This is a genomic window from Priestia sp. 179-F W1.4 NHS (assembly GCF_045369295.1).
Lineage (GTDB): Bacteria > Bacillota > Bacilli > Bacillales > Bacillaceae_H > Priestia > Priestia zanthoxyli.
The window spans coordinates 1161697-1219367 of sequence record NZ_JBIQFF010000001.1; the positions used below are offsets into that span (position 1 = coordinate 1161697).

The 57671-nt window shown below is 34.7% G+C and carries 56 protein-coding genes and 6 pseudogenes (2 of these 62 only partly in view); 51 read left to right on the plus strand and 11 right to left on the minus strand.

The annotated features are described in order from the left end of the window. From ACH0CI_RS06060 to ACH0CI_RS06075, 4 genes are all read left to right on the plus strand, one after another. Window positions 1-79, plus strand: the 3' end of a protein-coding gene (locus tag ACH0CI_RS06060; RefSeq protein WP_406901031.1) for an alpha/beta fold hydrolase. The gene continues 758 nt to the left of window position 1, outside the view; the window shows 79 of its 837 coding nt (coding positions 759-837); the start codon falls outside the window, past its left edge; the stop codon is at window positions 77-79. A gap of 332 nt (window positions 80-411) precedes the next feature. Then, window positions 412-2454: a BglG family transcription antiterminator gene (locus ACH0CI_RS06065; RefSeq protein WP_406901032.1), complete on the plus strand. Its 2043-nt coding sequence runs from the start codon at window positions 412-414 to the stop codon at window positions 2452-2454. Beyond that, complete coding sequence (locus ACH0CI_RS06070) at window positions 2454-2735, plus strand: PTS sugar transporter subunit IIB (protein WP_280158972.1); 282 nt, start codon at window positions 2454-2456, stop codon at window positions 2733-2735. Before ACH0CI_RS06065 ends, ACH0CI_RS06070 begins: the two co-directional genes overlap by 1 nt. A gap of 21 nt (window positions 2736-2756) precedes the next feature. After that, window positions 2757-4136, plus strand: coding sequence for a PTS ascorbate transporter subunit IIC (locus ACH0CI_RS06075; protein ID WP_406901033.1), 1380 nt, complete (start codon window positions 2757-2759; stop codon window positions 4134-4136). 234 nt (window positions 4137-4370) lie between these two features. On the opposite strand, the gene ACH0CI_RS06080 is transcribed toward ACH0CI_RS06075, so the two are convergent. Both ACH0CI_RS06080 and ACH0CI_RS06085 read right to left on the minus strand, forming a co-directional pair. Next, window positions 4371-5270, minus strand: coding sequence for an alpha/beta hydrolase family protein (locus ACH0CI_RS06080; protein WP_406901034.1), 900 nt, complete (start codon window positions 5268-5270; stop codon window positions 4371-4373). 133 nt (window positions 5271-5403) lie between these two features. Next, a pseudogene (locus ACH0CI_RS06085) lies at window positions 5404-5846 on the minus strand (Lrp/AsnC family transcriptional regulator). Between the two features lie 168 nt (window positions 5847-6014). Between ACH0CI_RS06085 and ACH0CI_RS06090 the strand changes: the two are divergent. The 10 genes and pseudogenes from ACH0CI_RS06090 to ACH0CI_RS06135 all read left to right on the plus strand — a co-directional run. Further along, window positions 6015-6599, plus strand: coding sequence for a DJ-1/PfpI family protein (locus tag ACH0CI_RS06090; protein WP_406901035.1), 585 nt, complete (start codon window positions 6015-6017; stop codon window positions 6597-6599). Between the two features lie 239 nt (window positions 6600-6838). After that, window positions 6839-7066: a helix-turn-helix transcriptional regulator gene (locus tag ACH0CI_RS06095; RefSeq protein ID WP_028414839.1), complete on the plus strand. Its 228-nt coding sequence runs from the start codon at window positions 6839-6841 to the stop codon at window positions 7064-7066. A gap of 1 nt (window position 7067) precedes the next feature. Beyond that, a complete protein-coding gene (locus ACH0CI_RS06100) occupies window positions 7068-7418 on the plus strand; it encodes a DUF2178 domain-containing protein (RefSeq protein ID WP_154992211.1) in 351 nt (116 codons plus the stop codon). Window positions 7419-7896: 478 nt separating this feature from the next. Beyond that, complete coding sequence (locus ACH0CI_RS06105) at window positions 7897-8991, plus strand: tetratricopeptide repeat protein (RefSeq protein ID WP_406901036.1); 1095 nt, start codon at window positions 7897-7899, stop codon at window positions 8989-8991. A 139-nt stretch (window positions 8992-9130) separates the two neighbouring features. After that, window positions 9131-9505, plus strand: coding sequence for a hypothetical protein (locus ACH0CI_RS06110; protein WP_335707878.1), 375 nt, complete (start codon window positions 9131-9133; stop codon window positions 9503-9505). Window positions 9506-10029: 524 nt separating this feature from the next. Next, on the plus strand, window positions 10030-10560 hold the full coding sequence (locus tag ACH0CI_RS06115) for a WGR domain-containing protein (RefSeq protein WP_406901037.1): 531 nt from the start codon (window positions 10030-10032) through the stop codon (window positions 10558-10560). Between the two features lie 374 nt (window positions 10561-10934). After that, window positions 10935-11471 (plus strand): SF0329 family protein, encoded by a 537-nt coding sequence (locus tag ACH0CI_RS06120; protein ID WP_335707876.1) that lies wholly within the window; start codon window positions 10935-10937, stop codon window positions 11469-11471. 20 nt (window positions 11472-11491) lie between these two features. Further along, window positions 11492-12118 carry a hypothetical protein gene (locus ACH0CI_RS06125; protein ID WP_406901038.1) on the plus strand — a complete coding sequence of 209 codons (627 nt, stop codon included), beginning with the start codon at window positions 11492-11494 and terminating at the stop codon, window positions 12116-12118. 114 nt (window positions 12119-12232) lie between these two features. Then, window positions 12233-12424: pseudogene (locus ACH0CI_RS06130) on the plus strand (tautomerase family protein); the annotation flags it as partial. A 66-nt stretch (window positions 12425-12490) separates the two neighbouring features. Next, window positions 12491-12661, plus strand: a pseudogene (locus ACH0CI_RS06135) (carboxymuconolactone decarboxylase family protein); the annotation flags it as partial. An 85-nt stretch (window positions 12662-12746) separates the two neighbouring features. Here ACH0CI_RS06135 and lepB read toward each other — a convergent pair. Beyond that, window positions 12747-13301 carry a signal peptidase I gene (gene lepB / locus ACH0CI_RS06140; RefSeq protein ID WP_406901039.1) on the minus strand — a complete coding sequence of 185 codons (555 nt, stop codon included), beginning with the start codon at window positions 13299-13301 and terminating at the stop codon, window positions 12747-12749. A gap of 686 nt (window positions 13302-13987) precedes the next feature. On the opposite strand from lepB, the gene ACH0CI_RS06145 reads away from it, so the two are divergent. The 3 genes from ACH0CI_RS06145 (at window position 13988) to ACH0CI_RS06155 (ending at window position 16130) form a co-directional block, all read left to right on the plus strand. Further along, entirely contained in the window at window positions 13988-14197 is a 210-nt protein-coding gene (locus ACH0CI_RS06145; RefSeq protein WP_335707873.1) for a hypothetical protein, read from the plus strand. 350 nt (window positions 14198-14547) lie between these two features. Then, window positions 14548-15711, plus strand: a complete 1164-nt coding sequence (locus ACH0CI_RS06150; protein ID WP_406901040.1) for a DUF418 domain-containing protein — start codon at window positions 14548-14550, stop codon at window positions 15709-15711. A 71-nt stretch (window positions 15712-15782) separates the two neighbouring features. After that, a complete protein-coding gene (locus tag ACH0CI_RS06155; RefSeq protein WP_335707871.1) occupies window positions 15783-16130 on the plus strand; it encodes a 3-isopropylmalate dehydrogenase in 348 nt (115 codons plus the stop codon). A gap of 117 nt (window positions 16131-16247) precedes the next feature. Here ACH0CI_RS06155 and ACH0CI_RS06160 read toward each other — a convergent pair whose 3' ends face one another. Further along, window positions 16248-16622: a DUF5412 family protein gene (locus ACH0CI_RS06160; RefSeq protein ID WP_335707870.1), complete on the minus strand. Its 375-nt coding sequence runs from the start codon at window positions 16620-16622 to the stop codon at window positions 16248-16250. Between the two features lie 264 nt (window positions 16623-16886). On the opposite strand from ACH0CI_RS06160, the gene ACH0CI_RS06165 reads away from it, so the two are divergent. The 20 genes and pseudogenes from ACH0CI_RS06165 to ACH0CI_RS06260 all read left to right on the plus strand — a co-directional run bounded on the left by ACH0CI_RS06165 (window position 16887) and on the right by ACH0CI_RS06260 (window position 39665). Then, complete coding sequence (locus tag ACH0CI_RS06165; RefSeq protein WP_406901041.1) at window positions 16887-17810, plus strand: ABC transporter ATP-binding protein; 924 nt, start codon at window positions 16887-16889, stop codon at window positions 17808-17810. A 95-nt stretch (window positions 17811-17905) separates the two neighbouring features. Then, window positions 17906-18610 (plus strand): ABC transporter permease, encoded by a 705-nt coding sequence (locus ACH0CI_RS06170; protein WP_406901042.1) that lies wholly within the window; start codon window positions 17906-17908, stop codon window positions 18608-18610. A gap of 37 nt (window positions 18611-18647) precedes the next feature. Next, window positions 18648-19517, plus strand: coding sequence for a DUF4097 family beta strand repeat-containing protein (locus ACH0CI_RS06175; protein WP_406901043.1), 870 nt, complete (start codon window positions 18648-18650; stop codon window positions 19515-19517). Window positions 19518-19796: 279 nt separating this feature from the next. After that, window positions 19797-20504, plus strand: a complete 708-nt coding sequence (locus ACH0CI_RS06180; protein WP_208733027.1) for a response regulator transcription factor — start codon at window positions 19797-19799, stop codon at window positions 20502-20504. A 2-nt stretch (window positions 20505-20506) separates the two neighbouring features. Further along, window positions 20507-21442 (plus strand): sensor histidine kinase, encoded by a 936-nt coding sequence (locus tag ACH0CI_RS06185; protein ID WP_406901045.1) that lies wholly within the window; start codon window positions 20507-20509, stop codon window positions 21440-21442. Window positions 21443-21623: 181 nt separating this feature from the next. Continuing rightward, window positions 21624-22219, plus strand: a pseudogene (locus ACH0CI_RS06190) (GNAT family N-acetyltransferase). A 1180-nt stretch (window positions 22220-23399) separates the two neighbouring features. Beyond that, window positions 23400-24797, plus strand: coding sequence for a glycoside-pentoside-hexuronide (GPH):cation symporter (locus ACH0CI_RS06195; RefSeq protein ID WP_028414827.1), 1398 nt, complete (start codon window positions 23400-23402; stop codon window positions 24795-24797). Window positions 24798-24960: 163 nt separating this feature from the next. After that, a complete protein-coding gene (locus tag ACH0CI_RS06200) occupies window positions 24961-25641 on the plus strand; it encodes a transaldolase family protein (protein WP_014458886.1) in 681 nt (226 codons plus the stop codon). Between the two features lie 87 nt (window positions 25642-25728). Then, a complete protein-coding gene (locus ACH0CI_RS06205) occupies window positions 25729-26400 on the plus strand; it encodes a DUF4867 family protein (RefSeq protein ID WP_406901046.1) in 672 nt (223 codons plus the stop codon). Between the two features lie 56 nt (window positions 26401-26456). Continuing rightward, window positions 26457-28496, plus strand: coding sequence for an alpha-glucosidase (locus ACH0CI_RS06210; protein ID WP_406901047.1), 2040 nt, complete (start codon window positions 26457-26459; stop codon window positions 28494-28496). Window positions 28497-28609: 113 nt separating this feature from the next. After that, a complete protein-coding gene (gene sftI / locus ACH0CI_RS06215) occupies window positions 28610-29950 on the plus strand; it encodes a sulfoquinovose isomerase (RefSeq protein WP_406901048.1) in 1341 nt (446 codons plus the stop codon). Window positions 29951-30034: 84 nt separating this feature from the next. Beyond that, entirely contained in the window at window positions 30035-30769 is a 735-nt protein-coding gene (locus ACH0CI_RS06220) for a GntR family transcriptional regulator (protein WP_335708026.1), read from the plus strand. Window positions 30770-30799: 30 nt separating this feature from the next. Continuing rightward, window positions 30800-32233: an aldehyde dehydrogenase family protein gene (locus ACH0CI_RS06225; protein ID WP_406901049.1), complete on the plus strand. Its 1434-nt coding sequence runs from the start codon at window positions 30800-30802 to the stop codon at window positions 32231-32233. A gap of 91 nt (window positions 32234-32324) precedes the next feature. Beyond that, on the plus strand, window positions 32325-33227 hold the full coding sequence (locus ACH0CI_RS06230; RefSeq protein ID WP_335708028.1) for an AEC family transporter: 903 nt from the start codon (window positions 32325-32327) through the stop codon (window positions 33225-33227). A gap of 497 nt (window positions 33228-33724) precedes the next feature. Beyond that, the gene (locus tag ACH0CI_RS06235; protein WP_045295244.1) at window positions 33725-34483 is read left to right on the plus strand and encodes an IclR family transcriptional regulator; all 759 of its coding nucleotides are present in this window, start codon (window positions 33725-33727) and stop codon (window positions 34481-34483) included. 17 nt (window positions 34484-34500) lie between these two features. Next, window positions 34501-35454 (plus strand): sugar kinase, encoded by a 954-nt coding sequence (locus ACH0CI_RS06240; RefSeq protein WP_406901050.1) that lies wholly within the window; start codon window positions 34501-34503, stop codon window positions 35452-35454. A gap of 17 nt (window positions 35455-35471) precedes the next feature. Next, entirely contained in the window at window positions 35472-36134 is a 663-nt protein-coding gene (locus tag ACH0CI_RS06245; protein WP_335707757.1) for a bifunctional 4-hydroxy-2-oxoglutarate aldolase/2-dehydro-3-deoxy-phosphogluconate aldolase, read from the plus strand. Beyond that, a complete protein-coding gene (gene dgoD / locus ACH0CI_RS06250; protein ID WP_406901051.1) occupies window positions 36121-37269 on the plus strand; it encodes a galactonate dehydratase in 1149 nt (382 codons plus the stop codon). Before ACH0CI_RS06245 ends, dgoD begins: the two co-directional genes overlap by 14 nt. A 93-nt stretch (window positions 37270-37362) precedes the next feature. Beyond that, window positions 37363-38682 (plus strand): D-galactonate transporter, encoded by a 1320-nt coding sequence (locus ACH0CI_RS06255; RefSeq protein ID WP_028409933.1) that lies wholly within the window; start codon window positions 37363-37365, stop codon window positions 38680-38682. Window positions 38683-39251: 569 nt separating this feature from the next. After that, entirely contained in the window at window positions 39252-39665 is a 414-nt protein-coding gene (locus ACH0CI_RS06260; protein WP_335707758.1) for a DUF6892 domain-containing protein, read from the plus strand. Window positions 39666-39892: 227 nt separating this feature from the next. On the opposite strand, the gene ACH0CI_RS06265 is transcribed toward ACH0CI_RS06260, so the two are convergent. Next, on the minus strand, window positions 39893-40714 hold the full coding sequence (locus ACH0CI_RS06265) for a MerR family transcriptional regulator (RefSeq protein ID WP_406901052.1): 822 nt from the start codon (window positions 40712-40714) through the stop codon (window positions 39893-39895). A gap of 198 nt (window positions 40715-40912) precedes the next feature. Between ACH0CI_RS06265 and ACH0CI_RS06270 the strand changes: the two genes are divergently transcribed. Further along, window positions 40913-41788 (plus strand): ABC transporter six-transmembrane domain-containing protein, encoded by an 876-nt coding sequence (locus tag ACH0CI_RS06270; RefSeq protein WP_406901372.1) that lies wholly within the window; start codon window positions 40913-40915, stop codon window positions 41786-41788. Between the two features lie 105 nt (window positions 41789-41893). After that, on the plus strand, window positions 41894-42463 hold the full coding sequence (locus ACH0CI_RS06275; RefSeq protein ID WP_335708429.1) for a GNAT family N-acetyltransferase: 570 nt from the start codon (window positions 41894-41896) through the stop codon (window positions 42461-42463). A gap of 180 nt (window positions 42464-42643) precedes the next feature. On the opposite strand, the gene ACH0CI_RS06280 is transcribed toward ACH0CI_RS06275, so the two are convergent. Continuing rightward, the gene (locus tag ACH0CI_RS06280; RefSeq protein WP_335706912.1) at window positions 42644-42832 is read right to left on the minus strand and encodes a hypothetical protein; all 189 of its coding nucleotides are present in this window, start codon (window positions 42830-42832) and stop codon (window positions 42644-42646) included. Between the two features lie 425 nt (window positions 42833-43257). Next, on the minus strand, window positions 43258-43884 hold the full coding sequence (locus ACH0CI_RS06285; protein WP_406901053.1) for a type 1 glutamine amidotransferase family protein: 627 nt from the start codon (window positions 43882-43884) through the stop codon (window positions 43258-43260). A 90-nt stretch (window positions 43885-43974) separates the two neighbouring features. Here ACH0CI_RS06285 and ACH0CI_RS06290 point away from each other — a divergent pair. Further along, window positions 43975-44265, plus strand: a pseudogene (locus ACH0CI_RS06290) (isochorismatase family protein); the annotation flags it as partial. 249 nt (window positions 44266-44514) lie between these two features. Next, window positions 44515-45555 (plus strand): annotated as a pseudogene (locus tag ACH0CI_RS06295) (zinc-binding dehydrogenase). Window positions 45556-45606: 51 nt separating this feature from the next. Here ACH0CI_RS06295 and ACH0CI_RS06300 read toward each other — a convergent pair. Continuing rightward, on the minus strand, window positions 45607-45774 hold the full coding sequence (locus ACH0CI_RS06300) for a gamma-type small acid-soluble spore protein (protein WP_033580113.1): 168 nt from the start codon (window positions 45772-45774) through the stop codon (window positions 45607-45609). Window positions 45775-46033: 259 nt separating this feature from the next. On the opposite strand from ACH0CI_RS06300, the gene ACH0CI_RS06305 reads away from it, so the two are divergent. The 3 genes from ACH0CI_RS06305 to ACH0CI_RS06315 all read left to right on the plus strand — a co-directional run bounded on the left by ACH0CI_RS06305 (window position 46034) and on the right by ACH0CI_RS06315 (window position 48806). Then, complete coding sequence (locus ACH0CI_RS06305) at window positions 46034-46525, plus strand: hypothetical protein (RefSeq protein WP_406901054.1); 492 nt, start codon at window positions 46034-46036, stop codon at window positions 46523-46525. Window positions 46526-46962: 437 nt separating this feature from the next. Beyond that, the gene (locus ACH0CI_RS06310; protein WP_406901055.1) at window positions 46963-48150 is read left to right on the plus strand and encodes an MFS transporter; all 1188 of its coding nucleotides are present in this window, start codon (window positions 46963-46965) and stop codon (window positions 48148-48150) included. Between the two features lie 236 nt (window positions 48151-48386). Beyond that, window positions 48387-48806: a MarR family winged helix-turn-helix transcriptional regulator gene (locus ACH0CI_RS06315; RefSeq protein ID WP_406901056.1), complete on the plus strand. Its 420-nt coding sequence runs from the start codon at window positions 48387-48389 to the stop codon at window positions 48804-48806. A 172-nt stretch (window positions 48807-48978) separates the two neighbouring features. On the opposite strand, the gene ACH0CI_RS06320 is transcribed toward ACH0CI_RS06315, so the two are convergent. Beyond that, on the minus strand, window positions 48979-49857 hold the full coding sequence (locus ACH0CI_RS06320) for a LysR family transcriptional regulator (RefSeq protein ID WP_045295232.1): 879 nt from the start codon (window positions 49855-49857) through the stop codon (window positions 48979-48981). A gap of 283 nt (window positions 49858-50140) precedes the next feature. On the opposite strand from ACH0CI_RS06320, the gene ACH0CI_RS06325 reads away from it, so the two are divergent. The 3 genes from ACH0CI_RS06325 (at window position 50141) to ACH0CI_RS06335 (ending at window position 53361) form a co-directional block, all read left to right on the plus strand. After that, on the plus strand, window positions 50141-50419 hold the full coding sequence (locus ACH0CI_RS06325) for an ArsR/SmtB family transcription factor (RefSeq protein ID WP_406901373.1): 279 nt from the start codon (window positions 50141-50143) through the stop codon (window positions 50417-50419). Window positions 50420-50785: 366 nt separating this feature from the next. After that, the gene (locus tag ACH0CI_RS06330) at window positions 50786-51967 is read left to right on the plus strand and encodes an MFS transporter (protein ID WP_406901374.1); all 1182 of its coding nucleotides are present in this window, start codon (window positions 50786-50788) and stop codon (window positions 51965-51967) included. Window positions 51968-53160: 1193 nt separating this feature from the next. After that, on the plus strand, window positions 53161-53361 hold the full coding sequence (locus tag ACH0CI_RS06335) for a cold-shock protein (protein ID WP_033580115.1): 201 nt from the start codon (window positions 53161-53163) through the stop codon (window positions 53359-53361). A 231-nt stretch (window positions 53362-53592) separates the two neighbouring features. Here ACH0CI_RS06335 and ACH0CI_RS06340 read toward each other — a convergent pair whose 3' ends face one another. Beyond that, on the minus strand, window positions 53593-53793 hold the full coding sequence (locus tag ACH0CI_RS06340; RefSeq protein WP_033580116.1) for a cold-inducible protein YdjO-related protein: 201 nt from the start codon (window positions 53791-53793) through the stop codon (window positions 53593-53595). A gap of 123 nt (window positions 53794-53916) precedes the next feature. Continuing rightward, a complete protein-coding gene (locus tag ACH0CI_RS06345) occupies window positions 53917-54570 on the minus strand; it encodes a M23 family metallopeptidase (RefSeq protein ID WP_406901057.1) in 654 nt (217 codons plus the stop codon). 718 nt (window positions 54571-55288) lie between these two features. On the opposite strand from ACH0CI_RS06345, the gene ACH0CI_RS06350 reads away from it, so the two are divergent. The 4 genes from ACH0CI_RS06350 to ACH0CI_RS06365 form a co-directional block, all read left to right on the plus strand. After that, entirely contained in the window at window positions 55289-55594 is a 306-nt protein-coding gene (locus tag ACH0CI_RS06350) for a hypothetical protein (protein WP_335708259.1), read from the plus strand. Window positions 55595-55779: 185 nt separating this feature from the next. After that, on the plus strand, window positions 55780-56241 hold the full coding sequence (locus ACH0CI_RS06355) for a hypothetical protein (RefSeq protein WP_406901058.1): 462 nt from the start codon (window positions 55780-55782) through the stop codon (window positions 56239-56241). A 199-nt stretch (window positions 56242-56440) separates the two neighbouring features. Continuing rightward, window positions 56441-56944, plus strand: a complete 504-nt coding sequence (locus tag ACH0CI_RS06360) for a MepB family protein (protein ID WP_335708261.1) — start codon at window positions 56441-56443, stop codon at window positions 56942-56944. 328 nt (window positions 56945-57272) lie between these two features. Beyond that, a protein-coding gene (locus tag ACH0CI_RS06365) for a YdeI/OmpD-associated family protein (protein WP_406901059.1) crosses the window boundary here: on the plus strand, window positions 57273-57671 show its 5' portion. It continues 195 nt past the right edge of the window; only the first 399 of its 594 coding nucleotides appear in the window; its start codon is at window positions 57273-57275; its stop codon lies beyond the right edge, outside the window.

Consider the following 57671-nt stretch of genomic DNA (forward strand, 5'->3'; position numbering starts at 1 on the left):
AAAAGGCGGTCCGCACGGCTTAAATGCAACGCATGCACACGAATTTAACGAAGCGCTGCTGTCGTTTTTAAGAGACTGAATGTAAGTGAATGTTTGATAAGTAAAAACAGCTCGGCAAATAGTTAATGAACAGAAGAAGTGACCAAAGGGTCACTTCTTTTTTGTTTTTTTACGCCGATAGAAAAGCTTACTATAGTAGGGGAGGTCATTTAAATTGCTTTACTATAGATTTAAAAGATAAAAATCAAAAAATAAACGTTTGTCATTCTATAGTGCGTTATATTAAACTTTTAAATGGAAAATATAACCTTCAATCCAATGGCTATTCTAAAACGACAACAAAGATTGGATTGAACAGTTATGTAATCGCTAACACTTCTATTTTATAATAAACATGAGGAGGATAATAAGATGTTTGATCATAAAACATTGCAGCTGCTTGAGCAGATGATTAATTACCCGAAGTTATCAATTCCGGAATTGAGACTTCAAATAAATTTATCACCTCGACAATTTGCTTATACGCTTGATAAGTTGAACAATGCATTAAGCAATTTAGATTTACCGAAAATTCAAGTGATTGATATAGAATTTAAGGTTGATGAAAGAATTAAAAATTATTGGAAACTAGAAGGAACATCGCTTAACCGTCAGCAGTCAGTTTTTCAAGAGACTGAGCGGATATACTTAATTTATTTATACACGTATATAAGAAAAGAGCCGATAGCAAATATACATTATCAGTCTTTTCTGCAGGTAAGCAGGAATACAGCACTAGCAGATATTAAAAAGCTTCGTTCGTATTGTGAGAAAGAAGGCATTCAGTTATCTTATAACCGGACAGATGGCTTTCATCTAGAGGGAGAAGAGAGACTTAAGCGTCGATTTGCAACTATTTGTATTGGAACACTTTTGCAATTGCCAATGGGCATTTCAGGGATGAAGCAGGTTCTTAATAGTTGGAATTATGAAAATACAGGCTCAGCAATTAGAGAGAACGTAAATGATTTAGCTAAAAAATATCGGATTGATTTTGTTAGTAACCGGCTAGATCAGCTAGTTTATGAACTCTTATTTTTACAGTGCAGGTCTGGGCATCATAAACTGATTCTACCAATCAAGCAAATTAAATTAATGAAAGAACAGCCCTTACTAAAAATGGGGGAAGAGCTATCAGCTTATTTATTTGATGAAGTGGCTGAAGCAGAGGTTATCTATCTAACGGTTCAATTGTTATCTGCTATGCAGAATATAGACGAGCTCCATATTGATGAAAAGCTTGACCTTGTATCGAGTACTATTATTTCAGAAGTAGAGCGCTTAATATTAGTACCATTTAAGGAAAGGCATATTTTAAAATCGCTCTTATATAAACATTTGGTACCAGCCTATTTTAGAATCATCTGTGAAGTGCCATTATCAAATCCGTTGATTGACACAATTAAAACAGAGCACGGTGTACTCTTTGAATTTGTTAAACAGGCGTTGAAGCCGCTTTCTGAATATACGGGAAAATGTATTTCAGATGAAGAGATAGGGTATTTTACGATTTTATTCGGTGGGCATGTTCGAAAACTGGAGGCTAAACCTAAAGTGTATAGAGCCACAATCGTTTGCCCAAACGGGATTAGTTCCTCTATGATGTTGCGAACGCAATTACGACAACTGTTTCCAAAATTGCATTTTACAGAATCATATTCGGCTGCAGAAATCGAAAAACTGTCACCGGACAGTTACGATATGATTTTTTCAACTATTTATTTGGAATCATCCAAGCCTGTTTATTTAACACGTCCATTATTAACAGCGCTAGAGGAAAACTATTTGCAGCAGGCTGTGGCAGCTGATTTCAATTTGCCGGTTCAATCAACTATCCCAATGGATAAGTTAATGGCGACCATACGAAAATATGCAACTATTAAAAATGAAAAATCGCTTTATGAAGATTTAACGAAACATTTAAGACAAAGCTATACACGTGAAAGGAGTTACGCCCCTATGCTTTCTGAACTTTTAACAGAGGATAAGATTCAATTCTCTGACGCTTCTCTAGAGTGGGAAGAAGCAATCCAACTAGCAGCAAAACCTTTGGAAGAACAGCATTATATTACTTCAGCCTATACTCAAGCAATGATTGATAGAGTTTTAGAAATGGGAGCTTTTATTCATATAGGGAAAGGGATAGCTATTCCTCATGCCCGGCCAGAACAAGGTGTACAAGAGCTTGGTATGTCCCTTCTACGAATGAAGAAACCAGTTTTGTTACTGAACAAAGAAGAACATGCAATTGACTTGTTTATCTGTCTAGCAGCCATTGATAATAAATTACATTTAAAAGCGCTCTCAGAATTGACCTCATTTTTAGTAAATGAAGACTCATTAAAACGTTTAAAAGAAGCTGAAACTTCAGCTGAAATTATAGCTATGATGCGAAAAAAAGGAGAAGATGAATAATGAAAATTTTAACAGTATGCGGATCAGGATTAGGAACAAGTTTTATGGTAGAAATGAATATTCAACAGTTGCTGAATGAGATGGGAGTAAGCGGCGTAGAAGTAAATCATTCTGATTTAGGTTCTGCAACACCAGAGGATGCAGACGTATTCTTCCTTGCAAAAGATATTGCAGAGGGCGGGGCAAGCTTAGGAAACGTCGTAATTTTGGATAATATTATTGATTTAGAAGAATTACGCACCAAATTAACAGGGGTTCTGCAAGAAAAAAAACTACTGTAAAGAAATTGAGAGGTGATAGAGATGAATCAGGTGTTAAATGTATTAATTAACGTTCTGAGTGAACCCTCAGTTTTGGTAGCCATAATTGCTCTAGTAGGTCTACTGGCACAAAAGAAAAATCTTTCAGATACACTAAAAGGAACAACAAAAACGTTTGTTGGATTCCTGGTTATTACAGCAGGTGCAGGGATTCTTCAGCAAGCACTCGCTCCATTTGGAGAAATGTTCAAAGCAGCATTTAACGTAAACGGTGTCGTTCCAAATAATGAAGCCATCGTTGCGATTGCACTGAGTAAATATGGTTCTTCGACCGCATTAATTATGTTTTTTGGTATGATTGTAAACCTGCTGATTGCTCGTTTTACACGATTTAAATATATTTTTCTGACAGGACATATCACTTTGTACATGTCATGTATGATTGCCATCATTTTATCCGTAAGTGGTTTTACATCGTTTTCATTAATTCTTTTTGGTGCTTTAACAGTGGGGATTTTTATGACGCTTTCCCCAGCCCTCGTTCAGCCTTTTATCCGTAAATTAACAGGTAATGATAATGTGGCACTAGGACATTCTGGAGCAGTTGGTTTTGCAGTTGGTGGTCTCGTGGGTATGGCTGTAAAGGGAAAGAAAGAGATTGTATCAACAGAAAAAATTAACTTTCCAAAAGGGCTGGGCTTCTTACGAGACAGTACGGTTAGTATTGCATTAACTATGGCGATTTTCTACGTTATTGTCGCTCTTTTTGCGGGGCCTGGTTATGTCGAAGGAAAATTAAGCGACGGAAAAAACTATATTTTATTTGCGGTACTTCAAGCAGGAATGTTTTCTGCCGGCGTTTTCGTCATTTTAGCTGGTGTACGATTGGTATTAGCTGAAATTGTACCAGCATTTAAAGGGATATCTTCTAAAATTGTGCCAAATTCAAAGCCAGCATTAGATGTTCCAATCATCTATACTTATGCACCAAATGCTGTATTAATTGGTTTCTTTTCAAGTTTTTTAGGCGGCATTGTTAGTATGTTAATACTAGTTTTATCAGGAGGAATCATTATTTTACCAGGTGTAGTACCTCACTTCTTTACCGGTGCAGCTGCAGGGGTGTTTGGAAATGCAATGGGTGGTGTACGCGGTGCGATTTTAGGCTCATTTGTGAACGGCCTTTTAATCAGTTTCATGCCAATTCTATTAATACCCGTGTTGGGAGATTTGGGTCTATCAAATGCTACATTTTCAGATTCAGACTTCGGTATAGTGGGACTATTCTTGAGTGGGCTAGCTCATTTCGGTGGAAAAACTACCATTATGGTTGGTATTGGTTCAGTGTTGCTGATAATGATCTTGGCCAGTATACGCAAGCAAGAAAGTCATGCAGTGCCTTACAAAAAAGTTGAGAAATAAAAAATGATAGACAAGAGCTTGAAGTAGTATCGTTAATCCATTCATTATCAGTTCATGCAATTAACAAAGGCATTCTGACCGCTTCAAGGATTCTTTAGGGTGCCGGCATCTGATTCGTAAGCATAAGGTTACAAATAAAATCCCTTAGAAGCTCATCAGTTTCTAAGGGATTTTAACTGCTCTTTTCTAGATATAATTGCTTCAAAAGAAAAGGTGGTACAACTGACTAATCTGTTAAAAAGAATGTAATAAAAAGTTCAATATAGTGTTTTGCAGGTTTTCATGAAACTCTTTGCGATTAAAGCCTTCCGGATCCTGAGAAGGGAGGAAGGTGGGGGATTTCATAAGGTCCGGAAATGGACTGAGAAATGAAAAATGTCCTCCATTTTCTACAACGATATGCTGAACTTTTTCCTCATCAGAAACGCCATTTAACACAAATTCTCCGTGAAAAGAAGGAGTAATCGTATCCTTTTCGCCTGTAATCATTAAAATAGGTATATTCACGTCTTCAAGAGCTTCTCTTTCCCTAAACCATCCGGTGGCTGGCGCTAAAAGGATAAGCGATTGAACACGCTTATCTCGATCAACAGATAAACAATAAGGCTTTTGGTCAGGAGACTCAGAAGGAAAAGAAGTAGGAACTCCACCTGCTACGGCAAGAGCCGTATATCCTCCCATTGAATGGCCAATAAGAGAAATGTTGTTTGATTTAATGTAGGAAGAAAAGGAATGCTCTTTTAAAAACCAATCGATTACAGTACGTATATGATTAGGCCGATTTTTTAGATTATCTATTGTTCCAGATAGCGTATTATCTTCTCGATTATTAAAAGGATGCTGAGGTATCCCTACAATAAAACCATGACGTGCTAAAAACTGAGCAATTGTTCGATAAGCAAGAGGCGTGCTTCCATCTCCATGAGAAATAATGACCAAAGGAAATAATCCATCTGAAAGCGGAGCATCTTGCGCAGCGCTTATCGTGTAAGGTCCGATCTTTTCAACTGTTTCTTCTTTATATGTAGGATACATAATAAGTAAAGGCAAGACGTGTTCATTTTCTTGATCTTCTATATCTACGAATTGACATCCGGCATAAAATGACTGTTTTTCATCTTTTTTTATTTGCACGTATATCCTCCTCCTTGCTTTTGAAAATCCCTATTACAACAGGCTCATATATGAAATTTTATTCATTTAGCTCTCTTGAAAAATCAATTTGGATACTGTTAACTAACAAATATATGAACATGCTTTTTTAAAGTTATCCACTGCTAGTATCTTGAGATAATTTAAGTTCCATATTCGTATGTGATGATAAAACGATGTTTGTTGAAGGTGTACCAAACTCCATAGCTTTATCAATAAATTCTTCTAAAGTATGTACGGACTCTGCACATACTTTTGCTATGTAACTTATTTTTCCTGCCACACGATAACATTCCATTACATCAGGATGAACGCTACAAAACGCGGCAAGATCCTTACATTTTGTCGTTTCAAATAAAACAAACGCAGTTATGTTTCTATTCAATTTTTCTGCATCAACAATTGTTTTATAGCCTTTTATAATCCCGTTTCCTCTAACCTTCTCACTCGTTCAATGGTAGAAGGAGAGGATAAGTAAACTTTTTGAGCTAATTCTTTCATTGAAATCTTAGCATTTGCCTGCAGTTCATGAAGTATTTTTCTATCTATTACGTCCATGTTATCGTCAACCTTTTTTTATTAATTATTATCAAGTAATTACCTAATTTAGTAAAGCTATCTTTAGAAATAACCTAATTTAGTAAAGCTATCTTTAGAAATAACCTAATTATTTGTATATAACATTGCATAAATATTTCATAAAATTTACTGAAAGGAGATGATTCTATGAAGAAAATATTATTACTTTTAGCAAATGGATTTGAAGCTGTGGAAGCAAGCGTTTTTACAGATGTGTTTGGATGGAATAAATTTGAGGGAGACGGCACGACTGAACTAATAACAGCGGGCTTACATCCAAAACTAACCTGTACATGGAACTTTACTGTAATTCCAGAAATGCTAGTATCAGATATTAATGTAAAAGAATTTGATGCGCTTGCTATACCAGGTGGCTTTGAAGAAGCAAATTTTTACGAAGATGCTTATGACGAGAGATTCTTGCAGGTTATTCGAGAATTTCACTCAGCAGGAAAACCTATAGCCAGTGTCTGTGTTGCCGCTCTTTCAGTTGGAAAAAGTGGAATTCTTGAAGGGAAAAAAGCTACTACCTATAATCACCCTACAAGTATAAGAAGGGCACAGTTAAAAGAATTTGGTGTACTTGTTCAAGATGATTATATTGTCGTAGACCACAATATAATTACTTCCTCAAGCCCTAGCACCGGGTTTGATGTGGCCTTTTTACTATTAGAGAAATTAACTTCTTTAGAAAATGTTCAACAAGTGAAAAACTTAATGGGATTTAATTAATCAGCAAATATTGTTTTTAGCGAAGAAACGAAAATGAACCGTTTTTAAACAGTAAAAGGAAATGAGTACTTTATTTTTTGATGTTGAAATAGAAAAAGAGTTAGACTTCTCGCTAAGAGTCTAACTCTTTTTATTTCCCTAAATTGTATAATAATATTTATCTTTTGTATAAGTTTACTTTACCTTTATCAAAGTTTGTTGTATTATATAGTTGTAGTCAAAAAAGGAAGGTGATTACATTGAAAGAAAAAAATGGTGACTACGTTGAAAATAAAGTGTATGAGCACCGAGTTTTAAACAGGATGTCTCAAAAAGAATTGGCTGACGCAGTTGGAGTATCTAAACAAACGATATATGTGATGGAGAAGAATAATTATTCGCCTTCTCTTGTTTTAGCTTTTCGAATAGCTGATTTCTTTAACGTAGATGTTAACGATATTTTTAGTTATGTGAAAGGAAGGGATTAAAATGATAACTGACAAAATAGAAAATGCCATTTTTACTCCTTTGAGAACCTGGACAGAACAATCAAATAGTAACTGGAATATGCTTATTTGTATTGGATTTATATCGCTTATAGTAGGAGCAGTTTTAATATATGTTTTTCAAAAGAAAATGGGCATGAGTGTGTCTGACGAAAGAACAAGTCAAATCGGTTTAAAAAGTGCCCTCGTTGTACTGTGTGGAGTTATTTTGTGCGACTTGATTTTTCCAAAAGAATATATGTGGCAAATTTTCTTCTTATTTAAATATTCCATTGCATTCATTGCTTCAGGTATATATCTTGCTGTTCGATATAAAAGGGATTTTTTAAACTAGAGAATGACGCAGATTTACCAGCAGTAAAAAAGCCATAGAAGGCTATACATTTCTTTGGCTTTAGTGTTTTAACTATAATTTTCTTACAACAACCTTATTAACTTCATGACAATCCTACTCTTATTTTTATGGTCGTCTTTAAACGAATAAGATTGATACATTCCTATAGACCAACCATCATTCATTCTCTTTCTTTAGTGTTCAACATTTCAGACATTTAATTATAGTAGACTATTGGTTACGTTTTATAAAATGAAATAGATGATGATCAATGACTAAATCATAGTTACCATTAAAATTATAGTTAACTATATTCTCTGCACAGACAATTGTGTCTCTACAGGAAAATATAGTGTTTACCGGAAAAGTATACTATAATTCATAGTAAAACAGATTCTATATTAAATTTCTCGTAAAAGCTGCCTTATCTGACAAACCGAGGCGGCTTTTATGTTTTTTATTTAAAAGGAGTATGACTATGAGCAAGTATGATGAAATAGATTTTGAAAAGGTTGCGCTTCACATGCAGAAGCAAGTGGAAACAGACCCAAACAACGTACAGCTAAGAAATGAGCTAGCGATCGTTTTTATGGAAATAAATCAGTATGAAGAGGCTTTCTTTCAACTGCAAGCTGCTGCTGAACTAAAACCTTCCATCCAAACTCTTTATAATTTAGGCTATTTTTATTTTGCAGAAGGCAAACCAATTGTAGAAGACATGGAATTAAGAAGTGTTGAAGAAGATGTGGAAGAGGAAGAAATGTCTTATACATGGGAAATCGCGGATAAAGAAGCATTTACTATAGTAGAAGATATATTGAAGCACAAACCAAGGCATCATTTTCCCTATAACGTAATGGGTGAAATGTACATTAAAAAAGAAAAGTATGAAGAAGCGATTGGTATATTAGAAGAAGCTATCACTTTAACTCCTTCACTAGAAAATCTAAATAATCTTGGGTTATGCTACTACAAAAAAGGAAGGTTATCTGAAGCAGCGGAATGTTTTCGTAAAGCGCACTTACTGCGATCTTCTAACAACGATAGTTTGTTTCCATTCCTTAGCTATGGAATTTGTCTAGCGTATTTAGGAAGGAAATCAGAAGCAAAAGAAGCGACAAAAGAACTGCTGACGCTGAGTAGAAAAGAAGGAGAAGATTTAGAAGCTGATATAGCAGAGATCTATTATATTCTGGAGGATTATGAAGAGGTTGTTAATATCTACTGCAAGTTAGATTGGGAATTTTATTCAGAAGAGTTCTTTCCGACTTATTTTCATTCGTTATGGAAGCTTTCAAAAACAAAACAAATTGAAGAACTTGCTTCTAAGACTATCCAAAGAAAAGAAAAAGAAATGCAAGAAGTTCTTCAAGATCCAGATGAGGAAGAAGAGTTTAAAGTAGAATACAAAGAAGTGACAAAAGAAGAGATTGCTTTCATTAAAAATACGGTTAAAGAAGTGTATTGGGGAAAAGCGCCTCTTGTAAAGTATGAACCTACATTGGAAACTCGCTGTTATTTATATGGCTGTTTTAGACATACAGATACAAACCCTAGTTATTTTTCTATATAAGATGCTACAACTCTTTTAGGATGAATACACAAAATTTGTTGCAAACTTTGTAGAATGTTAGATAATCGTTTCAAAAGGGAAATGAGTTTTTTAAAAAACGGGATAATAAGATGAAGGATGGAAGGAGGAGGGGGGTATAATGAAACAAAGCACTGTTACATCTATCATTTGTACGCTGTGCGTGCTAAGTACAGTTATTATATCTTTTATTACATACATGGGTATTGATAATTCATTTTCATTTGGATTTATAGTAGTATACGTTATATTTATTATCATCATATTATTTTATTGGACGATTCTGTTAATTAGGAACATCAAAAAAGTAAAATGGTTTGAACTAAGAAAGCGACTATTGAAGTTTGTTGGGCTGTTCATTTCCTTTAGTGCTGCTATCTATATCTTTAACTATATGTTTCGATCATCCCAAATCGATATGTATGATCTTAGTATACCTTTTGCTATGGCTCTTAGCTTAACTTTTTTTGATTTATTCTCCTTTAAAGAAAGCTGACAGGTGGTTGTAAATGCTTCGTATCGGAAATCTAATAGTATTATGTTTATCTTTATCCTTATCCTACTAATCAAGAACTTACTACTTCTTTTAGAGGACTAGATTAAACCCAGTATAGCAACAGAAAGGATGAGGTGATGGAAATAAGAGCATAAAAAAGCTATTTCAATCGTATTGGCACCGGAGTGAAATAGCTCTATTTATTCTTTGGATAGTAGATAGAATCATTTTTGTTAGAAAAAATGATTTCGGCAATATATCTTTATTCGCAGCTATATGTCTTTCATTAGTTATCTTTCCAATTGTTCAATTTTTTTCAGCAAGGCGATATAAATAAATATTATCTAATATACGTTGCAAATAGTTCAAAAAAGCACTAACCATTGAAATTAGGTAGTGCTTTTTTATTGTTATATAAAGATTGGAATTGAAATTTCAGTAGAAATAACGGAATTTACCATATACAATAATTATTGTAATTGCTTGTTAAAGAGTTATTTTTTAGATGATATGGGGTGCTAGCTATGATTAAGATGGTTAAACAAAGTGATGCTGAAGTGTCGTATTGGGAAGTTTGGCAAGATGGCAAAATGCTTATTATTCATTACGGTGCCATTGGAAATACTGGTGAGACTGAGGAAAAGAAACTATCACTATCTCAAAAGGCAGAAAAGGTGATGAATGAATTAGCAGAAGAAAAAGCTGATCAAGGCTACAATTATTTAGATGAAGATGAGCTATTCGAACTTGTTATTCAGTATAGTTATGAAGAAGACCAAATGAAAGAAACTCTTAAAAAGCGACATCAGGTTGAGGATTTAATGAATGAATGTTTAGGCTGGACAGGCAATGGTTCTTGTGATGGTGGAGATATAGGCAGTGGTACAGCTAATATTCTCAACTACGTGATAGATGTCGAAAAGGCAACGAAAACAATTATAGAAGAACTAAAGGACAACAATTTGCTTGAAGGGGTAAAAATAGCTTATTTAAATCCTGAAGACGAGGAATATATTGCCTTGTATCCAGAAGGAGACTCTTTGGATCTAATGTAAAAGGGAGCACTGAGAATTCTCAATGCTCTCTTTTCTTTTATCCACTAATTGTAGTGCTAATCATAAGAGAATAGTGAATTGAATGAACAAAATTAAAAGTTACATTATAGAAAATCCTCCGTTATATCCGGGACTATCATTCTTTATGATATTTGGAGGTCAATTCATTATCGGGTACACAACATAGAACGTCTTCTATCTGTTTCACTTCACACTCAGAATTTCGGGCTTGCTCATGATAATTGTAATTCTATTGGTGAAAAAGAGAAAAAAAGTAAATAAAAAGAGCATCAGATAATCAGGTGCTCTTGTATAATATATTTCTACAGACAGAAGCGTATAGTACTAGGAAGGAATAGGAGTACAAAAATAGCATGAAATGGACAAAAGTAAAGAAGAATATGGAGAATTTAATCTGTGATAAGTTAAAGGAAAGATTAAGTATTCATTTGACTAAATATAACGTTTTTCTTGGAGAACAGACACGTATTTGGATTACTCTAGATAAGAAGGAGATTTTTAATGCTTCTTCAGCAGAATATTTAATGGAACATGATAACCTCTGGGAGAAAGTGAAGAAAAAAACAAGCAAGCCCTTTCCAGATTGTTTATATGAATGTTTCCCGGAGTTCATTGGCAAGGTAAATGACATGGACTACACTGCAAGGATTCTAGAATATAGAGGTATTTTTAACGTTGATCATGTTTATGACGCCTTCATCCAGTATCCTCAGCTATCTATTGCTCGAGCACTAAATTCTGAGAACGTTATTTCTCAAGCTCTTGCTTTAGTAGATAGAAGGTTAGGGAAAAGGAGGCTAGAAGATTTAAAATATGATTCTCATGTGCACCCCTTAATTATGCAATTTTATGAACTAAGATGTGAGGTTGAAAATATTAAGCCCAGTTAATAAAAAAAGGAGGCTACACTATGAAGCCCACAAATTTCTTCATTAAAGGTATCGAAGAATTTCAATCCACTAATAAAAATTTAAAAAGTATCTTTAACACAAATAAGGAATTGCCTGACCAAGTATTTAACCAAAGGTGTGATTATTATTTATTTGAAGAGTTCTATTGGGTGATGTGTGATGATTTTTGGCCTACCGTACAATATTTAACAAAAATCTTTAGTGAAAAGGAAGTTACAGTTGCGGTTTTAGATCCACACCCCACAAACTATTTTTATAAAGAGTTTGGCTATTTTAATTACTTGAAGCTTCCTACTTCTTTATCAAGGGAAGAGTATAGGAATGCCTTAGAAATTGGACCGGAGGATTACCCCGCGGATGCTCCTTACTATAATTCAGAGAAAGTGGTATGGTTTTCTTCTTCTAAGCAGTGGGCGATATGGGGAGAACGGAGCTTAGATATATGTGTCATAGGTTTTAATGAATCTGTTTTGTTAGACCATTCAATGACATCACCATCTAAATGGTCGTATTTAAATGAAGATGTTGAAGATTTAATTGGCTTAAATTTTAGAAATATGAAGCTTCCTCAAGACTTTAAAGACAGCTTATCAAAAAACTATGCTCATGATAGAGATAGTGGATGAGTATTATATTAATCTGTAAAAGGGACAAAGCTCTCTATAACTGCAAAAAAATTCTTTGCCCTGGAAGCAAAGGATTTTTTTATAGATAAATTCATTACGTTCAATAAGTTTCCTTCTATTACATGTGGGAAGGGGAGAACTATCGAGCAGAAAAAGAAGCTATATCAGTCCATTGCAGAGGGACTTCACACTGACTTAGACCTTTCTACAAACAATATCTTTATTACATTAAAAGAAACAATCCTTGAAAACTGGTCATTTGGGCAAGGAATCGCGCAAATGGTAAATCAAAAGGAGGAAAAATAAACATGGATAACCGCATTGAGTCTAAGCCGCTGAACGACATGAGAGATCTTGCTCCTAACTTTGTGACTTTCTGCTTTAATCAGTATTGGCAACACTGAACAAATGTCTTTTCATCTGCAGCTGGCAAAAAAGAATGGAGTGACTGAAAAAGAAATTATTGCACTAATAACTCATATGGCTTTTTACGTGTGGTGGCCAAAAGCAGCTGCAGTACTGAATATAGTAGCGGAGAAATAATAAAGGTAAAGCACATAAATATCGTTCTTTTTTAGTTTGTATTTAATAGAAAAAGCTCCCTTTAATAAGGGAGCTTTTAAAGACTTTATTTAATCCATTGAAATTCTTTTAAAGGCCAATAAGCTAATTTTGCTTTTCCTACGATTTTGTCTACGGAGATTGTTCCTACTTGAGGTGATCTGCTGTCTAAACTGTACATTCTATTATCTCCCATAACAAATAATTGGCCTTCTGGAACTGTTTTGCTGCCTGTAAAATCCTCAAGTTTAAAATCCTCAGTTAACGGGCCTGTTCCTATTTCTTTTTTATATTGATCCAAATAAGGCTCTTCATATTTTTTTCCGTTTATATATAGCGTGTCATTGCGATATTCTATATGATCACCCGGTAAACCAATTACTCTTTTAATATAGTCTTTTTCCTTTGTAGCGTGAAAAACGATAATATCAAATCTTTTTATATTATCGGGGTTATTTTTTCCCACTTCATTAAGAATAATATGTTCACTATCTTTTAAAGTAGGCATCATCGATTTGCCGTCTACTACTATAGGCGTAAATATGTACTCTCTCACCACAAAAGCCAGGATACAAGCAATAATGATGGATTTGATCCACGAAAAAATCTCTTTCTGTTTCAATTTAAAACTCCTCTACAACCGTAATACATGTTTAAGAGTATAACACAATATATAGAAATAAACCTTTAATTTAACAATTAAAGGTTTACTTAGATGATTTTTTAACAAGATTAATAAACTTTATAGAAGGCCATAGCAGCAGAAATGGTGGGGGTTCTCAACATAAGAGCATAAAAAAAGCTATTTCAATCGTATTGGCATCGGAGTGAAATAGCTTTTTCTACTTTACATTCAAGAGTTTGTTAGTTCATATGAACATCCTTACATGTGAAGTATATCACAAACTATTTTTGTTGTGAAGATGAAAATAAAAATTTGTATGACAAATTTTATTGGTCGAGAAGGTTTGAATAGATTATTTAGCGTGACTTTTACACAGTGGCTATTTTAAAACCGCTGGGGGTCTAAATGAAAATTAACGCTAATTCTAAAAATTTCAGACGAACCTGCTTCTTTCAAAGGAATCTTTTCAATTTTTATAGATAAAAAAAACTATCTTATCAGGTATAGTGTTAGTAGAAGTCTCAAGTAGTAAGTTTGTGTTCACAGTATTTGGTATGATAAGTGCTTTTGGATGTTTACTCGTGTACAACACAAAAAATATAGATAACAGTACCTCTACTGATAAATCATCTTTTTAAAGAAAGACATCTTACCGATAAAAATGATAAAAAGGAGGGACTCCAATGAAATTCGATGTACCTGATTTAGTCGAAGCAAAGCGTCAAATTGATTCAACTTTGCACAAGCTTAGGCAGACTGTAAAAACGTTTGAAGCTAAAGAAAATGCGGATAGATATAAATCTCAAATAACCTTAGCTAAAAGAAGGATACAAGCATTTGAACTTTCAGTAGTTCTTATTGAAAGAGAGATAAACGAACTTTCTGAAAGCTAGGTGCCTACTTTTAGAAAGTGTGTATTTAACGACGTTATTTAATTTATCTTCAATTGTCGCTTAGAGTGGAATAGTAGAAAAAAAGAAACCTTGAAAATACTAGGGTTTCTTTTTTTTGTAATTAGTATTCTGCGTACGTCAGTATATCTTTTGGATTTTGGCTAAACCTGTTTCCAAAGCGGGCAGTCTTTGCACTTCTCAAAACGTATCCACGCTTTCTTTATCGTACTAAAAATAATTCATTTAAAAATAAGGGTTGAAGGTGACGCAACGTAATCTAATATAGTTGAACTATGACATATCAAGAAGGGGAGTAACGAAAGTAAAAGTAACGGATGGGGGCATGAGAAGTGGAGAATAAAAAGCGAATTCGCTCGTTAGATATATTAAGAGGACTAGCGATTCTGGGAACGTTAGGAACGAACATTTGGCTGTTTGCCTATCTGGGAGATATAAATTATATATTTACTTTTACCCATAACAAATGGTGGTTATCAGGAGATGACTTTTTAAGAATCCTTTTTCTGTCCTTAATTAACGGAAAATTACTTGGCCTCTTAGCCATTATGTTTGGTGTTGGTTTAGAACTGAAATATCAGCAATCAAAACGGTTAAATCAGACGTGGCCAGGAAGATACATATGGCTGTCTTTGATTTTATTAATGGAAGGGCTTTTGCACTTTATTTTTGTTTTAGAGTACGATATTTTAATGTCTTATGCAGTAACAGCAATTATTGTTTCGTTTATCGTAAAAATGCGGAAGACGATGATACGAATAACAATGATTAGTGCAGCAGCAATTCATCTTTTCTTTATATTGCTCGTGTTCTTCGGTGTGCTAACTAACTCAATAGGAGATGAGCTAGTTGTTGTCCCAAAAGAAGTGATGAACCTTTATCAACATGGAGCATGGATGAATCAAATTCAGTATCGACTTTTTCATTTTTGGGAGCTGCGCACAGAAGCAATTTTCGTCATTCCATTTAATATATGTATGTTTTTACTTGGTGTTTTACTAGTGAGAATAGGGGCTTTTGACAATAACTCCAAGGGTATTAATATCAGAAAGAGGATGATGAAGGCAGGACTTTTAGTTGGGCTACCTCTAAACTTATTATTATTTGTTCCTGGAGGGTACTTTGATTTTCCAGTAAGGTATGTATTTGCCCCTATTTTATCGCTTGGATACATGGGAGCTATTAGTTTCCTAATTGGAAAATTTCAGACCTTTTCATTATGGAGCGTTTTAGAGAAAGTAGGTAAGATGTCTTTAAGTTGCTACGTGTTACAGAATGTTTTAAGCTCCATTTTATTTTATGGATGGGGCCTTGGGTTGGGTGGACATCCACGTTCATTCTTTGTCATTTTTGTTTGGATACTAATCTGTTTGTTTCAAATGTTATTTGCTGCTTTGTGGCTTCGTTATTTTAAAATGGGTCCTATGGAATCAGCGCGTAAACGCTTAGCCAATTTAACTATCAGGAAAAATATAAAGAAAGATCTTAAAATGTAAGTCAGCTTCTTTTTGATGAATATCAAACCTGTTATAAGAAGCAAAACTTTCACATAGAATGTTATGTTAAAATGATATTAGGTATTGGGGATTTTAACCAATTAATAGTCCGTAGAGGAGAATTAAAGAAAATGGCTACCTTTTTCTTAATACTTATCGGCTTCTTTCTTATTATTTCAAATATCGTTGGATTTATCTCCTACAAAAAAAAGAAAAGTCTATACGCTGCTGCTTTTACAATATTGATACTGGCCGCTTTATTTGGGGCAATAGGCGGTATATTAGCACTGTTGATCATTAGAGACGCTTTTGCCATATTTTATGGTTTACAAGTTGGATACTATTTACTTATAAATAGCGCAATTGTTCTGTTAATGGCAGTTATAGTCACAGTTATAAAACAATATAACAATAAATAAAAAATTTGCTTAGTAAGACTTATACTTCATAAATTTGTAGTTACCATAATCACCCTATAAGTAGTTAAACAACAAAAAGCTCTTTCATAAGAGCTTTTTGTTGTTTAAGAGTAGAATTTAATTATCTACATCATTAGCATCAAACGTATCTTTTGTAACGTTCAATATATGACCACTAATGTTAACTGTTTTGTTATTTATCCATTTAACTTTGGCTGTTTCCTGAGGGTAATTCCAATAGATATTTTTCTTTTTATTAAAAACTTTATTTGTATAAGTCACTTCTCCTCTAATAGCAAAAGGTGTAGTCGCTCCACCACTTGAACGATAAATCTTTACTATGTAATCACCGTTAGGAGATGTACTTTGAGAAATATATTCTCCCTTTGGAGCAAATCGTAGATAACTAGGCGCAAAAAGAAACCACCAAACAAATCCTATAACTAGAAGAGAGCTTAATGCAGTCAAACACACTATATATCGTTTTTTCAATTTCTAACCTCTATTCAGATGGACTCAATTATAATTTTGTTCCTATCTGATTATATATCAGAATTGAGTTAAAAAATCATGAATATCATATACAAAATCAGTTTACATAATACCTGTTTCCGAAAGACAAAAACTCTTTTTTAGAGCAAAAGATAAAGTTCTAATTTCTATAAAAAGAAAATTAAGAAAAACGTAAGATTTAAGTAAGAGAAAAGAAAATTTCATTTTATACAATAACAATATAAATTGAAAAGGAGAAGATAAATGACATACATATTGAAAACTAACCAACTTACAAAGGCGTTTAAAGGGAGAGAGGTTGTTTCTGAAGTTAATATGCACGTGAAGAAAGGAGAGATTTATGGTTTCTTAGGTCCGAATGGTGCTGGTAAAACGACGATTATGAAAATGCTAACAAACTTAATTAAGCCAACGAGTGGTGAAATAGAGATTTTTGGCGAGAAATTAACGAACATATCATTTGAAGTATTAAAGCGTATGGGAACTATTATCGAATATCCAATTTTTTATGAGCAGCTCACTGCTAGAGAAAATTTATCTTTACACTGCGAGTATATGGGTTATTACGATAACAAGGCTATTGATCACGCTCTGGAGCTTGTTAAGTTACATAATATTGAAGGCAAAAAAGTGAAGGATTTTTCACTGGGAATGAAACAAAGGTTAGGAATAGCTAGAGCTATTTCTACAAAGCCAGAGCTTCTAGTTTTAGATGAACCAATTAATGGACTCGATCCTATAGGTATAAAGGAATTAAGAGACCTTTTTAAAATACTCTGTAAAGATTATGGAATTACCTTATTAATATCTAGTCATATTTTAGCTGAAATGGAGCAGATGTCAGATACAATCGGAATTATTCAAAATGGAAAATTAATAAAAGAAGTTTCTATGAAGAGTATCAACGGAAAACAAACTGAGTATATAGAAGTACAGGTTCAAAATATAAAAAAAGCTTTGTATATTTTAGAACAAAATTTAGGAATAAAAAACTTTAGAGTTATTGGTGAAGCGGCAATACGTATATATGAAACAACATTAACTCAGCAAGAGATTTCTAAAGCATTCGTTATGAATGATGTTGGTATAGAAAGTATCAATAAAAAGAACAGTTCACTAGAAGAGTACTTTTTAAGTTCAATGAATAGTGAAGAAATTCACATTTAATCACGTATATCATCTTAACTTCCAATTCCTTATCACATCATTTAAAGAGCACTAAATTGAAACGTCTTAAATTCCATTGGGGGGAGCTTTTGAAAATGTTAAAACTAATGAAATTAGAATACAAAAAACATCGATTATCAAGGTATATAAAAAATGTAGTCATTTGCATTTTAGCTATCTTTTTTATAGCTGCACTTATGGGGTGGGGATCAAGAAATGAAATTGAACCTATGTATCCAGATTATGCGGACTTTATGTCGTTAGCTAATATTTTTATTAGAATTGTATTTATTTGTTTCTCTAGTGTCATTTTGTCTCGGCTAATAATTGATGAATATAAAAATAAAACAATTCAGTTGTTATTCACTTATCCATTAAAAAGAAAAAAGTTAATGCAAGCGAAACTGCTTATTGTTTTCGTATTCTGCTTTGTCAGTATTATTATTGCTACTTTTATTATCGATTTATTAATTTTTTGGATCAACCCGCACGTATATCTGGTTGAAAAACCTGTAAAGGTGAATGACATTATTTCTACAGTACCTTCAACTCTTATTGGCGCGCTTATGATGGCTGGCGTGAGTTTCATTCCTTTATTTTTTGGTATGAGGAAGAAATCAGTTGCTACTACAATAACTTCGTCTCTAGTAATTGGATTCTTAATTAATGCAACAATTTCTAGTGGAGGAGAGACGGTAAGTTTATATGAAATTGTAGTAATTCCTGGCGTACTTTGTCTTCTTGGACTTCTAATAGGTTATCTGGCAATAAGAAAAGTAGATAGTGTCGACATAGCATAATACGTAATTTCTAAGAGTAGAAATAGGAGGAAAAGAGATGAAGAAGATTGTATCAACTTCTGTAGCTTTAGTTTTAATTTGTGGGTTCACTTTCAAAGTCAATATTGCCGAAGCAAAAAGCTTTGAGAAAAATAAGTCTTACAATATCGAGAGTGTTAATGCTTTAAAAGTGGATAGTGAATCTTGGGATATAAGGTTGAAGAAAAGTCATTCAAATGAAGTGATTGTATCAGCTAAAGGGAAGAAAAAAGAAAAACAACGTGTCACTTTTAAACAAGATGGAAAAACATTAATAATCAAGCAAAAGGATCAAAAGAAAAGTGGCTTTTTGGGAGGGTTTACTTTTGGAAAGAAAGGTACAGTTTCTATTGCCATTCCAAGTTCAAAAATAAACAAAATTGACTTACATAATAAATATGGTGATATCCAATTGAGTGAAATTTCTACTAATAATCTTATAGTTCACAATAACTCTGGTGATAAAAAAATAAAAGGCCTTTCAGCTAATAAAGCAATGTTTGTATCCGAGGATGGAACGTTAAGTATGGAAGATAGTACTTTTGAAAATTTAAACATTTCCTCTACAAGTGGCGATAACTATATGGAAAATGTAAATGGTTCAAAGATTAAGGTTACTTCTAAAGATGGAGAGGTTTCAATTAAGGATATAAAAGAAGGAAAATCCTTAGCTGTAAAAAGTGACTCTGGCGACATCGGCGTTTCTTATAAAAAAGCGCCAACTTCTCTATCCGTGGCTGCTAACAGTTATTCCTCCGATGTAAAACTTAAACTAGATAGACTTAAGAAAAACACAGATACTGAAAAGCTTCAAAAAGGGAAAATTGGACAGGGCTCTAATAAGTTAAATTTATTAAGTAACAACGGCGTTATTAATGTAACAAATTAATCATTATAATACGTTTGGTAAAAATCCTTGAAATAAACTAATAACAAATTCTTTATTGAAAATGCTATCTTCATCGACATTAAGGTAGCATTTTTTTGATGAATATCTTAGCGAAACTATAGATAAAGAATTTATACCGTTTATTTACTACTAACTTTTTTTTAACGCTATATTAATTAGTTATAACATTTTTCATAAAAAGGATTATAATGTAATTAATTGTTATTTTTTATGTTAATAGAATAGTAAACATACTAAAGGTTTTAGGAGTGGAAAGTGTTGAGTCACAAGATACTAATTGTAGAAGACGACCCATTTATAAGTGAGATGGTTAAAGAGGGGTTAGTAAAAGAAGGATATGAAGTCACCGCTGTTTTTGATGGCGAGGAAGCTTTAGAAATACTTAATGTACAAACATATGACGTTATTTTACTTGATCTTATGCTGCCCAAAGTGGATGGCATGGAATGTTTAAAAATAATTCGTTCTAAAAGTATGGTTCCTGTTCTTATTATGTCTGCAAAAGACGAAGACGTAGACAAAGCACTTGGACTAGGTTTTGGTGCTGATGATTATATTGCTAAACCGTTCTCTATGATTGAATTATTAGCGAGAATTAAAGCGATTATAAGAAGAGAATTACATTATATGCACTCATCGCAGTTAAAAAAAGAAAGTCAAAGCAAGGTCATAAAAATAGGAGATATAAGTATTGATATGGACAGCTTTTCTGTGAAAAAGCTTGATAAGGATATTAGCCTCACAGCAAAAGAATTTAACATCCTAAAAGTATTCATTTCCAATCCTACTCATGTATACACGAAATCACAACTGTATAAAGCCGTATGGGAGGATGAATATCATGGAGATGAAAACGTAATTAATGTTCATATTAGAAGACTTCGAGAAAAAATTGAAGACAATCCCTCTCATCCAACGTACATAAAGACTTTATGGGGAATAGGTTATAAATTGGGGGATTTATAAAAATGTTTTACCTGGTCGTCATCTTATTGGCCTGTTCTATTTGTATAAACATATTTCTAATTCATAGGCGATTAAAACATAAAGCAGAAGTGAGATACATAGAAAGTAAGCTCAAAGCTATTATTGATGAAGAAACAAGTGAAAGACTATTATTATATACAGACAATAATCAGATGAAGTCTTTATTGAAACAAATAAACCGTCTTCTAGAACACAATCAAAAGACAGTGGCAGATTACCATAACGTAGAACGTTCAATAAGAAAAATGCTATCAAATATTTCTCACGATTTAAAAACACCTCTAACAGTCATTTTAGGTTATATTGAAATTATAAATAATGATAAAAGTCTAAGTACAGAAAAAATGATGAGTTTGTTAAAAACCGTTAATTTAAAAACCTTAGAGGTGCTAGAGTTAATAAATCGTTTTTTCGAACTTGTAAAGCTTGAATCCGGAGACAAGAAATTAAGCTTTTCGAGAATTGATATATGCGAAATTAGCCGGAAAATAATATTGGATTACTACGAAATTTTAATCAATAAAGAATTTGAAGTATCTATTGAAATACCAGAAGAATCCCTCTTTGTTAGAGGAGATGAAAGTGCAATTGAAAGGGTTCTTAATAATTTAATTTCTAATGCAATTCAGTATGGTTCGGATGGTAAAATGATAGGTTTAAAGCTTAGAACAGATAAAGATAATATCTATATAGAAATATCAGATAGAGGAAAAGGAATAGATGAAGTACATAAAGAACGAGTTTTTGAGCGAATGTATACGCTAGAAGACTCAAGGAACAGTCGCTACCAAGGAAGTGGATTAGGATTAACTATTACGAAGAGGTTAATTGAACAAATGGGTGGAAGTATCTCTTTAGAAAGTATTCCGTTTAAACATACTATTTTTACAGTATGTTTAAAACGTATTAATTTTTAAAGTAGTAATACGTTATTTGTTAACAAATAAGAACAGAATTATTCACTTTAAATTTAGTCAGATAGGAGAGGAGCTGCAAGAATATCTTCCTATCTGATTAAATAAAACTTTCATTATTAACAAGGGATTTTAATAATGATAAAAGAAAGAGTCTTCTTAAGCAATTAATAAGTTTAGGAGGATTTTCTTGTATATAAGAGATTATAAAGAAACAGATGAAACTGAATGGCTTCGGTGTAGAGTATTATCGTTCTTGGACACTGCTTATTTTGATAACGTTCTTAGAGTCAAAGAGAAATATAAAAATTCAGCTGTTGAGCTAGTGGCTGTAGACAATAAGCAAATTGTGGGACTTATTGATGTTGAATGTGAATCTCAAAAAGGCACGGTTTGTTCTGATTTAGAGAGCGGGTTTGGAGGTATGATTTGGCATCTTGCTGTTCACCCAGATTTTCGTCGTAAAGGTATTGCTAATCAACTGCTTTTGAAGTAGAAAATCGAGTTAGAAAGCTAGGAATTACTTATTTTGAAGCGTGGACTAGGGATGATTACTGGGTAAATAAATGGTATTTAAAAAACAATTTTAAAGAAACGACATCCTATTTACATGTATTTCTTGAAACATCTACCGAAATAAAAAAAGCAATTAGTAGCTCATTCCACTATTTACAGCCAGTTCAGGCATTTGCCCATTATACAGGAGCTGAAAAGGAAAGGGTGATTCGTGAATATGAGAGAGTGCATGAGTGCTATTGCTATCAAAAGGAACTCTTGTAATACTGACTAATTCTTTTGTGTTATCGATCAAACTTATTTTTTATTAGGATATTTTTAGGAATACTCTTTTTAAAACAATAAGATTTATAATGTGATATTAAAGCTACTTTGGAAGAAGTGGAAAAATAAGTTGAAGCTAATGTAATACCTGTTTCAACAATCAAAACAGCCTTTAGATTGGCAAATCTAAAGGCTGTTAGTATATCTAGATATTTAATATTCCTTGTATGTAACAGTTACATCCTTATAAACACTCGGACTTATTGGATCAAATAGATAATGAATTTTCAATTTGTTATGATCTATCCATTCTAATTTGTAGTTATCCTCGTAAAACATTCTGTAACCATCATCACCACGAATATCCACAAGTTTTTTTGATAATAATTTAAATTCCAACAGTTGATAGACCTCACTATGACGCGTTTCTTTAACCACAAAAGCTTCTTCATTCCTGCTAGGAGAATCAAAAGTAGTGTATGCAGTATCACTATCTATAAGCAGCCACCAGCAAAAATTACTTACTATGAGAAAGGTCGAACATATAACAGTAAGGGTTTTTAACGTTTTATCTTTTAGTTTATACATAATAATCTTGGTAACGAATAATAAGATTACGGTATTTATAATAAGGTCAATAGTGTCCTGAGAAAAGTTGGTGCCTTGCACGTAAATGCCATTTAAATTTAGAACAAGCATTATAATTTTCAGTAGAATACTTAATACACAAATGAATAACGTTATAACAAAATTTCTTCCCAAATTGATTTTACCTCTTTTAATTTTTAAATTCCTTTTAACCCCATTTTATCATAATTATTCTTTGGAAAGTTCTTTATATCCTATATAAAACTAGTGTACATAACCATTCTTTCCGACACACAACCCAAAAAGAATCCTTATTCCTCCAGGGACATCTATAGATTTATTGTTATTATTATTCAGCCTTTTGTAAATAAAATAAAATAAAAAAAACACTTGATAATTTGTATGCGTTTTCATATTATAAATAAAAAGGTAGTAACTTTTTTAAAAACGTTGTGATGTTATGAAGAGGGAGGTGATTTTAGTATCGGCCTAGAGGAGATTACAATTTTGAAGTCTATCAAAATTGTAATCTTCTGTGTGATGCATGTTTAATGTGAAGTCTTAAAATGTGTTAATCAAAGGGGGAGAACTTATGGAACAGCCATTGGTTCAAAATGTAGAACATTCAATTAATACGCCTAAGAAACTAAGACTTAAAGAGAAGGTTGCTTATGGATTGGGAGATGTAGGAAATAACTTTATGTTAGACTTGGGTCAAATTTATTTGCTGAAGTTTTATACCGACGCGTTAGGCTTGCCTTCTGCAACAGCAGGTTTAGTATTTTTAATTACGAAAATATGGGATGCGTTCGCTGATATTACAGTAGGTACTTGGATTGATAACCGTAAGAAGATAGGCCCTAAAGGCAAATTTAGACCATTCTTTCTCTATGCTGCAATACCGCTTGCTTTGATAACGATAGTCAGCTTTACTAATCCTGATTTTTCAATAACCGGAAAGATTATATGGGCATATGTAACGTATATGGCATTTGGAACGATTTATAGCATTTCAAATATTCCTTATGGATCAATGGTACCTGCGATGACAAAAGATCCTGTTGAACGAGCAGAAATGGCATCATTTAGACAAGCAGGCTCAAATTTAGGTCTTCTTATTACAACTGTAGGGTTTATGCCGATTGTCTTAATGTTTAACAATCAATCTACTGGTTATTTAGTGGCTGTATCTATTTTTGCATTTTTGGGCGTTTTATTACAAGTCTATTGTTATGCCAATGTAAAAGAAAGATATGTTTATGAAAAACCCCAAAACACAAATGTAAAGCTGACTGACAGCTATAAAGGGCTTTTTAAGAATACGCCTTTACTCATTCTTTGTTTAGTTAATTTGTTTACCTTCTCAGCTTTTAACGTCAAGCTTGCTGTACAAGTCTATTTTTGTCAGTACGTTTTAAAAAATGTAGCAATCGTTCCTTATATGGGCTTTTTTAGTATCGGCTGTGTATTTATCGGCGTAGCAATGGTTCCTTTCATGGTTAAAAAAATTGGAAAGAAATCTACGTACATATTAGGGTGCGCGATTTGGGCTGTAGGAGACATTTTAGCTTATGTTTTTGCAGATAACGCAGTGATCTTTATTACATTAGCTTGCTTTGCTTTCTTCGGAAGCTCATTTGTAAACAGTTTGAACTGGGCATTAGTTTCTGATGCTGTAGAGTATGGCGAATGGAAGACTGGAAATCGATCTGAAGGTGTTGTGTATTCTTTCTTTACGTTCTTCCGTAAACTTTCTCAAGCGCTTGCAGGTTTTATTCCTGGCGTTGTGTTAGGAGTTGTGGGTTACGTTCCAAACGCGGTGCAAAGTGCAAATGTACTGGAGGGAATCAGAGGGTTAATGTTTATTTATCCAAGTGCATTAGCCATTGCAACGATTATTGTCATGTTTTTCTTTTATAAACTTTCAGATGAAAAATACAATAAAATCGTAGCCGATCTTGCTAAAAGTAAAAATAGAATACCAATGTAAGATGATAGGTAAAATGGACGAAATACAAAATTAATTTAATAATCTAGCAAAAAGTACTTGAAATATTGGTGGCGTTTTCATATTATAAATACAAAGGTTATTACAAATTATATAAAGGTCATTATCTTTTGGAGGTAATAGTCACTTAACTGGAGGTATAAAGATGAAGTATTTTTTAGATAGTGCAATTTTAGAGGAAATTCGTTACGCGTATGAAAACTGGGCAATTGATGGAGTTACAACAAACCCTCGCCACATTATGAACAGCGGTAAACCATTTTTAACAGTTCTAGATGAATTTGCAAGTGAGTTTAAAGGAGTCGAAAATTTCCCAATTTCAGTGGAAATTAATCCTCATTTAGATAATGCTAAAGATATGGTGGAAGAAGGGACAAAGATTGCTAAATTATCGTCAAACTTTGTTATTAAAATTCCATGCACAGAGCCTGGCTTAATTGCAGCAAAGGAATTTGAAAAACAAGGTATTTCTACTAACGTCACTCTTGTCTTCTCGCCATCACAAGCACTTCAGCCTGCAAGAATTGGAGCTAAATTTGTATCTCCATTTGTCGGCTGGAAAGAAAATAGCGGGGATGATACAACTCAATACATTCAGGATATTGTCAATATCTATAAAAACTACGATTACAACACAGAAATCATTGTTGCTGCTTTACGTAATGGTAAACAAATTGTAGATGCGGCAAAAGCTGGTGCGCATATTGTGACTTGCGGATTTGATGTATATAAAGAAAGCTTCCAGCATGCGTTCACAGACTATGGTTTAAACAAATTCCGCAACGCTTGGGATAATACAGTCACAGAAGCTCCTGTCTTAAAATAAACATATGTATTTTATAAAAGGCGCCTCTTAGAATCTTATTATCTTCTTGGAGGGGCTTTTTATATAGCAAAAGGAGAGAAGAAAACGTTGAGCAGCTTTCAATACATGAAAGACTTAAATAAACATGTATCTTTTTATCATATAGAGGACAGCAAATTTAAGCCTTATGGAAAGGTAATTAATGAATACAATTTTAGTGAACTAGAAACATATATGGATAGTTTAACTATTCCTCAAGATCAGAATGTATACCTAGCATCCGTTACTGAGATGGAAAACACCATTATTAAAGATCAGCTTCAAGAAGCTTTTTATGGTGAGATGCCTATTCAAATTGGATATTGTAATGGTCCTAATTCAACCTTAAATGGTCTTGAGTATCATAAAAGCAGTGAAATTAATATCGCTATAACGGATATGGTTCTTTTATTAGGTAAGGTACAGGGAGTTGAAAATAACTTTTTTAATTCAAGTGATGTAATCGCTTTCTTTGTACCTGAAGGAACAGCAGTTGAATTGTATGGTACGACATTACATTTTGCTCCTTGTAAGGTCAATAATGAAGGGTTTAAAACAATCGTCATTTTACCTAAAGGAACAAATGATCCGTTATCAACTAGTATTCAAAAAAGAACAAAAGAAGATGAATTATTGTTTATGAAAAATAAATGGTTAATTGCTCATCCTGAAAGAGAGCAATTAATCAATAAAGGCGCACATCCCGGTATAAAAGGAGAAAATATTAAAGTTTATCAATAGAGCGCATGAATGTTAGACAAAAGGCTAGGCTCTATTAATTGATGGGAGAGAGAAAAATGTCAGGTACCTTAAACGTAACTAAAGGGGTAAATGTGGAGATCTTACAAGATGGATTTGAAGTGGCTCTTAACGGTGTAGCTCTACTTCAGCATACCATACAAAAACCAATGCTGTTTGTTGGTTATGGAGAAGAAACGATTGAAATGTATAGAGGTAACTTTGATATTAAAGATTACGTTACTGAACGTGCAGCTCTTCGCTACGCAGCTGTTGAAGAAGTAGAAGGCGCATATAAAATAGATTTTTCTAACTATAAAAATGGAGATAACATGCTGTCTCTTATAGTTAAAGAAGAAGAGAATCGTCTAAAAGTAGAATACCAAAAACACGATGCGAACATTAACCGCTTTTGGTTACGAGTAGCTGCAGATAAACAAGAGAAAGTATATGGATGCGGAGAACAACTTTCTCATTTTAATATGAGAGGAAAAAACTTTCCTTTATGGACATCTGAGCCGGGCGTAGGAAGAAACAAACAGACATACGTAACATGGCAAGCTGATGTAGTTGATAAGGCTGGAGGAGATTATTATAATACCAACTTTCCTCAGCCTACATATGTATCTAGTAAAAAGTACTATTGTCATGTTGAAACAACGGCATACGCGGACTTTGACTTTCGCAATGAGACATTCCATGAACTGCAGGTTTGGGAAGTACCTGAATATATGCTGTTTGAAACGGCGGAGACGTACCTTGAATTAGTTGAAAAAATTACAGGTTTATTCGGAAGACAGCCCGAGCTACCAGACTGGGTATATAACGGCGTGGTTTTAGGTATTCAAGGTGGTACAGATGTTGTTGAACAAAAATTAGAAAAAGTTTTAGCAAAAGGTATGAAAGTATCTGGAGTATGGTGCCAAGATTGGCAGGGCAAACGTATTACTTCTTTTGGTAAACGTTTAATGTGGAATTGGAAATGGAACGAGAGTGAATACCCGGAGTTAGATAAAAAAATTGCAGAGTGGAAAGAAAATGATATTCGTTTTCTAGGTTACATTAATCCATATGTAGCCATTGAAGGTGATTTATATAAGGAAGCTGAAGATAAAGGATACTTAGCATTAAATACAGAGGGAAATACGTATTTAGTGGATTTCGGTGAATTTTATTGCGGAGTTGTGGATTTTACCAACGAAGAGGCTACCCAATGGTATAAACAAGTTATTAAAGAGAACATGATTGATTTTGGATTAGACGGATGGATGGCCGACTTTGGCGAATACTTACCAACGGATGTTGTGCTCAAAAATGGAGTTGACGCTAAGATTATGCATAATGCTTGGCCGACAATGTGGGCAAAAGCGAACTATGAAGCGGTATCAGAAGCAGGAAAACTTGGTGAAATTGTATACTTTATGCGCGCTGGATATACGGGCATACAAAAATACTGTACGCTTCTTTGGGGCGGAGATCAAAGTGTAGATTGGTCGCTAGATGATGGTTTGGCTTCTGTTATTCCTGCAGCTTTATCATCAGGAATGAGTGGCTGTGGCTTACACCATAGTGATATTGGAGGGTACACAAGTCTACATGGTAATAAACGTTCAAAAGAGCTTCTGATGAGATGGGCAGAAATGGGAGCCTTCACGCCTATGATGAGAACACATGAAGGAAACCGTCCTGATGATTGTTTTCAGTTTGATGGTGATGAGGAGACACTAGAGCATTTAGCAAGAATGTCTAATATTTATGTAACGATGGCACCTTATATTAGATCACTTGTAGAAGAAAATGCGCGACGCGGAATTCCTGTTCAGCGACCTTTGTTTATGCACTATGAAGAAGATGAAAAAACATATGATATTCAATACCAATATTTATTTGGTGAAGATGTACTTGTTGCGCCGGTTCATCAAGAAAATCAAACAGAGTGGGAAGTATATTTACCAGAAGATCAGTGGGTCCATGTATGGAGCGGTGAAGAGTACACAGGAGGATCGGTCACTGTTCAGGCGCCATTAGGTTATCCACCTGTATTTTACCGTAAAAAATCTATATGGAGTGAGTTGTTTTCTAAACTAATTCACATCTAATTTAAGAGCTATTTATATAAGAAATGTAGTCAAACGGAAAATAGTGTTGATAAAGGTAATGATGTATTTTAAAATGGTTATAACAAATAGTTTTACGACAAGGGGAACTCTATATGCAAAATACAACAGTTTTATATGTGCCTATAGGTAGAAAAACATTTGATATTGAAGCAGCTGAAATGTATCGTCAAAAAAGTATGGAGTGGCTGAACGGCAACTGCAGTACTCTTATCGCGCCGGAGCAAATTATAACATCAGTTGAAGAATTACAGGGATTTCTTGATTCAATTAAAGGGGATAAGATTGATACCGTCTTATATCAAAGCGTTACGTTTGCCGACGGTGAATTTATGGTTAAGATATTGGAGTATTTTAAACAGCCTGTAATTGTTTGGTCCGTACGTGAGCCAAGTGTAGGGGGACGTTTACGTTTAAACTCTCTAACAGGCGGAAATAGCACCAGTAATGTGCTGCGTAATCATCAGCATCCGTTTGCGTTTGTATTTGGAAATCCAGATGAGAAAGCGTTGCAGGATCGTCTATTAAGACAAATTAACGTTATGCGCGTGTTAAAAGCATTAAATGAATTAAAAATTGGGGTAGTGGGAGATTATCCGCCGGGATTCTTCTTTTCACAAGCTAACGAAGATGAATTAAAAAGCGCACTTGGCGTAACGCTTCATAAGATGGATTTACAAGAAGCGTTTAAAGAGTGCGTAAAGCTTCCAGAACACGAATGGATAGGGGAAGTTGAGCGGGCAGAAAAGCAGGTGATTGGTTTAAATCGAAACGATGAAACCGTTGCTAAATTTGCTCAATTTTCCACTTATATTAAAAAGCACATTCAAAGTGAAAAGTTAGATGCATTAGCTATGCGATGTTGGCCCGATTTCTTTAATGATTTAGGAGCTGCTCCGTGCTCAACTTTATCTCAGTTTACGGAGGACGGAATGGTGACATCCTGTGAATCGGATATTCACGGATCAATCTCCATGTTTATCCTGCGTGAGTTAGCAGGCGGAAATGCACCTTACCTAGGGGATTTAGTTCACATAGACGAAGAAAAAAACTCAGTTGTTTTTTGGCACTGCGGTGCAGGAGCATATTCGCTTGCCAACCCTTCTACCGGAGCAACAGCAGGGGTACATCCTAACAGAAAAATCGGTTTTGCGATGGATTTTGGATTAAAAGCAGGAGAAGTAACGATCTTCAGGGTAAGTCATACGCCTGATGGGTATCGTCTTCTAGTGATGAAAGGAAATGCATTAGATGTAGAGCAGCCTTTTACAGGTACATCTGTAGAAGTGGAACTGGAGACAAATGCATCAGACACACTCTATGAACTTATGCACGCGGGGTATGAGCCTCACTTTGCACTAGTGTATGGTGATGTGACAGAACATCTAATTGAACTAGGGCGTATGCTTAATTTAGAAACAAAGGTGTATGTCTAAGAAGATCCTACTTCTCTGCTACAGTAAAAGTTAGCCAATACTATATAATAATACCAAACGCTAACTTAAAAGGAGTTTGAGAACATGAAAGATACAATAGGTTCTAATAAAAATATCGCGCTTTATCTTCAAGTAAAAGATGTCTTAATTAAACGTATACAAGAGAAAACTTGGAAGCCCAATACGTTAATTCCAACAGAACAAGAATTAATGCAAGAATTCGATGTAAGCCGTACTACCTTAAGACAAGCTATTTCTATGCTAGTACAGGACGGGCTGCTGGAAAAAAAACAAGGCAGGGGGACAATCGTAAAGCCTCAGCCACTTATCGGCGGCAGCTTAGGCAAGCTTAAAGGACTAGCAGAAGAAGTAGCAGAAAAAGGATTAACACCAAATTCAAAACTCATTCGTACTGATTTTAAAAAAGATTTGTATCATGAAACTTCCATGCTGGAATTGGACGCTGGAGAAGAGGTTTTAGTTATTGAACGAATTCGTTTTGCCGATGAAGTGCCTATTGCGATTGAACGTTCTTGCTGGCCTCTGCATATTGGAGAAATATTAGTTGAACAAGATTTAAATCGTGCAAAATTTTATGAAGTACTAGAAGAGAATGAAATCTTCTTAAAACGAGCTAAAGAGAAGATATCTGCGATTAATGCAACGATTTATGAAGCCGATCTGTTAGGCATACGAGGCGGAGAAGCCTTACTTGAAATGACACGAGTAAGTTATGGTTTTGATGATAAGCCACTTGAATTTACGGTAACAAAATATCGCAGTGATAAATATCATTACAATATTGAGCTTACAAGATAAAACGCTAATACAATTGGGGATGTGGAGATAATGACAAGTTTAACTCAAGTCAAACAATATGGTTTATATGTAAACGGGGAATGGGAAACAACAGCAGAAAAAATGGAAGTCTTAAATAAATATACGCAGCAGCCTGCAGCTGAAATCTCAGTAGCTACAAAAGATGATGTAAATAAAGCTGTGGCCAGCGCGAAAGAGGCGTTAAAAAACACTTTTTCACCATATGAACGCTACGAGGTATTAATGAAAGCAGCTGAGCTATTACTAAGCCGTCAAGAAGAATTTGCTGAAATTTTGGCTACTGAAGTTGGAAAGTCTATTCGTGAATCTCGCGGAGAAGTTGAGCGCGCGGCTACAACTTTACAAATTTCAGCGGAAGAGGCAAAGCGTATTCATGGAGAAGGTGTGCCTGTTGAATCAGCTCAAGGCTCAGAGAATCGTATGGCTTTTACAGTAAAAGTCCCGGTTGGAGTTGTTGCAGCTATCACACCGTTTAATGTACCTATCAATCTAGTTTGTCATAAACTTGGACCGGCAATCGCAGCTGGGAATAGCGTAGTATTAAAGCCTGCTGAAGTCACTCCAATTTGTGCGCTCAAGCTAGCTGAGTTAATGGAAGAAGCAGGCCTGCCAAAAGGGCGCCTTCAAGTATTGACTGGAGATGGAGCAGAGATTGGTGAATGGTTATTAGAAAACCAAGATGTTAATATGTTTACTTTTACAGGAAGCCCAAGAGTAGGAGAGCTTATCCGATCTAAGGCAGGTTTACGTAAAGTTTCACTTGAACTAGGAAATAATTCGGCTACTGTCGTACATAAAGACGCTGATTTAGAAAAAGCTGCATCTTTAATTTCTCAAAAAAGCTTTAATAACGCAGGACAGGTTTGCATTTCCGTTCAACGAATTTATGTTCATACGAATATTTATACTGCTTTTGTTAATAAGCTAAAAGAAAAAACAGAAAAGTTAGTAGTCGGCAATCCAATGGATGAGCGAACCGATATTGGACCTATGATTCGTCTTAAAGAAGCAGAGCGAGTGGAAGAATGGGTAAAAGAAGCGGTGGAAGAAGGGGCAAAAATTGAACTAGGAGGAAAGCGTGACGGTGCTTTTTATCTTCCTACAATTTTGACTAATGTAAATGATGAGATGAAAGTTTGTCGTCAAGAAGTATTCGGGCCAGTAGTAGCTATTGCTCAATATGATGAGATTGATGAAGTGATTTCAAAAGTAAATGATTCTGACTATGGGTTACAGGCAGGCCTTTTTACGAACGACTTACAGTTTGCTATGAAAGCAGCTCGTGAAATCGAAGTAGGCGGGTTAATTGTAAATGATGCTTCAGCGTATCGTGTTGACCATATGCCATATGGCGGTGTGAAAAAGAGCGGTAACGGAAAAGAAGGGCCAAAATATGCAATTGAAGAAATGACGGAAGAACGTATCATTGTTCTAAATTTATAATGTATTAGTTTAAATGAAAGACCTAGATTTTTAATTTTCTAGGTCTTTCATTTGGAAAATAACAAAGAAAAAATGACGAAGGTGAACAAATATGGAGTTCCTAACAATCCTCCTTCCTATTTTCGGGATTTTTGCACTTGGATTTATTGGACAAAAGAAAATAGGATTTGATACCAAAACGATTTCAACAATGTCACTTTATTTGATGTCTCCAGTTCTAGTGTTCAAAACATTTTACACAACCAAATTTACGATTGATTACTTATATCTTACGTTATACACATTTGCCCTTTGCTTTGCATTAATTGCTGTCGTCTATATTATTGCTTATTTCCAGCGATATTCTACTTCAGAAACCTGTGGAATGATATTAGCGTCTTCATTTATGAATAATGGAAACTATGGTACACCTGTTGTTTTATTACTTTTTGGCGTTACCGGCTTAGACTCTGCCATTATTCTCATGGTCATACAGCAACTGGTCATGTGTACAGTTGGAGTTTACTATGCTGCGAAAGGAAGTCCAAATGGAAATGGTATAAAATCAGCTATTGACGCAGTCCGACGGATACCAATTGTGTATGGGGGACTTTTAGGAGCTATATTTCAGTTTCTTCATATTCCATTAAGCAACTCTGTAAAAGAAGCGGTTGATTTAGTAGCTGGTGCAGCTATTCCTACCATCATGATCGTACTGGGCATGCAGCTAGCTAAAATATCAATTAGAAATTTAGCCAAAGCCAAAGTTTCATGCTCATTAGCTATCAAGCTTGTAATCTCACCATTTATCGCTTATATACTAACGCTTCTGTTACCGGTGGATGAGATGGTGAAACAAATTATGATCATTATGGCTGCTATGCCCACAGCTGCGAATACAACTATGTACGCGCTTCAATTTAATACAGAGCCGGAGTTTGTATCAAGTGCAACGTTAATTAGTACCTCCTTAAGCCTTGCTACATTACCTATCATTTTTCTAATTGTTTTATAAAATGACACAGAAAAACGTTTTAATATAGGTTGAAAAAATAATTTTATTATATGACTTTAAAAGGAGTAGTCAACGTGAATTCTCCTCATAACGCAGTTTTAAAAAGATATTTAAAGTTTATTTTCTATTTTAGTTTTGTGTTCTTCTTATACTTCTACTTCACATACAGTTTTCAACACTATCTGACTAAATATTTGTTTCTTAATTGTTTACTGACGGGGATCTCTTTTCTCATTCGAAATTTAAGAGGCTATACGGAAAAACTGTAGAGGCATCTGTATCTATAAAAGAAAAAAGCTTATTAAAAGGATTTATGGGTCCTTTTAGTAAGCTTTTTTGTATTGCTATTTATTAATCATTTTTTAGGGGCCGCCATAAGTATTTTTGTTTAATTTGTAAAAATATTTTGAATTAATGATCTCGCTATGATAATATTTAAATCAGTAAATCATATATAAAATTTAAAATCACATATGTGATTTAGAGAGGATTTCTTCATGTCAGTAAAATCAGCAGAACGTGTATTAAGGGTATTTGAATTGATTGCTCAACATCCCGAGGGGTTAACAGTAAAAGAGGTTAGTGATTTACTTTCGCTTCCACAAAGCAGTACGTTTAATCTTGTGGGAACCCTTCATAATGAAGGATATTTAAATCAGGACTCATTAAAGAGGTACAAGCTAGGGCCAAAGCTAATTCAAATTGGAACAGCGGCTATGGAATCACTGGATATTTCTTCTGAGGGAAAACCGTATTTAAAGAAACTGATGGAGGATGTTCAAGAAACGGTGTTTATGGCTTTGCTGTCAGATGGGGAGTTGGTTTATGTGGTTAAGATTGATAATAATCGCTCTATTAGAACAACTGCTCAGCCTGGCAACCGAAAGCCGCTCTATTGTACCGGATTAGGAAAAACCTTTTTAGCTTTTCTTCCTAAAGATCAGCGAGAACAGCTGCTTGAACATACGGAGCTGCTGCCTATTACGGATTATACAATTACAGATAAAAAAGTTCTTAATGACAATTTAGACTCTTTTATTCAAATGGGCTATGCAATTGATGATGAAGAAAATGAAGAAGGCTTATTTTGCCTTGCTGCACCTGTATTTGGAGCGAAGGGAAGCATTCAAGCTGCTATTAGTGTAGCTGGTCCTAAGGAAAGAATGCTGAAGCATAAAGACTTTATTGTAGAAAGGCTGCTTCAAACAGCAACTAATATATCTTTTATCGCTGGATATGAAGAGGCAAAGAGATAAATGAAAAGAGGGGTAAAATGGATGTGATAAGCATGGGGGAAACAATGATTCTGTTTACCCCACACTCGAATGGAAAAATGAGATATGCTAAAGACTTTTCTTCGAAAATTGCTGGAGCAGAAAGTAATACGTTAATCGCTCTGTCAAAACTAGGTTATCAAACGGGATGGGTTAGCCGATTAGGAAAAGACGAGCTAGGAGAGCGTATTCTTTCAAGTATAAAAGGAGAAGGAATAGATGTAAGACATGTGATATTTGATGATCATGCTCCTACAGGCCTATTTTTAAAGCAAAAGACAAATGAAATGAACAGTAAAGTGTTTTATTACAGACAAGGGTCAGCAGCAAGCTTTATGAATCCGCATGATATGAATGAAGAGTATATCTCTTCTGCCAAATATTTATACGTGACAGGAATAACACCTGCGCTGAGCGACTCCTGCCACGAAGCTGTTTTTGAAGCGATAAAAGCTGCTAAAAAAAATGGTGTAAAAATAGTGTTTGATCCAAATTTACGCAAGACGCTTTGGAATGAAGAAACTGCGCGTCAAACACTCATTAAAATGGCTACATATGCGGATATTATCTTACCAGGAATGAACGAAGGTCAGTTTTTATTTGAGAAGGATAACCCTGAAGACATTGCATCAGCGTTTCATGAATTAGGTGCAGAGCTAGTCGTTATTAAGCTAGGTGAGGAAGGAGCTTATTATTCAACTGAAAATGAATCCGCTTACGTAGAAGGCTTTAAAGTTGCTAGAGTGATAGATCCAGTAGGAGCTGGCGATGGGTTCGCCGCTGGGATACTATCGGGATTAATAGATAAATCTTCTTTAAAAGAAACAGTTAGAAGAGGGTGCGCTATAGGGGCTATGGTCGTCACCGTAGAGGGTGATATTGAAGGCTTACCTGATAAGAAAGAGCTTTACGAATTTATGAATGCGATTACAAAAGAAGACGTTATACGATAAAAGAAAGGGGCTTACCCATGACGGATAGTTTATCACATTTATTAGAGCATAAAATCGTTGCGATTATTAGAGGAGCCAAACCGCAGGACGTAGTGAAGGTTGCCTCTGCGCTTAATGACGGCGGTGTAAAAAATATAGAAATTACTCTAAATTCGCCTGACGCACTTTCAGCTATTAAAGAAGTTTCTACAGAACTAGGTGATCAAGTGCTAGTAGGAGCGGGGACAGTGCTTGACCCTGAAACAGCACGTTCAGCTATTTTAGCAGGAGCAAAGTTTATCCTTTCTCCAACTGTTAACACGGAAACGATTAAACTAACAAAAAGATACGGTGCGGTTAGTATCCCAGGGGCTTTTTCACCTACTGAAATTCTAACGGCATATGAAAACGGCGGAGATATTATAAAAGTCTTTCCTGCTAGGCTGGGTGCTAGCTATATTAAAGATATTCGAGGGCCGCTTCCCCATATTCCACTTCTTCCAACAGGAGGAGTAAGCTTAGACAATATTCAAGAATTTGAAGAAGCAGGTGCTGTAGGGTTTGGGATTGGAAGTTCTTTAGTAGATACAAATCGTGAAATTACTCATGCATACCTGCAGGAGCTAACACAAAAGGCTAAAGCATACGTAGCCGCAGTGAATGGTATAACGAAAGGGGAAAAAGTACATGAAAATTACTAATTATGAATTGTTCCAAGTGCCGCCACGCTGGTTATTTTTAAAAATAGAAACGGACAAAGGAATTGTTGGGTGGGGAGAACCTGTTATTGAAGGAAGAGCCTCTACCGTTAAAGCTGCAGTAGATGAGCTGATGGAGTATCTTATTGGCAAAGATCCATTAAATATTGAAGATCATTGGAACGTTATGTACCGAGGCGGCTTCTATCGAGGCGGACCTATTTTAATGAGTGCCATATCCGGGATTGACCAAGCTCTGTGGGACATAAAAGGAAAATATTACGACGCTCCTGTACATCAACTATTAGGCGGAAAAGCAAGAGAATCCATTAAAGTATATTCGTGGATTGGAGGAGACCGGCCTTCAGATGTAGGCGAAGCAGCCAGAGAAGTTGTCTCACAAGGATTTACAGCAGTAAAAATGAATGGAACTGAAGAGCTTCAATACGTGGATTCATATGAAAAAATTGATCAAGTAGTAGAACGTATCGCTGCTGTCAGAGAAGCAGTGGGGCCTTATGTAGGAATAGGTATTGATTTTCACGGAAGAGTACATAAACCAATGGCAAAAATTTTAGCTAAAGAACTAGAGGTCTATCGTCCAATGTTTATCGAGGAGCCGGTTTTGCCCGAAAACAATGAGGCATTAAGAGAAATTGCCAACCATGTATCCATTCCTATTGCGACGGGAGAAAGAATGTTTTCAAAATGGGAGTTTAAAAAGCTCTTAACAGATGGCTACGTTGATATTATACAGCCCGATTTATCACATGCAGGAGGAATTACAGAATGTAAGAAAATTATTTCGATGGCTGAAGCCTTTGATGTAGCAGCTGCGCCTCATTGCCCGTTAGGACCTATTGCATTAGCCGCTTGTCTTCAAGTAGATGCAACGTGCCACAATGCATTTATTCAAGAACAAAGCTTAGGCATTCACTATAACCAAGGCAGTGATTTACTAGATTATATTGTTGATAACCATGTATTTAAATATGAAGAAGGATTCGTGAAGATTCCTGATGGACCTGGTCTAGGTATTGAGATTAATGAAGACCATGTTAGAAAAATGGCTGATATCGGTCATAATTGGCGTAATCCAGTATGGCGTCATAAAGACGGTTCTGTAGCGGAATGGTAAAGGGGAAACCATTTTAGTATGGGAGATCTGATTGATAAATGACCATCAGTCAGATCTTCTTTTTAAACTAGTCATATACAGGGGGATAAGGGAATGAAGGGGTATAGCGAAAAGCCGACTCGCGTTAGATTTCGTGTTTTAGCATTTATTTTCGTAAGCGTTGTCATCAACTATATGGATCGAAGTAATATTTCTGTAGCTGCTACAGCCATGTCCAAAGATCTAAAGCTATCATCAGTAGAACTGGGTCTCATATTTTCAGCCTTTGGATGGGCTTATGCTGCTTTACAAATACCAGGAGGGGTAATGGCTGACCGTTTTGGCGCTCGTGCTACGTATGCCTTTAGTTTAATTACCTGGTCTATTGTTACGCTGCTGCAAGGATTTACTAAGGGATTTGTGAGTCTTTTTGGTCTGCGTCTAGCTACAGGAGCATTCGAAGCACCGGCTTTTCCGACCAATAATAAAGTAGTCACCAGCTGGTTTCCAAATCAGGAAAGAGCATCAGCTATTGCTTTTTATACTTCAGGACAGTTTGCAGGGCTAGCATTTTTAACACCTACACTAGTTACCATTCAGCACTTTTTAGGGTGGAGAGGTTTGTTTATTACTACAGGGGTTATTGGTATAGCATGGGGCATTATATGGTATATCTTTTATCGTGATCCTTCTCAGCATAGTAAAGTAAATAAAGCAGAATTACAGCATATCGAAGAAGGCGGAGGCTTAGTTAAAGCTGCTGATACGAAAGGAGAAAGAGCAAAGTTCGAATGGGGAAATCTTAAAGAAGCCTTTTCTCACAGAAAGCTATGGGGCATCTACTTAGGACAGTTTGCCGTCAACTCTACTTTATGGTTCTTTCTTACATGGTTTCCAACGTACCTTGTGGAATACAGAGGGTTAGATTTCTTAAAATCAGGATTCTTAGCATCAGCTCCGTTTTTAGCAGCGTTTGTAGGAGTATTATTATCTGGCTTTGTATCTGACGCCTTAGTGAAAAAAGGAGTATCACTAGGTATTGCAAGAAAAACACCGATTATCGTAGGTCTGCTTTTATCAACTTCAATTATCGGAGCCAATTATGTAAATAGCACATCTCTCATTATCATGTTTATGGCTATTGCGTTTTTTGGAAATGGTCTGGCTTCTATTACATGGGTCTTTGTCTCAACGCTAGCGCCTAAACATTTAGTCGGTTTAACAGGCGGAGTTTTTAACTTTATCGGAGGTCTAGCTTCTATTATCGTTCCAATTGTTATTGGTTTCTTAGCAAAAGGAGGCAACTTTGCTCCAGCGCTAGTATTCATAGCGGCATTGGCCCTTTTAGGAGCACTTTCGTATATCTTCCTTGTAGGGAAAGTGGAAAGAATTAAAGTGGTTAAAGATGAAGAATTGAATCGAGATATTGTGTAAGGCTGTTTATAATCTTATAGTTTTTTAGGAATCATACATCTGAAATTTTTTGTGGCCGGATTAAAAGAGAATTCTTGAAAATTCTATTAGAGAAAGAGCATAAATTTTGTTGGAAATCAACGGATTTACGCTCTTTTTTTACCTGTAAAGGAGGATTTCAGGCATTACAAGAATAAGATTACTAGCTTAGGTAGTAGTGATGTTCATAAATACAAAAAGCATGATAAAATACATAAAGTTTCTACTTTTTATTAACAGTAGTCAAAGAATAATAAGTAGAAAAGAATTAGTAGAGAGTTGAAGGTGCATGTACGAAAAAGGTTTTAGCAACTTCTGCTGTATTATTGCTAGCATTAGCAGCTTGCAGTAGTAATTAAACTAAGTAAATAAGAGCGGACCTTCCTTATAGTAGGGCCTGTTTTTTCTCTTTCTAAAAAGGAGCCGATGTGGTTTGTCCATATGTCAAAGTCAACAATATAAGCAGGTTTTATTCATAGATGATTGTTATAATACAAATAGTGCAGGGGCGATTACAAGCCTAATACAGAGATAAAATCGGAGGTAGCAAAATGGGGAAGAGTGGAATGTTTAAAGATTTTAATTTTAAACTAGTGGTCATTGAAGCTTTATTAGATCAAGATCCGTTATTTCTAGAAGAATTAAACGATTTAAAAGATAAGTATACGAATAATTTTGAATGGTATTCTGGAGCTGGACCAATTGTTGAAATCAGAGATTATTTAGAAGAGTTAACATTGGAAATGAGTGATTTGGAAAAGATTGAATCCCTTTGCTTTGATGGGGGTAATGAAATTTATCATATCCTAAAACCAGATTGGGATGGCGAAGACAGTTTTTTTGATGTATTATCTGTTGAAGGATTTCAGAACTTAACGAATTTAAAAACAGTGGACTATATTTCAATGTGTGATCCACAAGTATTAGAACCATTTAAGCAAGCTGGAATTGAGATTGAGGATTAAGTAGAAGGATGTTATTGTGCTAAAAGAAGCAATCCGCCTTTATGAAGAATAACGTTTTCTCATTATTGCCATCTAGAAAAATCAATAAGCAATTCTCCTATACTCCGTTTACAAAAACAGAAAACCCAACCTTTAGAGCTCACAGGTTGGGTTTTCTATTTTTAGTCTGTATACGCCACATATGTTTAGTAAATATAGTACCTCTTTGCAATACAAACTAAAAAACGTTATTGGCTTGGAATTTGAAGTTGAATTCTTGTAATTGAATTCTCTATTCCATCCGCCATTACCTCATCAATCACGTATTCCTCATATGCATACTCCCCTATTTTTAACCCTTTTTCTCTAACGAATTGAATAATTCGATCGTAAGCATGTTCGGTTTCGGCACCTTTTTGATACCCAACAACATATAATCCCTGGGGACGTGTATGACAATGAATTTTTTCTATCTCTTCTGGGATTTTGATATACAAATGTTCGTAATTGTAAAACTCTTTTTTTTGAATTTGTTCTCTCGCAAGCATTGCTCCAATTGGATATCCTCGATCTAATTTATGAAGTTGAGTATAATGAATGAGCTCTGGAATAACTGTAGTATATTTTTGTTCGGCTTCTTCTAAAATATTTTCACTAATCATAAAGGTTTCTTCATCTAAATATTGCAATGAAATAGAAGAAAAATCAGTTTGTAAAGCATGTTCTGCTAACTGTAAACGCGTTTGAATAATTGCTTGTAAATGATTAAGGCTCTTAATTTTTTCTTCAATTTCAAGAGATTTTTCCTTTAAAAGAGTAATCATATTTATTGGTTTTTTATCTTTTAAAAGAACTTTTATCTCTTTTAATGGAACACCAAATTCTTTAAATAAGGCAATCACTTGAAAGACTTCAAATTGTTCATATGAATAGTACCTATATCCATTCTCTGTTTTTATTTGAGGTGAAAGTAACCCTATCTCGTCATAATGAAACAGAGTTTGCTTTTTTACACGACAGAGATTCGCAAATTCACCAGTAGTAAAGTACTTTTCCAACTCTTCCCTCATAAAATCCTCCTTGACTATACGGTAACCATATACTTTATGATGTTCATTGTACTGGAAAGGAGATATAAACAGCAATGACGGGTCCTTTATTTCATTAAAGTAAGTGAAAAGGCAAATTGATGATGAATTTGAAGATAAAGCAATGAATAGAATTAAAGTTTGTTTAATTAGAGAAAAGAAAGAGTAGATAAGATGCAAATGATAAAAAAGAAAAAATCCTCCGTAGGTCAACTCCTTCAAGGTATATGGTCAAAAAATCGTAAAGGAATTAGCCTTACCTATATGCTCACCCTTGTTGAAAATGTTTGCGATCTTCTTTACGCTGCAACAATTGGTTTTGCAATCGATGGGTTGCTTAAAGGGAATCCAGCTAGCCTTATACCACTTGCTCTACTATGGATCCTTCACCTAGGGGTTGGCTTGTTCAGACACATTTACGATACCAAAGTATTCGTTGGAATTTATTCTAATGTTGCTGCAGAAATGGTGGAGCGCCAGCGTGCTGATGGAGTAAAAGGAACTCGAATTGTAGGACGTGTCTCATTGTCTCGAGAGATAGTAGATTTCTTTCAGATGGAGCTGCCGGCAGTTGTAACAACGGTTATTCGATTTTTAGGCGCTATTATCATGTTATTTCTTTATGACCGGTTTATTGGGTTCTTAAGTTTATTGGCACTAATTCCAATACTAATCATAAACCATTGGTTCGGTCGACGTTCTTATCGTTTGAATCACGCACTTAACAACCGAATTGAAGAAGAGGCAGATATAGTCGTTCATCGTCCACTTACCATTGTTCAAAAACATTTTGCACGGTTACGTTTGTGGCGTGTTGCTATTTCTAACGCTGAGGCTAAAACATGGGGGATGATGGAGATTGTCGTCATTCTCTTAACCCTAGCTACACTACTTAGACTTACAGGTGTTCAGGGTACTACGCCTGGTGCTATTTATGCAGTTCTAGCTTATATTTGGATGTTTCAAGAGGCAGTAGTTGGTCTTCCTGAAATTGTGCAAAATATTTCGCGTGTACTTGATATTGGTGAACGCGTTGCTGAAGACGTTAACAGCTAAAACCACAAAAGCTTAGCCAACCATTATTGTTATGTTATCCCTTAAATTATTGTTGTTGTCTTTTCAGAGAAATAAGCCCGTAAATATAGGTTAGGAGGATGTTTAATGAAAAAGATTGAAACTGATCGATTACTATTGAGAAACTTTTCTAAAGCAGACTCTCAAGCTCTTTTGGAATACTTGGCTAATCCAAGGGTAAACTGCTTTCTTGAAGACAAAGTTCACACAATAGAGGAAGCTACTTTAAAAGCTCAAAAAAGAACAAAAGATGACTCTTTTGTTGCAGTCTGCTTAAAAGGCAGTGATTATCTAATAGGAGAAATATTCTACTTAAAGGAAGATCCAGATACTTATTCCATTGGTTGGCACTTTAATGCTCAATATGAGGGGAAAGGGTACGCAAGCGAGAGTGTGAAGACGTTCCTTAAGTATCTGTTTACTCAATTGGATGCAAGAAGAGTCTATGCATACGTTGAGGAGGATAACTACAAATCACAAAAACTATGTGAAAAATTAGGGATGCGTAAAGAAGGACGTTTTGTTGAGTTTATTTCGTTTACTAAATACGAAGATGGAACACCTAAGTATGAAAATACTCTTCAGTATGCATTATTAAAAAAAGAGTGGATAAAAAATATTTCTTTTAATGAACCTGAGGAAAAAGTATCTCCTTAATTGATCTAGATAAACAGAATCAGTGTTAAATGCATTGATATTTAATAATCTAAGATATAGGCAATTTGTAGAAAAGCTATGTATTTGTCGTTATCTAATGTAAACGTTAAAACCTTTATAATAAAAAACCCCAGATATTTTGATTATCTGGGGTTTAAGGAGGGTAGACAAAAGCTGTTTTTAATCATTTTTTTTATCTATTTTTACGTACATAAAGGCAAATAATAAAAGTAACACAATACTAATAGGCAAAATAACGTAGGAATCTGTCGCTTCACTCACACTAGATTTTAATGTGTAGTTGTAAACAACAAGTCCAATCCCAACAATAGCTATTAATATTTGATATGTTCTTTTTTTACTAAACATACAAAACAATCCCCTTTACCTGAACAAGCTACTCCAAGGGTGTAGTGAAACTTACTTTAGACAACCATTAATAAACGTATCTATTCCTATGAGTGCTTATAATGCGTCAAAAGCACCTGGTGTAGCTCTAGCTGTCTTTTTTAACGCTAATTTCATAGCTTTTGCTTTGGAGTATTTAGCAACTCTGCTACCAGGCTTTTTAATTCTTGAATAGTAATCATAAGATTTAGCAAGTTTGTTAGCAAATTTAGTTGCACCATCTGTAACTTTAACAACTTTTTTAATTTTTAATACTTTCGTAATTGGAACAGCATTTGATGCTATGGCAGCAGCTATTCCTTTCTAGTTACCATAAAACAGCTTATAGGTATCTACAAAAATAAAAAAGAAAATTATTGTAATCGACCTTGTATATAATTAGGAATCTATATTGAGCTCATTAACTGAAAAAAGTATTCGGACTTCTGAGTTTTATTTAAGCTATACCATGAATCTAATGTATTTGATGCAAATACATCTAACTTTTTTAATACGTCCCTCGCGAATTCTAGAGGTGCTACTCCTGAAGCTGTAATCATGTTATTATCGGATACTACAGGTCCAACCTCATACAACTTCTCCCCTTTATACTTAGGACAGACCATTTTTGTATATTCTAAGTTATTAAGCGTATGCTTTCTAGAATCTAAGTATCCACTATTTGCAAGGGCATCAGTAGCACCACAAATTGCAGCTACAATAGTACCAAGCTCTAAGACTTCCCCAACTTTTTTCAATATAGGTTGATGAATCTCCTCACTCCATGTATTTCCTCCCGGTAGAATTAGAAGATCTTTATCCAGAAGAGCGCACTCATCAAGAGAAATATCCGGCTGTATACTCAGCCCCCCCATTGTTTTAATAATTTCTTTATTAACTCCTACCGTCATTACTTTTAAAGGGGCTAAACCTTGCCTGAAATATCTTCCTGAATTTAGTTCAGCAATTAAATATCCATACTCCCAATCTGACATTGTATTAAATACATAAATATACACTTTTTTTGTTTGCATATTAAACCTCCCGAACTGACGTTCTCTATATTATACCATTTTAAAGACATATATCTATAAAAAGTTAAAATATTCAGAAAAAATGAGGAGATTGAGAATCATTTTAAAGAAAACAAAATAGAAAAAGTCGTAACAGTAGGATTAACAACTCCGCATTGTGTATCAACTACTACTCCAATGAGTGATAATTTAGGATTTGAAACGTAGCTCGTATCAGATGCCACAGTTACATTTGCAATAAAAGGAGCAGATAATACATATTATCCAGCTAAACAAATACATACTGTGTCATTAGCAACTTTAGATAATGAGTTTGCCAAAATTTTAACAACTGAAGAATTGATCAAAAAGTTAAATTTGACTGAAGCAATACAATCATAAGATCTTTATTTTAACTGTATATCTTCTACGAAATTAGTTAACATAATACCTCTAAATTTAATGATCCAGTGGTCTTCGACATTGTGAAACAGAATTAAAAAGAAAAGGCCGTAAAAGTATACTGACTCCCAACTTGATGATAATAGAAAGAAGAGTGCATAATGAAATATGCATGTTTTTTTCTAAACTATAAGCAGCCGTATGAAATATATTAAAAACTATATTCGTAAAAAAGAAGGGGACTGTTCTATGAAAGCTGTACAAGTAACAGGGTATGGAGACGTAAGTAAATTAAGCCTAGTAGAAATTCCTATACCTGAACCGAAAGAAAATGAAGTTCTTATAAAAGTGAAGGCCTGTGCTATTAACAATACAGAAATTTGGATGAGAGAGGGTGCTTACGGTACTGACTCAAAATCTTGATGGCGACCGGAAGGAGTCCAGTTTCCACGTACACCAGGATCTAATATAACGGGAAAAGTAGTAAAAGCAGGAAAGTTAGTAGAGGAGTCTACAGTGGGAAAAGATGTTGTGTTATTCCCTTTTATATCTAGCGACGAAGAAGGGTACGAACATATTGCTGATGATATGTCTTTTATAGGTTCAGAATACGATGGCGGTTATGCTGAATATGTGGTTTGGCCTGCTGAACTTTGCTTTGACATGCCCCTATCAAGCTATTCAGAAAGTGCTGTTTTTTCGGTAAGTGGGTTAACTGCTTGGCACATGGTCAACCAAATTCAAGCTCAACCAGGTGAGACAGTTATAGTAACTGGAGCAAATGGTGGTGTGGGATCATTAAATGTACAGATTGCCTCTAAAGTCTTTGGTGCTAAAGTTATTGCAATCACGGGGGACTTAGAAAATCAAGAACGAATTAAGGAATTGGGAGCGACACACGTATTATCATATAAATCTGATACTCTTTCAGAAGACATTTTAGAACTGAACGTAGGTCCGGTCGATTCCGTTCTAGATGTTGTAGGAGATGCTTTGTTTTCCATATCTCTTCAAGTTTTAAAAAACGGAGGGGAATTTTGCATTTCAGGTTCCGCTGGTGGTCAGCATACAAATTTTGATTTTAGAACATTATATCTAAAACATATTACAATGTATGGATCTGTGTTGGGAACGAAAGCAGAGTTTAAAGAGATGCTTAAGGCCATTTCTGAGGGAAAAATTAAACCAGTTGTCGATAAAATTTTCCCTTTAGAAAAAGCAAAAGAAGCCCAAGTGTATTTTGAAAATAAAGGGAAGTTAGGGGAAATTTTATTACTTCCCGGAGAATAACCTTGTATCACAAAGGGTTCTTTCAACGAACATGAAAGAACCCTTTTAACATTACTTTTGGTTTTTGTTTGCTTGAGCGTTTTGACGTTTAACGTGTTGTACGTCAGTCTCGCTAGCAAATTCCGTACCGTATTTGCCAGAAGATGCTTGAGCATTCTTTTGCTTCACATGTTGTACATCTGTTCCTGAAGCTGTCTTGTTAGAGTATTTGTTTTCCATTACTATCACCTCCACAAGAATTAATATATCCAAGTGGAGAGACAGTATCCTTAGAAGTACCTGGTAAGAAAAAATTGAAAATTTCAGGAAGTATTGGGCATATCACTATGAGGCAACATGTACAAGAAAACATCGTCAATAGTTTGTTCGAATTTTTACCGATTATATATTATAATCCTTAGGCAGGATGCTCTTAAGATAATTCGTTGTGTAATTTTAGAATAGATGTACACCTTAAAATAGAGAGGTGTATAAAATCATGAAAAAGAATAGACTATTTTTAATACTGTTAGTTATCACTTGTTGGTCCAGCTTTTCATTTATGAAAGGCAAAGATTTTAAACGTTTTCTTCCAGCGTCCATTGCTATTTGTATGGTAACTAAATACCTTAATTCTTATGCTAAAAGAAAGAGTTTTTGGTCTTTTAAACAAAGTATACATCCGAAAATTCCTGGTGAAGATGTGTGGACATGGGGGCCCTTTTTTACTGTATCTATGTGGGTGCTTAAATCCACATACCGTAAACTGCCTCTGTATATAGCTGTAAATTTTATGATTCATACTACATTTACATTTGTAGTTGTACCTAAATTAAAAAAGGGCAGCATCTTTAAGCTTAAGAAAATTAATCCTTTTCAGTACGTAACCATTTTGACTGTTAGACAACTCCTATTATATGGTTTTCAACATATAAGTGAGTTTATAATGTTGAAGAAACTAGAGATAAAGCCGGATAATGGGGAGCATTAATAGGAGCATTCCTTTATTGGGTAAGTGATAAAAATATCTAAGCATCTTCATCAGTACACAGGTCACGAGCCGTTTGGATAAAGGCATCCGTTTCTTTTGATGTACCTTTCCTAGCACTGCTATATTAATTTCTCTGAACGTGTTGGGCTTTAACTCTCTAGAAACTACTTGTTCTGGCAGTGACAAGTAGTTTCTTTTTGTTGTAATCGTAATTCCTAATCCTCCTTGTACCATACTTAAGGCTGTGTCATATGTAGTTCTTCGCCGCCTTTTGTAAAACTTCCGGTTTTCGATATCTGAACAATAAGTTGAATTTGCGATTTTATCATATCAATTTTGTTATATACCATATAATTAATATGCATTTTATTTATGTTGGAACCTAATGTACCATAAAAGAGAATTAAACTTCAAGAAATCAACCGGAGGTAATTAGTATGGTCAATCGTAATAAATTGTTTCTACTTGCACTTATACTAGCTGCATTTAACCTTAGGCCGGGTCTAACTTCAGTTAGCCCAGTCTTTCATGGAATAACGAAGGATCTAGGTATGAGTTCAACTTTAGCTAGTTTGCTCACTTCCATTCCTTTGGTATGTTTTGGTTTTTGTTCGTTATTTGCTGGTCGTTTAGCAAATCGCTATCAACCAGAGAAGATGATTACTTTCGCTATAACTTGCATAGGTATTGCAACGTTTCTAAGGGCCTTTGCAAATTCCTCAATTTACCTGTTAATAACGGCTTTATTAATTGGTGCAGGAATTGGTGTTGTAAGCCCTTTGCTTTCTGGTTTCATTAAAAGTCATTTTCCAGACAAGGCAGCATCGGTGATAGGCATATACTCTACTTCAATGGTAGTGGGTGCATCTATTTCTATTGGGTTAACAACACCACTTCAACACTGGTTCAATCATTCATGGAAAAATGGATTAGCATTCTGGAGTATTCTTGCTCTACTAGCTATTCCACTTTGGCTTATGGTGATAAAACAATCTCGTATTCCTGCAAGTAATTTTTCACAAAAGACGAAGGTTTCTTTACCGTTAAAAAATAAAAAAGCTTGGTTATTAACTTCTTTTGTAGGGATTGTAACTCTGTTGTTTTATTGTTTTTCAGCATGGCTACCAGCCATTGTAGAGGAAAAAGGGTGGACATCAGCATTCGGTGGTCTTGTAGGTACAATTGCTATGATTGCACAGCTACCAGCTACTTTTTTATTACCTAATCTTTTAAAAGTGCTACCGAGCAGAAGGTTTTGGATTACAGCCTTTACCTTAAGTATAATAATTGGTTTATCCCTTTTATGTTTTACAAACGTAACACCTATTGTTTCAAGTATATGTTTAGGAGTTGGTGCCGGTGGTCTTGTGTCGCTAACTTTGTTGTTACCATTAGATATGGCATCTTCCCCTATGGAAGCAAGTACTTGGTCAGCAATGACTCAAGCAATTGGATATATGATCGGTGCAGTCGGCCCGTTCATAATTGGATTTCTGCGTGATTATCTAGGAAGTTTCGTTCCGACGTTATATCTTCTTATAATTTTAGGATTCATTGCCATCTTGTTAGGGTGGAAAATTACCAAACCAGCTAAGGGTAAAGCAGAGGGCCTACCTGTGAAATAAAAACCACGAAGTAAATCGTGGTTTTTATTTTAACTTTTGAGAAAGCTCATATAACAACTTTTAAAACGTAGAGTGATATTACTGTGTGCAAGAGGGAGGTGGTCCCATGAATACATTTGGTCAGATAAATAGTAGCCATTGTATAGAATCACGTGTGGGTATTGCCTACTAATAAAGCCTTATATTACTCGATTATTAGCTTAATACATATTTTTCCATCTTTCTGAGGTGACGTTATGGATTTACATGATTTAACAAGCCATCTTATTCATCGTACAGATGTAAGAGCAATGAATTATTTCAAGAAAAAGCTCAAACCTTATGGCATGACTCCAGTACGATGGAGCATCATTAGTGTTCTAGACTCTCAAAAAGGGATAACCCAAACAGAACTAGCAGAAGCAATTGATAAGAAACAAACAACTATTGTAGAAATGATTTATGCGATGGAGGAAAAAGGACTCATAAAAAGAATATACAGTGAACAAGATCGTCGCTTACACTATCTGTTTCTTACAGAAAAGGGGGAAGAGTTAAAGAAAACTCTTTTACCTTTAGTTAAAGACGTTCACCTCTTCGTCACGCGTCACTTAAGTGATGAAGAGAATACTCAACTGAAGATATTGTTAAACAAAGTATATAATGGTATACAATAAGCCGTGTTACTGAATATTCCTTTCTGGATCCTATACGGATTCTTCCATCATCCTTTTGTTTGATTAACAACGATTAAAAAGAGTAGAAATAAAAAAGACAGCCACTTTTTGTATCAAACGGCTGTCTTTTTTATATGCACTAAATAGCAACACATGTTTACTTAAGTGCTATTTAAGCATCTTCTTGAGCAAAAAGAGTGAGAGCTGTTTGAATAAAGGCATCTGTTGCTTTGGATGTATCTTTCATATCTAGCACTGCTATATTGATATCTCTAAACGTATCTGGTTTTAATTCACGAAAAACGACTTGGTCTGGCAACCACCAAATATTTTGTTTCGTTGTAATGGTAATTCCTAACCCTTCTTGTATCATACTTAATCCTGTCTCTATATAATCCATTTCAAACCGTACTTTAGGAGTCAAGTTATACTCGTTGAATAAAGCATGAATTTGTACCTCATAACCGCATTTTCCAATTAGTATATCTTCACCTTGTAGGTCAGGAATACTTATTGTTTCTTTCTGAGATAAAGGATGGCTTGAGTGCATAAGTACAATCAGTTGATCTTTTATCAAAGGTACGGTGTCAAAATCTTTATCAGGAGGAATAATAATTCCTACATCAATGCATTTGGAACGTAACCACTCTTTTACTTGATCTACACTACCTTCCGAAAGCTTGATTTCTATACCAGGATACTGACTTTCCATTGTACGTATGATTTTAGGAATAAACCTCGTACAAGCAGTTCGGTAAGCGCCAATGTGTACCTTCCCAATTTCTAACCCCTGTTCAGCCACAATTAATTCATCTACTTTTTGTAATTCACTCAGGATTGTTCTAAAAGTAATTAATATGCGCTCTCCTACATCTGTAAAAGATAATCCGTTCTTCTTATCTCTTTTAATTAACTTCGTTCCTAGTTGGGATTCAATTGTTGCTACAGCGCGACTTACCGCAGGTTGTGTCATATGTAGCTCTTCACCGGCTTTTGTAAAACTTCCTGTTTCTGATATCCGGACAATAAGTTCAATTTGTGATTTGTTCATATCAATTTTGTTATCTCCTGTATAATTAATATGCATTTCATTGGTATTAGAATCCAATGTATCATGAAAGAGAATTAAACTTCAAGAAATTAACCGAAGATAATTAGGATTAGCGATTGTAATAAATTATTTTCATTTGTGTTTATAGTACTGTTTTGAGGATTTTATTTTTAAAGTGCATTTGGCTTTAGCAAATGAGATCTCAATAGTGTATTTGCTACTGTAATGTTAGCTTGTACTCATATGATGTATCTAATTGATTTAGGAAAGCGGGGTGCTAACAATAGAGAATAACTCGAAGTTACAGCAGGCGATAAAAATATATAAAGCACTCGGTGAACCAACACGATTAAAAATTGCTCGGTTGCTTGCTAATGAAGCAAATTTATGTTGTTCGGATATTGGGACAAAACTTGAATCAATTGCTGAATCAACTTTATCCCATCACTTAAAACGATTAACTGATTGCGGACTTCTGAGTACTTACAAAGAAGGGACATATATATATTACAGCCTAGACCGTGAGTTAATTGAAAAGTATGCTCCATATGTGATGGAGTAATTTCTCTTATTTCTATATTTCTATACTTAAGGAAATATAGAAATAAGAGGTATGATCTTTCTTGTCTGGATTATGGCTAAATTGCTTAATAGGTATCCTCATCTAAATTATGAGTATATCCATTACTGGTACTTTAGATAAAAAGGCTAAAGCAAATCACTTATCGTTATCATAAGCGCGTTAAATTCATGGTGTGTCACCTTTATAAAACATTTTTTAAGAAACTGTAAAGGTCACGTTGTCTACGGGCAAAGATCAGCTCTTTACAGTGAACTTTTCAAACACTCGGTTAATTTACGAACTTAAATCTGTATTTCTAGAAATACCGAAATATAAAAACAAAAGGTGTGATTTATTTTGTCAAATATGTGGAAAATTTATTTGTTAGCTGCCATTAGTTTTCTTAATGGTACATCAGAATATGTTATTGCCGGAATCTTAGACAGAATTGCTGAGGCCAATAACATTTCAGTTTCATCTGCAGGACAGCTAATTACCGTGTTCTCAGTAGCTTTTGGAGCAGGGACACCTTTTCTAATTGCTATGACTGCTCGACTGGAACGAAAAAAACTTCTTGTCTATGCTTTAACCGTTTTCTCTGTCATCAATATTCTTATTGCGATTATAACAGGTTATGAAATGCTAATGGCAGCTAGAATCATCTCTGCCCTTAGTGCCGGCGTTATTCAAGTTACGCTTTTAACCCTTGCTGCAGTTTTAGCAGCTCCAGGAAAGCAGGGAGGTGCGATTGCTACAGTTGTTACGGGGCAAAGTACTGCTTTGGTTGTAGGTGTACCTATAGGAAGAGTTGTGGCTTCGCATTATGATTGGAATGTAATATTCATTGGGCTTGGTGTAGTAGGATTACTTTTCACCGCCTTAGCGTCGTTTACTATACCAAAAACAGTTGCTGAAGAACCTGTACCTTTGCGTGAGCAGTTTAAATTTCTTATGAAACCACGTATCTCAGCATACTTGCTCATTACGTTTCTATGGTTAGGTTCATATTCCATTGTATTTACGTACATTTCACCGTATTTCTTAAATACATTCGGAATGAGCAATCAAGGGGTAACTACAGCTCTCTTTATATTTGGTATTGCTAGCGCTATTGGATCCAAATTAGGAGGTTTTAGTACAGATAAGTGGGGATCATTTCGTACATTAACTGGAGGAATATTACTCCATGCTATTGCACTATTGCTATTTCCGTTTATCGATCAATTTGCTTTTCTTTTCTATGTATTGCTTATTTTCTGGGCGCTTTCAGCTTGGTCTTCCGGCGCGCCAATACAATTTCAGCTTATAAGCCTTGCTCCTTCTGCGGCAAGCATTGTACTTAGTTTACACAGTGCTTTTGGACAACTTGGAATGGCAGCTGGAGCTGGTATCGGCGGTGTTGCTGTCAAAAATGGATTGTTGAATTATATTCCTTGGATTGGTGCTTTTGCTCTTGCCGTTTCTGTCGTAGTAATTGTTGCCGACAACGTTCTATCTAAACGAAAACAGACCAAACAAACTCAGAGCAATCTTTGTATAGAAAAATAAAAGTCTTATATTTAACGTAGCAAAAGACCACTTGTTTTATACAAGTGGCTTTTTACGTTGGCTATTTTTTTGTTTTGAATCACTATACAAAGCGAACATCGATTAAATCGCTTAACCTCATTTTGTTCCCAAAGATGTTGAATTTTTAGGTGGAGAAGATTTAAGTACCGTATTAGTCCACGGATATGCTAACGGTAAAGAGAAGAAAAAAGAGGTGTCTGTCACAGTAGATTACGGTGATGATTACCGAGTAACAGGGTACAGATACAATTAAAGAAAACGTATGTAGAGAACTCTGTACACCTTAATGGAAGCCTTACATAATAAACACGTATACCTTAGATATTATGTATAACAAAAACGAGATGCAAACGATTATGCATCCCGTCATGTGAAGAAGGAAAAATCAGCTTTTAATGCAGCATATGATCTTTAAGGAACACCTCATTTACGTAATTCCATTGCCTAATGAAACAGTCACTTGAAAAAGTATATTCTCTTTAACAAACACCTCATTTAAGCATTGAACTAAAAAATATACAATGTGAACGAAATCGTTCTTGGTCTGGGACAAACACCTCATTTGTATAGTGATAAATGAATATTATTGTCTACCCATTATATATATTCTTACTACGTTCATGACTACCATCCCCTTATGAATCAAACATACATCGATTTACAATAAGGTTTTCTGAAATATGCCTGCTGTAGACACCTCATCCCAAATGTAAGAAGCTTTGTAATGATTAGTTGTAATCAATAACTTGTTTTCCTTCTTCCCTAATTAGAATATCCCAATAGCCTCTTTATAATTCAGTAAAGTTAACAGGTGTTTTTTGGATTACATATATCCTTTATTTATAAGAAAGATTAAATAGTGAATTATCATGAATAGCTATAATAAATGGAGATATATATACATATTCAATATGCTCGAGCATTTATAAGCTATGCTACATATGCCTACCATAAGTCTTGGTAGGGGAAAGATGAATAGCTAGAACTTGTTGAAGGGGATATTTTTCTTGTTTGCTATCAACTCTACTATATGTTACACTACAGATAACTTATTTTTGTTCGGTATATTGAGAAAAGAAAAAACCCTAAGTAGAAGTTTTTATCTTGAAATAGTATGTTTGGGCAAGATTAGTAATACATTTGTGGAGTATTCCACAGCAGGAGGCAACATTATGACACAAGGTACAGTAAAATGGTTTAATGCAGACAAAGGTTTCGGTTTCATCGAAGTTGAAGGCGGAGAAGATGTATTCGTTCATTTCAGTGCTATTCAAGGTGAAGGTTTCAAATCATTAGAAGAAGGTCAAAAAGTTACTTTTGATATCGAGCAAGGTCAACGCGGAGCACAAGCTGCTAACGTTCACAAAGCATAATTAAAAGTGATAAAAAAAGACTCCTGTGAAGGGGTCTTTTTTTATGGTGTCATAATTAGCATACTATTGGTTCAATAGAAAACCCAGGCTTTGAAAAAGCCTGGGTTTTAGACAAGACGATTGGTACAAGGTTAACTAGTTATAACATACAACAGAAATAGAAAGCAAATAGGAACCAAGACTTCTTTATGGATAAATAGTGTTTAATCTTTTAGAAAGCATAGGTTTATATTATTTTTTATGCGGATTACGGGGGATTTTATCAATAAGCCGTTTTTTAGCTTCCATCTGACTTTTACACAAAGGACATTTCTGATGACTATCGTAAGAGAAGTCTTTCCTCATCCAGCCTTTACACTCTTCTACTGTACATTCCCAAATTTCTGTTTCCTCTTGAATCGGAGGTTCTTGATTTCTTTTACTATAATGCATATTAATCACTGCTCCTCTCTTTAGAAGTATACCTTATAAAGAGAGCATACATACTAGACTTGAGTCAATAACTTGGACACAAAAAAACTGTCTCAAATAAGACAGTCTAAAAACGAACCTCTATTAGAAAATAGGTAAATTATCTTCAGTCGATGATTGATAGCCATCACCTAAAATCCAAATTTGCTGATTATCTGGTGCGGAGTTCTTAGTGTATAAGACACTTTTGGGTGAAAGCACAGTGCTAGCTGTACCTGCTTTGATAATGTTAGAACTTGAACCTAAAGTTGGAGAGTATTGATAGTTTACAGTATCTGTATCGATTTCAAAATGTAAGTGTGCTCCTGTAGAATACTTTCCTGTGTTTCCGTAAACACCTAAAGCCGTATCTTTTGTGACGCTTTGACCTTTTGCTACTTTTATTGATGCAAGGTGATTATAACGAATTACAATGTCTTTGGTCGCTTTTGTACTATGAATGTATGCTTGAGGATATTTTACTATAATCGTATTACCTAGAACCCCATCATATCCAGTGGCTAAAACTTTCCCTTTACCACTTGCCCAAACTGTACGATCACTTGTTGCTGAGACTAAATCCCAACCGTAATGTTTGAAGCCAAACTTTTGTTGGTATTTAGTATTGAGGTATCCGGCTGTAATTCGTGCATTATTAATTGGTTGAATTAACTTTTGCGAAGCCGCCTCTGCAAACGTTGGTAAAGCTATTCCCATAGAAAAAACAAATAATGTAACTAAACTAAGTATTTTTTTCATATTACCCTCCTTTTTTGTCTATATTATCATATAAATGTAATAAAAAATCCAAATTTACCAAAAAATAATATTTTACATTAAAGATACAATCTATATACAGCTATGTATTCATGTAGTGACCATGGTTTAACTATGATTAAAGAAAATCAATGTTCTGAATATATATTTTTTCTAATAGATACAATTATTGTGCTAGAATCAAACAACTCATGTTTTATAAAACATGAGTTGTTGTTTAACTAATTTTTTCTACAATTATATAATGTTTATTAATAGTGCCTATAGAACAATGTCCAACAATTGAAATATTCTTTATTATAGATTCGACGTTATTCATAGAAATAATTTGGAAAACTTTAGAGTTTTTATTGAAAAAAGAACGTTTGTTCCTATATAATATAGAGAACGAATGTTCTTTTTTTGTAGGTTCTTTGAATCTAGTATGAGTAGCTATCAAACAGAGTCATTATATGTACCGACATGAAGGCATTCCTTGCTTTGTTTTGTTTCTCTATATTAAATATAAATGTTGGAGAAGAGGAGAAAATGAGATTGTTGGAGGATATTATAATCAGCGCGAAAGAAGCCTATGCGCTTGCCAAAACGATTAATTAAATTTGGCTTTCTCTTTAAGAACATCCAATTATACTATCATCTTAAAGGGAAAAGATAACCAAGATAAAAATTATATAAAATTAGTTTCTAAGGAGAAATAACATTGAACTCTACACTCAATAATTCAGAAGATATAAAAAGGGAAGAAGGACAAAAGCAGCTGCTTGAAAAAAGTCTTCAAGCCCATAGAAATAAAAAATGGATAATCAACTTTACTTGTACTATATCTTTTCTTTTAGCAATATTATGTTTTTGCTTTCAAGTGTCAGACGCTATAATTATTGCTATTATCTTACTGTTCATATGTGTAACTTTCCAAACCGCACATAAAATGTTAGATAGAAAAATAGAGTTGCGCTTGAAACGTATAAAGCAGGATCATAGAAAGACCATATTCAAGATAAAATAAATCCTAACTTCCTGCCTATATTTTTCTAAAGTTTAGACAATCTTGCCGCGAACCAATAATGCGTCATTTTTTTGCCTGTTAGTTTAAAGTTAAAGGTTTTTGAATAGATGTGTAATCCAAGAATGAACGCTTTTTTACTTGTTATTGAACTCACTCGATACTTTAGTTTAAAAAAGGAGGGTTTTATGAATTACTCTAAACTGCTTCAATATCAAGGCTGTATTTATTTAAACTCTATATTTGAACCTGAGGATAACGCGTTAATAGTGGATATTGAACGTTGCAAAGTTAATGGAAATGCAGCTGAAGAGATAACAGGAGAAAGCACTTCTTCTTCGTATGCCTCTATTGATGTGGATTACGCACTCCCTATAATTCGACTTACATTTGATTGGTACATTGCATACTCTGTTAGAAACGAAAGTTTTACTGTAATAGATGAGTATGAAATGTATAAAGGAAGCGCTTTTGCAGTTTATTCAAAGTCCAGATATCTAGATTTTATCGAAATTGGTACCGTAGCTGACGATATACACCCTGGCCCGTTTAAACACTATGGAATACATACTTTAAACCATATAATTGATGTGGTTTCGACTGAACCTCCAAGTATTTCAGTAATAAAAAGAGATCACGAACCAAAGTGAAAAAATGAGGTTAATATGTAGCACATTAACTATGTTAAGAGGGTAGCAATGCTTAAGGAATCAAGGGGTGTTATAAGAAGAGAATAGCTTTGCTATAACATTTTGGAATATTTAAGATATTCAGACGCGATTTCGAGGGAAGAAATACAAACCACGTATTATTAATTGAAGAGAGTTATAAACATAAGGGGTAAAAACAATGGAATTTTATGAGGCGTTAACCTATGTAAATGAGAACTTTTATAAACCCAATCACTTCGCTATAAAAGCTATTCGAGAAGAAGCTCAGAATTCAGATTATGGCGCTGGTATCTTTCAGTTAAATTCAAAATCTGTACGATTTAGGGTGGCGAAAACTACACCTAATAAGGTAGGACAGTTTGTATCCTTTTGGGAAAAAGATGCGACTCATAAAAACCAGGCCTTTTCGGATGGAAAAGCTACCGATTTACTGGTTATTAATACCTTCACTAGTACAAATAGATTTGGACAATTCATTTTTCCAAAAGAAGTTCTTTTAAAGCAAAAAATTCTTAAAACGGCTACCACAAAAGGCAAGATGGCAATTAGAGTGTACCCGATATGGGATAAACCAACTAGCAAACAAGCTATTGAAACACAGAAATGGCAATTAGAATATTTTGTTGAGATAAATGATGCGAACAATTTGCCCCGCTCAAAATTATTAAAGCTATACTCCTAGAGGGGTAACGATTGAAGCCTTACATACGAATTAACAAGTGCATATAAGGAGGGTCAATGCGTAACAGAGACAGGATTCATTCAGTTTGTTGATTCTCTTGGTAATTTATTTACCTTCATGGATCACATACGGTTAAGTGAACCAATCGACGTTCGCTTTGTATAGTGAGCAAACATGCTTAAAATGTTTATAATTTTAACAACTATCAAGTCAATAGAAGAAGGGCATTTCCTACATTTGAAGAATAGTAACACCATTAAATGAATTGACGGCTGACTGTCTCATTGCGAGAGCCACAGATTAAAAAATTGAATAGGAGTGTTCTTTGATGACAAATAGCAAAATGAATCCTAAGGTTGATGAATTTTTAACTAAAGCTAAAAAGTGGAAAGAAGAATATCAGACGTTGAGAAAGATTGTTCTTGACTGTGAGCTGACCGAAGATTTTAAATGGATGAATCCTTGTTACACGTTTGAGGAAAAAAACATTGTTTTAATGCATGGATTTAAAGAATACTGTGCGCTGCTGTTTCCTAAAGGTGCTCTGTTACGAGATTCTCATGGTGTTTTAATCCAACAAACGGAGAATGTACAAGGGGCGCGGCAAATTCGGTTTACCAATGTGCAACAAATAGTTGAAAAGGAAGCCATCTTAAAAGCGTATATTTATGAGGCCATTGAGGTGGAAAAAGCCGGAGTAAAAGTCAAAACTAAAAAGCCTGAAGAA

What these genes read in the sequence shown, in the direction of transcription:
- ACH0CI_RS06145 (WP_335707873.1), top strand. Translation starts at nt 13,988, where the DNA reads ATGAAATTCGATGTACCTGATTTAGTCGAAGCAAAGCGTCAAATTGAT.
- ACH0CI_RS06200 (WP_014458886.1), top strand. Translation starts at nt 24,961, where the DNA reads ATGAAGTATTTTTTAGATAGTGCAATTTTAGAGGAAATTCGTTACGCG.
- ACH0CI_RS06065 (WP_406901032.1), top strand. Translation starts at nt 412, where the DNA reads ATGTTTGATCATAAAACATTGCAGCTGCTTGAGCAGATGATTAATTAC.
- sftI (WP_406901048.1), top strand. Translation starts at nt 28,610, where the DNA reads ATGCAAAATACAACAGTTTTATATGTGCCTATAGGTAGAAAAACATTT.
- ACH0CI_RS06245 (WP_335707757.1), top strand. Translation starts at nt 35,472, where the DNA reads ATGACGGATAGTTTATCACATTTATTAGAGCATAAAATCGTTGCGATT.
- ACH0CI_RS06090 (WP_406901035.1), top strand. Translation starts at nt 6,015, where the DNA reads ATGAAGAAAATATTATTACTTTTAGCAAATGGATTTGAAGCTGTGGAA.
- ACH0CI_RS06280 (WP_335706912.1), bottom strand. Translation starts at nt 42,832, where the DNA reads ATGTTTAGTAAAAAAAGAACATATCAAATATTAATAGCTATTGTTGGG.
- ACH0CI_RS06305 (WP_406901054.1), top strand. Translation starts at nt 46,034, where the DNA reads ATGAAAAAGAATAGACTATTTTTAATACTGTTAGTTATCACTTGTTGG.
- ACH0CI_RS06285 (WP_406901053.1), bottom strand. Translation starts at nt 43,884, where the DNA reads ATGCAAACAAAAAAAGTGTATATTTATGTATTTAATACAATGTCAGAT.
- ACH0CI_RS06210 (WP_406901047.1), top strand. Translation starts at nt 26,457, where the DNA reads ATGTCAGGTACCTTAAACGTAACTAAAGGGGTAAATGTGGAGATCTTA.
- ACH0CI_RS06315 (WP_406901056.1), top strand. Translation starts at nt 48,387, where the DNA reads ATGGATTTACATGATTTAACAAGCCATCTTATTCATCGTACAGATGTA.
- ACH0CI_RS06300 (WP_033580113.1), bottom strand. Translation starts at nt 45,774, where the DNA reads ATGGAAAACAAATACTCTAACAAGACAGCTTCAGGAACAGATGTACAA.
- ACH0CI_RS06195 (WP_028414827.1), top strand. Translation starts at nt 23,400, where the DNA reads ATGGAACAGCCATTGGTTCAAAATGTAGAACATTCAATTAATACGCCT.
- ACH0CI_RS06165 (WP_406901041.1), top strand. Translation starts at nt 16,887, where the DNA reads ATGACATACATATTGAAAACTAACCAACTTACAAAGGCGTTTAAAGGG.
- ACH0CI_RS06185 (WP_406901045.1), top strand. Translation starts at nt 20,507, where the DNA reads ATGTTTTACCTGGTCGTCATCTTATTGGCCTGTTCTATTTGTATAAAC.
- ACH0CI_RS06345 (WP_406901057.1), bottom strand. Translation starts at nt 54,570, where the DNA reads ATGAAAAAAATACTTAGTTTAGTTACATTATTTGTTTTTTCTATGGGA.
- ACH0CI_RS06075 (WP_406901033.1), top strand. Translation starts at nt 2,757, where the DNA reads ATGAATCAGGTGTTAAATGTATTAATTAACGTTCTGAGTGAACCCTCA.
- ACH0CI_RS06355 (WP_406901058.1), top strand. Translation starts at nt 55,780, where the DNA reads ATGAATTACTCTAAACTGCTTCAATATCAAGGCTGTATTTATTTAAAC.
- ACH0CI_RS06175 (WP_406901043.1), top strand. Translation starts at nt 18,648, where the DNA reads ATGAAGAAGATTGTATCAACTTCTGTAGCTTTAGTTTTAATTTGTGGG.
- ACH0CI_RS06220 (WP_335708026.1), top strand. Translation starts at nt 30,035, where the DNA reads ATGAAAGATACAATAGGTTCTAATAAAAATATCGCGCTTTATCTTCAA.
- ACH0CI_RS06170 (WP_406901042.1), top strand. Translation starts at nt 17,906, where the DNA reads ATGTTAAAACTAATGAAATTAGAATACAAAAAACATCGATTATCAAGG.
- ACH0CI_RS06230 (WP_335708028.1), top strand. Translation starts at nt 32,325, where the DNA reads ATGGAGTTCCTAACAATCCTCCTTCCTATTTTCGGGATTTTTGCACTT.
- ACH0CI_RS06310 (WP_406901055.1), top strand. Translation starts at nt 46,963, where the DNA reads ATGGTCAATCGTAATAAATTGTTTCTACTTGCACTTATACTAGCTGCA.
- ACH0CI_RS06275 (WP_335708429.1), top strand. Translation starts at nt 41,894, where the DNA reads ATGAAAAAGATTGAAACTGATCGATTACTATTGAGAAACTTTTCTAAA.
- ACH0CI_RS06360 (WP_335708261.1), top strand. Translation starts at nt 56,441, where the DNA reads ATGGAATTTTATGAGGCGTTAACCTATGTAAATGAGAACTTTTATAAA.
- ACH0CI_RS06255 (WP_028409933.1), top strand. Translation starts at nt 37,363, where the DNA reads ATGAAGGGGTATAGCGAAAAGCCGACTCGCGTTAGATTTCGTGTTTTA.
- ACH0CI_RS06155 (WP_335707871.1), top strand. Translation starts at nt 15,783, where the DNA reads ATGATATTAGGTATTGGGGATTTTAACCAATTAATAGTCCGTAGAGGA.
- ACH0CI_RS06125 (WP_406901038.1), top strand. Translation starts at nt 11,492, where the DNA reads ATGAAGCCCACAAATTTCTTCATTAAAGGTATCGAAGAATTTCAATCC.
- ACH0CI_RS06110 (WP_335707878.1), top strand. Translation starts at nt 9,131, where the DNA reads ATGAAACAAAGCACTGTTACATCTATCATTTGTACGCTGTGCGTGCTA.
- ACH0CI_RS06120 (WP_335707876.1), top strand. Translation starts at nt 10,935, where the DNA reads ATGAAATGGACAAAAGTAAAGAAGAATATGGAGAATTTAATCTGTGAT.
- ACH0CI_RS06240 (WP_406901050.1), top strand. Translation starts at nt 34,501, where the DNA reads ATGGATGTGATAAGCATGGGGGAAACAATGATTCTGTTTACCCCACAC.
- ACH0CI_RS06235 (WP_045295244.1), top strand. Translation starts at nt 33,725, where the DNA reads ATGTCAGTAAAATCAGCAGAACGTGTATTAAGGGTATTTGAATTGATT.
- ACH0CI_RS06270 (WP_406901372.1), top strand. Translation starts at nt 40,913, where the DNA reads ATGATAAAAAAGAAAAAATCCTCCGTAGGTCAACTCCTTCAAGGTATA.
- ACH0CI_RS06105 (WP_406901036.1), top strand. Translation starts at nt 7,897, where the DNA reads ATGAGCAAGTATGATGAAATAGATTTTGAAAAGGTTGCGCTTCACATG.
- ACH0CI_RS06225 (WP_406901049.1), top strand. Translation starts at nt 30,800, where the DNA reads ATGACAAGTTTAACTCAAGTCAAACAATATGGTTTATATGTAAACGGG.
- ACH0CI_RS06340 (WP_033580116.1), bottom strand. Translation starts at nt 53,793, where the DNA reads ATGCATTATAGTAAAAGAAATCAAGAACCTCCGATTCAAGAGGAAACA.
- ACH0CI_RS06330 (WP_406901374.1), top strand. Translation starts at nt 50,786, where the DNA reads ATGTGGAAAATTTATTTGTTAGCTGCCATTAGTTTTCTTAATGGTACA.
- ACH0CI_RS06115 (WP_406901037.1), top strand. Translation starts at nt 10,030, where the DNA reads ATGATTAAGATGGTTAAACAAAGTGATGCTGAAGTGTCGTATTGGGAA.
- dgoD (WP_406901051.1), top strand. Translation starts at nt 36,121, where the DNA reads ATGAAAATTACTAATTATGAATTGTTCCAAGTGCCGCCACGCTGGTTA.
- ACH0CI_RS06265 (WP_406901052.1), bottom strand. Translation starts at nt 40,714, where the DNA reads ATGAGGGAAGAGTTGGAAAAGTACTTTACTACTGGTGAATTTGCGAAT.
- ACH0CI_RS06335 (WP_033580115.1), top strand. Translation starts at nt 53,161, where the DNA reads ATGACACAAGGTACAGTAAAATGGTTTAATGCAGACAAAGGTTTCGGT.
- ACH0CI_RS06070 (WP_280158972.1), top strand. Translation starts at nt 2,454, where the DNA reads ATGAAAATTTTAACAGTATGCGGATCAGGATTAGGAACAAGTTTTATG.
- ACH0CI_RS06100 (WP_154992211.1), top strand. Translation starts at nt 7,068, where the DNA reads ATGATAACTGACAAAATAGAAAATGCCATTTTTACTCCTTTGAGAACC.
- ACH0CI_RS06320 (WP_045295232.1), bottom strand. Translation starts at nt 49,857, where the DNA reads ATGAACAAATCACAAATTGAACTTATTGTCCGGATATCAGAAACAGGA.
- ACH0CI_RS06260 (WP_335707758.1), top strand. Translation starts at nt 39,252, where the DNA reads ATGGGGAAGAGTGGAATGTTTAAAGATTTTAATTTTAAACTAGTGGTC.